Source organism: Burkholderia sp. BKH01 (genome assembly GCF_025685725.1).
Taxonomy (GTDB): Bacteria; Pseudomonadota; Gammaproteobacteria; order Burkholderiales; family Burkholderiaceae; genus Burkholderia; species Burkholderia pyrrocinia_C.
In genome coordinates, this window is record NZ_JAOTQT010000004.1 from 229,006 (window position 1) to 286,676 (window position 57,671).

A 57,671-nucleotide genomic window follows, 5' to 3' on the forward strand; every position below is an offset into this window, starting at 1 on the left:
CGCCTTCACGATGCTGTCGCGGCCGTAGCCGACGTTCACGCACCACAGGCCGGAAAACGCGTCGAGCAGCGTGTGGCCTTGCGCATCGCGCAGGAACACGCCGTCGGCGGAGTCGAGCACGGTGACGCCGCGCGCCTCGTGCGTGCGGTAATTGACGACCGGGTGGATCAGGTGTTGGCGATCGGCTTCGATCAGCGCGGAGTAGGTCATGGCAGGGCGGGACTCTCGTCGGGTGTCAGCGATGGAGTCATGCTAACGAGCGAGAAATTAGCGCGTGCCTTCAATTTGCCGGCTGAAACGTACGGGTGCGGCGTTTGCACGGCGCGCTTCGGCATTTTCTGCTGCGCCCGCGCGCCGGTGCGGATGAGCGGTCAGTAACCGCGCGCGCGATCGACGACGCCGATCATCGGCTGCCCCGCGCGATGGCGCGCGAGGTTCGCCAGCACCGCGTCGACGGCGGTGTCGGGCCGCGTCGCGCTGGCGATGTGCGGCGTGATCCGGATGCGCGGATGCGTCCAGAACGGATGTCCGGCCGGCAACGGTTCGGGGTCCGTCACGTCGAGGATCGCGCTGTCGAGCCGGCCGCTGTCGAGCGCCGCGAGCAGCGCGGCCGCGTCGAGCTGCGGGCCGCGACCGACCTGCACGAGCGACGCGCCGGCCGGCAGCGCGTCGAACACGCGCGCGCCGAGCAGCCCGCGCGTGCCGTCCGTCAGCGGCAGCAGGCAGATCAGGATGTCGGTGCGCGCGAGAAACGCGTCCAGCGCCGCGTCGCCCGCATGGCACTCGACGCCGTCGAGCGTGCGCGGCGTGCGGCTCCAGCCGGCGCACGGGAAGCCGAAGCGCCGCAGCATGTCGAGCACGGCCTGGCCGAGCGTGCCGAGCCCGAGCACGCCGACGCGGCGCGTTGTGGCCGCGCGCACCGGCCGCTCGTGCCATACCTGCGCGCGTTGCTGCGCCGCGTAGTCGAACAGGTCGCGATGGATCGTCAGCACGGCCTGCGTCACATACTCGACCATGCCGTCGACGATGCCGGGTTCGATCATCCGCACGACCGGGATGTGCGCGGGCACGCGCGACAGGTCGAACTGGTCGATGCCGGCGCCGACGGAGAACACGATCTCGAGGTTCGGCAGCAGCGCGACCGGATCGTCGGGCGGCTGCCACGCGGCGAGGTAGCGCACCGCGTGCGGATCGCCGATGTCAGGCCAGATCCGGAACGCGAGGTCGGGCGCCTGTTGCGCGAAACGGTGCGCCCATTGCGCGCCACGCACCGGATCGGCCTTGTAGACGAAGCTCATGGCTCGCGTCGCTCAGCCGAGCGCCTGGTTCACGATCGCGAACGCGCGCAGCGCCGGGTCGCGCGCGGGCGCGTCGCCGCGCACCATCGCGACGACCGTGTCGACCCGCGGCAACCCGAGCCCCTGCAGCCAGTCGGTCAGGCCGCTGTCGCCCGGCACGTCGAGCCGCACGAACATGCCCTCGTGCAGCGCGAGCCAGTGGCTGATGAGCGCCTGCGCGCGCAGCGCGTCCGGCGCGATCACCGGGCCGATCGCGTGGCCGCGGCCGAACCGGCGGAACAGCGCGAAGCCGAGCAGTTCACCGTCGCGATCGAGCGCGATGCCGTTGGCGACGTCGAGCAGCGCGTCGGTCACCGCGTCGCGCGGATAGCCGGCCGCACGCGACGCGAGCGCCGCGAGTCGCGGGCCGTCGTTCGTGCCGAGCGGGCGCAGCCGTTCGCCGGGCGGCAGCGAGATCAGCGGCGGCTGGAATACGGTGCCCTGGTGCTGGTCGATCGTGCCGATCGCGTGGAAGCCGAACTTCGCGTACAGCGGTTCGCCGGCCGGCGTCGCATGCAGGAACACCGTGCGCGTGCCGAAGCCGTCGACGATCCGTGCGAGGAGTTCGCGGCCGATGCCGCGCCCGTGGTGCTCGGGCGACACGATCACCATGCCGAGCGACGCGTGCGACTCGCCGAAGCGCCAGCCGAGCGCGGTGCCGACGACGCCGGTGTCGTCTTCGGCGACGAAGCCGCTGCCGAGCTGCAGCACGAAGCGCCAGTCGTCGACCCGATGCGGCCAGTTGAACGCTTGCGACAGCCGATGCGCGGCGGGCAGGTCGCTTTCGGCGAACGGACGATAGGTAAGCGTGCGGGAAGAATTGAGGTCGGCCACGCCGGACTCCGGATGGGTAGGAATGACGTATCGACTCTGCCAGCGCCACTGCGGCGCGGATAGGACGATTCGCCTGTTTTCCGGCTTTGGCGGGCGGCCGTGCGAGATCGACGCAAACGGGCTCGATCGGCACGGACGAACGCGCGCTTCGTGCCGGCGGGGCTCGTCAATCCGACAGCTTCTGCTGTGTGAATGCCACTACGATGGAAACGCGCCGGCGCCGCCGCGCGCCGGCGAGCCGCGCCGGGCGGCAGCCGCGTTGCGGTTTCGCGAGGTTCGCCCGGACGGCGCGGCAGCACCACGCGATCGCGCCGCAGATCGTGCTGCCCGCGGCCCGCAACACGCGGCGATCGTGCGTTTCGAGCGGCGCCGAACGATGTGCGAACGACTTTTTGCCTTGATTCAATTTCGTTGAACCCAGCCCGTCCCCGGCCCTGCCGGGGCTTCACACCGACAGGACGTCATCATGATCCAATTTGAACCGAAGTTCATCACGTTCGACTGCTACGGCACGCTGACGCGTTTCCAGATGGCGGAGCTTGCGCGCGAGATTTACGCGGACCGGCTGTCGCCGGTCGCGATGGAGGACTTCGTGCGCGCGTTCGCCGCTTATCGGCTCGACGAGGTGCTCGGCGCGTGGAAGCCGTACCGCGACGTCCTTGTCAACGCGATCCGTCGCACCTGCGCGCGGATCGGCGTGACGTTCGACGAAGCCGAGGCCGAGCGCTTCTATCTCGCGGTCCCGACCTGGGGCCCGCATCCGGACGTGCCGGTCGGGCTGTCGCGGCTCGCGAAGAAGTACAAGCTGGTGATCCTGTCGAACGCAATGGACGACCAGATCATGAGCAACGTCGACAAGCTCGGCGCGCCGTTCCACGCGGTGTTCACCGCGCAGCAGGCGCAGTCGTACAAGCCGCGCATGCAGGGCTTCGAATACATGTTCGACAAGCTCGGCTGCCAGCCGCAGGACGTGCTGCACGTATCGTCGAGCCTGCGTTACGACCTGATGACGGCCGAGGATCTCGGGATCAAGCACAAGGCGTTCGTCAATCGCGGCCACGAGCCGGGCACGCCGTACTACAACTACACGGAAGTGTCCGACATCGGCGATCTCGCGACGCAGCTCGGCCTGTAAGCGTCGCGTCGGCTGCGCGCGCACGGGGTCGTGCGTCGCGCCGCCGGCCGGGCACGCCGGGGCGAATCCAGTGAGCGGCCGGCCCGGCCGTTCGCTCGGGTGCGTACGATCAGCGCACGAATCGAGGGTAAATACCGATGCGATGACGTTCAAGGTAGAGCCGCCAACGCCGATATCTGTACCGAATGGTTAATATCGCGAGGCTCCCGCATGAAGTTGTCCACGAAACTGCTGATGCTCGTCGCGGCCGCGCTGCTCGGCGTCGTATTGCTCGCCGCGATGTCGCTGCAGACGCTGCGCGGCGCGCTGATCGACAGCCGTCGCGAAGAGATCGTCATTCTTTTGACGAAGGCCGAACATCTGGTCAATTCGTACCGCGCGTTGCAGGCGAGCGGTACGCTCACCGCGGATCAGGCCCAGCAGCAGGCAAAAGCCGCGCTGTCGGCGCTCAACGCGGATACGAAAAGCTACTACTGGGTCACGACTGCCGACGGCGTCAACCTGGTTCACCCGAACGCGAAGTTCGTCGGCACGCGGGCCAAGGGCAACCGCACGACCGGCGGCCTGACCGATAGCGAGGCTTACCGCGCCGGGATGGCACAGGCGCATTTCGCGCTCGTCGACGTGCTGGTCAAGCGCAGCCCCGACGCGGATGCGGAGCCGAAACTGCAGGGCGTGGTCGCCATTCCGGACTGGAACTGGTGGATCGGCACGGGATTCTTTTACGACGATATCAACGCGGCGTTCACCCGGCTCGCGATGGTGCTGGGCGCGATTGCGCTCGTCATCGCCGCGACGCTGGCGGCAATCGCGTGGGGCGTGCTGCGCAGCGTCAGGCGCACGCTGGGCGGCGAGCCGGCGCACGCGACGCACATCGCGGCGCGCATCGCCGCCGGCGAACTGGACGTCGAATTCGATGTGGCCAAGGCCGCGCCGGGCAGCCTGCTCGCGGCGCTCGGCGAAATGAAGGCGCGCCTGACCGAGACGATCGCCGAAATCCAGACCACGACCCACTCGATTGCGATGGGCACCGGCGAGATCGCGCAAGGCAACCTGGACCTGTCGCAACGCACGGAGGAACAGGCCGCGTCGCTGCAGGAAACGGCCGCCAGCATGGAACAGATCACGTCGACGGTCCGGCAGAATGCCGAGAATGCGCGTCAGGCCAATGCGCTCGTCACCACGGCCAAGGAAGCGACCGAACTCGGCGGTGCCGCCGTGCAGGAGGTCGTCGAAACGATGCGGCAGATTTCCGAAGAGTCGGTGCGGATCGCCGACATTACCGTCGTGATCGAAGGCATCGCGTTCCAGACCAACATTCTTGCGCTCAACGCGGCCGTCGAAGCGGCGCGAGCCGGCGAGGAAGGGCGCGGGTTCGCGGTCGTGGCCTCGGAGGTCCGCTCGCTCGCCCAGCGCAGCGCCGCGGCGGCGAAGGATATCAAGGGGCTGATCGAGGTGTCGGTCGAGAAGGTCGGCAGCGGCAGCCGGCTCGTCGAGGCGGCGGGGACGCGCATGACGGAGATCGTCCGGTCGATCGACCGGGTGGCCGACATCATGGGCGAGATCTCCTCGGCCTCCGCCGAGCAAAGCACCGGCATCGAACAGGTGGGCAAGGCGGTGTCGCAAATGGATGAAGTCACTCAGCAGAACGCCGCGCTCGTTGAGCAGGCTGCCGCTGCCGCTTCCTCGCTGGATGAACAGGCGGCACGGTTGAGGTCCGCGGTAGCGGTGTTCCGGCTGGCCGGCTGAGCGGCCGACCCGGGGGAGAAACCGGGCGAGAAACCGGGCGAGAAACCGGGCGCGGCGCGCATGCGCGGCCCGCCCGCGTCAGAAGATCACATACACCTTGCGCATCGTCTCGCGCACGTCCCACAGCCCTTCGGTGTTCGCGGCGAAGAACCGCGTGTCGCCCGCGCCGAACTCGATCGCTTCCTCGCCATCCGGCGCGAACGTGCCGGCGCCGGCGAGGAAATGCATCACCTCCGCTTCCTTCACTCTGCGCCCGCAAGTGCCCGGCGTGCATTCGAACACGCCGGTGTCGAACGCCTCGCTGCCCGGGATCACGACCTGCCGGCCCGACACGCGGGCGGGTTCGGTGCCGGGCAATCCGGCCGTGCCGCAGTCTTCGCGCAAGTCGGCGTCGACGGAGCGGGAAATCTTCTGAACTTTCATGCGTGGGTGTCCTCGCGGTGATCGGAAATCGTCCCGGCGCAGCGGCTGCGAGGGCGGCTCACTGTCGCACGCGCGCGGCTGGCGACCAGGACATTTCGCTCGTTTCGGGCGCCGCCGATCCGCAGGTGCGCAATCGATGCAAAACATGTGGTTTGGGACCGCCGAACACGTTTGGGATGCCGAACGGGCAATTTTGTCGGTGCAATCTGCGGCGGCCGTCGCTTTACGATTCTCTTCGTCGCGCATGTGTCGCGGGGCGACGGGAAGACAACGCGGCACACGCGGGCGCGCAGCAATTCATGCTGCGCGGACGGCCCAAAACGGTCGAATCGTGTCGTGCAGGTGCCCCGAATCGCGACAACCGCCATTTTGGCGGTGCTTAAATGAACTCAATGCGTACGACGTTGTGCTCGCTACCAGCAGGCGGGCGCGGCGGGAACCACGAACCACGCTGGACCCCAGGACCCACTTTCCACAGTCAGGAGCAGTTCGGATGAGCGACGATATCGACAACGGCGGCGGCAACGGCGGCTTCACGCGCCGCGACATGATGCGGGTCATGGCGGCGAGCGGCATGATGGCCGCAGGCGCCGGCGGACTGCTGGCGAACTCCCGGGCTGCGTTCGCCGCGCCCGCGCCGAAGCGCGGCGGCAAGATCCGCGTGGCGAACGAATCCAGCTCGACGGCCGATACGCTCGACCCGGCCAAGGGCTCGACGGGCGCCGACTACATCCGCTTCTTCATGTTCTACAGCGGCCTCACGCAGCTCGACGCGAGCCTGACGCCGCAGATGAATCTCGCCGAGTCGCTGCAGACGGCCGATGCGAAGACCTGGATCATCAAGCTGCGCAAGGGCGTCACGTTCCACGACGGGAAACCGGTCGGGCCGGCCGACGTCGTGTTCTCGCTGATGCGCCACAAGAACGCGGCGACCGCGTCGAAGGTCAAGCCGCTCGCCGACCAGTTCGCCGACGCGAAGGCGACCGGCCCGGACGAAGTCACGTTGACGCTCGCGAGCGCGAACGCCGACCTGCCGGTGATCCTCGCGACGCCGCAGCTCGTGATCGTCAAGGACGGCACGACCGACTTCGCGACCGGCATCGGCTGCGGCCCGTACAAGCTGAAGTCGTTCAAGCCGGGCGTGTCGACCGTCGGCGTGCGCAACGACAGCTACTTCAAGCCCGGGATGCCGTATCTCGACGAGATCGAGCTGATCGGCATCAGCGACAGCGCCGCGCGCCTGAACGCGCTGCTGTCCGGCGACGTGCACCTGATCAACGCGATCGATCCGCGCTCGACGCAGCGCGTCGCGTCGACGCCCGGCTATGCGCTGAAGGAAACCAAGTCGGGCCTGTACACCGACCTGATCGTGCGCAGCGAAAACCCGATTACCGCGCATCCCGATTTCGTCGAGGGGATGAAGTACCTGTTCGATCGCGAGCAGGTTCGCTCGGCGGTGTTCCGCGGCTACGCGGTGATCGGCAACGACCAGCCGATTCCGCCGGGGCATCGCTACTTCAACGCATCGGTGCCGCAGCGGCCGTACGATCCGGACAAGGCGAAATTCCTGTTCCAGAAGGCCGGCGCGCTCGGCGCCGCGCTGCCGCCGATCTATGCGACGTCGGATGCGAACGGTTCGATCGAAATGGCCGTACTGCTGCAGCAGGCCGGCCAGAAGATCGGGTTGAACCTGCAGGTGAACCGCGTGTCGCCCGACGGCTACTGGTCGAACCACTGGATGAAGCATCCGCTCGGCTTCGGCAACATCAATCCGCGCTCGAGCGCCGACGTGCTGTTCACGCAGTTCTTCAAGTCGGACGCGCCGTGGAACGAATCGGGCTGGAAGAGCGCGAAGTTCGACCAGCTGCTGCTCGCCGCGCGCTCCGAGACCGACGATGCGAAGCGCAGGCAGATGTACGGCGAAATGCAGGCGATCGTCGCGCAGCAGGGCAGGGTCGGCATTCCGGCGTTCATCAGTTTCCTCGACGGGTACGACAAGCGCCTCGCGGGCCTCGGCTCGATTCCGACCGGCCCGATGATGGGCGGCATGTTCGCCGAACACGTATGGTGGAACGCCTGACGCCGTCGCCTGCCGCCGCCGCGCGGCCGGTGCGGGCCACCGCCCCGGCCGCGCGCGGCCTTTCCGGGAGTGCCGCTGCATGAACCGAATCCTTATCGGGCTGATCGGCCGGCGCATCGCGGTCACCGCGCTGACGTTGCTGATCGTGTCCGCGATCATCTTCACGATCACGAACCTGCTGCCGGGCGATGCCGCGCAGGCCGCGCTCGGCCAGTCGGCGACGCCGGAAACGATCGCCGCGCTGCGCCAGCAGTTCGGCCTCGACATGCCGGCGCACGTGCGCTACGTGCACTGGCTCGCCGGGTTGCTGCACGGCGATTTCGGCCGCTCGCTGTCCGGCGACATGCCGGTGTCGGACATGATCGGCGGGCGCCTGCCGAAGTCGCTCGCGCTCGCGGCGATCACGACCGCGGTATCGGTGCCGATCGCGCTGCTGCTCGGGATACTCGCGGCGGTCAAGCGCGAGTCGGCGATCGACCGCGCGATCAGCCTCGGCACGCTGTCGCTCGTCGCGACGCCGGAATTCCTGATCGCGACGGTCGCCGTGCTCGTGCTGGCGGTGAAGCTGCACTGGCTGTCCGCGCTGTCGTACAGCGGACCGATCGAAAGCGTCCACGATTTCCTGCGCGCATATGCGATGCCGGTGCTGACGCTCTGCGCGGTCGTGATTGCGCAGATGGCGCGGATGACGCGCGCCGCGGTGATCGAGCAACTGAGCGCGTCGTATGTCGAGATGGCCGTGCTCAAGGGCGCGAGCCCCGCGCGCGTGGTGCTGCGCCATGCGCTGCCGAACGCGATCGGGCCGATCGCCAATGCGATCGCGCTGAGCCTGTCGTATCTGCTCGGCGGCGTGATCGTCGTCGAGACGATCTTCAACTATCCGGGCCTCGCCAGCCTGATGGTCGATGCGGTCGGCAACCGCGACTTCCCGCTGGTGCAGGCGTGCACGCTGATCTTCTGCGTGGCCTATCTGACGCTCGTGCTGTTCGCCGATCTGTGCTCGATCGTGTCGAACCCGAGACTGCGGACCTGACCGTCCCGTCCTTCTCCCGAGATGCCGAACATGCACCCGACCGAACCCGTACAACGCAGCAGCGCGCTGCCGCCGCCCGGCGATCCGCGCCCGTCCTGGGGCGACACGCCGCCTGCCGCACCGTCTCCCGAGCAGCCGCGCAAGCGCCGCGCGATGCGCCCGGCATTGACCACCGGCGGCTGGATCGGCCTGTCGATGGCCAGCCTGATGCTGTTCATCGCGGTGTTCGCGCCGCTCCTCGCGCCGCACGAAGTCGGCACGATCGTCACGCCGGACGTGTTCGCGCCGTTCAGCGCGAAGCTGCCGTTCGGCTCCGACTTCCTCGGCCGCGACATGCTGAGCCGGATCCTGTACGGCACGCGGCTGACCGTGCTGCTCGCGCTGGCCGCGGTGCTGCTCGCCGCGCTGACCGGCACGACGCTCGGGCTGCTCGCGACGGTGTCGGGCCGCGCGGTGGACGAGACGATGAGCCGGCTGCTCGACGCGCTCACGTCGATTCCGTCGAAGATGTTCGCGCTGATGTTCGTCGCCGCGTTCGGCTCGTCGCTGCCGCTGCTGATCCTGACCGCCGCGGTCAGCTACATGCCGGGCTCGTACCGGATCGCGCGCGCGCTGGCCGTGAACATCAGCACGCTCGAATTCGTGCAGGTGGCGCGAGCGCGCGGCGAGAGCGCGCTGTACATCGCGTGCGTCGAGATGCTGCCGAACATGATCCACCCGATGCTCGCCGATACCGGACTGCGCTTCACGTTCGTCGTGCTGCTGCTGAGCGGCCTGAGCTTTCTCGGGCTCGGCGTGCAGCCGCCGTACGCGGACCTCGGCTCGCTCGTGCGCGAGAACATCGCGAGCCTCGGCGACGGTTCGGCCGTCGCGATCATGCCCGCGGTCGCGATCGCGATCCTGACGGTGGGCGTCAACCTGCTGATCGACGGCCTGCCGCATCGCGGCCGCCGCAAGGGCGCGGCCGCCGCCGCCGGAGAACACTGATGCGACATGAATCGACTCCGCTCGTCGAGGTCAGCGGGCTGCGCGTCGTCGGCGGCCGCCCGGGCGGCCCGGAAACGACGATCGTCCACGGCGTCGACTTCGAGATCCGGCGCGGCGAGGTGCTCGCGCTGATCGGCGAGTCCGGCTCCGGCAAGACGACGATCGCGCTGGCGCTGATGGGCCATGCGCGCGCCGGCTGCCGGATCGCCGGCGGCTCGGTGAAGCTCGCCGGCACCGACGTATGCGCGCTGTCCGCGCCGGCGCTGAGCGCGCTGCGCGGCCGCAAGGTCGCCTACATCGCGCAGAGCGCGGCCGCCGCGTTCAACCCGTCGCGCACGATTCTCGACCAGGTGATCGAGAGCGCGCTGATTCACCGGACGATGTCGAAGCGCGACGCGCAGGCGAAGGCGGTCGAGCTGTTCCGCGCGCTCGCGCTGCCGGAGCCGGAAACGATCGGCAAGCGCTATCCGCATCAGGTGTCGGGCGGCCAGTTGCAGCGGCTGATGGCCGCGATGGCGCTGATCACCGATCCGGAACTGGTGATCCTCGACGAGCCGACCACGGCGCTCGACGTGACCACGCAGATCGACGTGCTGCAGGCGTTCAAGAGCGTGATCCGCCGCTACGGCATGAGCGCGGTGTACGTGTCGCACGATCTCGCGGTCGTCGCGCAGATGGCCGACCGGATCGTCGTGTTGAGCGACGGCGTGATCCGCGAGGCGGGCGATACCGAACAGATCCTGCATGCGCCCGCGCATCCGTACACGCAGAGCCTGATCGCGGCGGTCACGCCGAACGGCGCCGAACGCGACGCGAAACCCGCGGCGGCCGCGCCGGCGCCGCTGCTCGACGTGCGCGGCGCGGTCGCCGGATACGGCGCCCGCACCGCGAAGGGCCTGCCCGCGAAAGTGATCCTGCACGAAGTGGACCTGCGCATCGGGCGCGGCCAGACGGTTGGCGTGATCGGCGAATCGGGCTCGGGCAAGACGACGCTCGCGAAGGTGATCGCGGGCCTGGTGCCGGCCAACGGCGGGCAGATCCTGCTCGACGGCGAGCCGCTCGCGCTCGATATCGGCAAGCGCACGAAGGAGCAGCATCGCCGCGTGCAGATCGTGTTCCAGAACGCCGATACCGCGCTCAATCCGGTGCATACGGTCGAACGCACGCTCGCGCGACCGCTCGCGTTCTATCACGGGGTCAAGGGCGCGCGTGCGCGGCAGCGCGTCGCGGAGCTGCTCGAGCTCGTGCGGCTGCCGCCGGCGGTCGCCGGGCGGCGCACCGGCGAGCTGTCCGGCGGGCAGAAGCAGCGCGTGAACCTCGCGCGCGCACTCGCGGCCGAGCCCGACCTGATCCTGTGCGACGAGGTGACGTCGGCGCTCGACACCGTGGTCGGCGCCGCGATCATCGACCTGCTGCGCGAACTGCAGGCGAAGCTCGGCGTGTCGTACGTGTTCATCACGCACGACATCGCCAAGGTGCGCGCGATCAGCGACGACATCGTCGTGCTGTACGCGGGCCGCCGCGTCGAGACGGGCAGCCGCGACGCGCTGTGCGCGCCGCCTTATCACCCGTACTCGCACCTGCTCGTGTCGTCGGCGCCGGAACTGCGCGCGGGCTGGCTCGACGATGCGGCCGAGCGGTGCCACCGGCCGCTGGTGCCGATCGGCGCGAGCGCGGACGATGCGCAGCTGTGCCCGTTCCTGTCGCGCTGCGCGATGCGGGTGGACGGCGTATGCAATCGGACGGCGCCCGTGCTGCGCACCCTCGGCAACGGCGCGCAGGTGCTGTGCCACCGCAGCGAGGACGACCTGACGCGCTTCCAGGCGGAGCCGGCGGCGGTCGTCCCGCCGGTGCAGCCGGTGCGCCTGTAGTGCGCCGCGCCGTTCGTTTGCCGCGCTCGCTTGCGTCGGCGATCGGCGTTCCGCACAGGCTGCCGCGGCGGTCGCGAAAAACGGTGGATTGTGCGTGCGCCGCACCCGAATACGCGGCAACTGCGCTTCTTGATGGTGATTAAATGGTTTTCAATGAGCGATCGCCGATCGTCGTCGCCGGAAGGCTTGGGAAGGATCCGATGAAACCCGAATCGAACAGGCTGGATACCCGCCGCGCGTTTCGCGCCGGCTGTGAAGGGGGCGCCGAAGGGCGCGCCGACGTGTCGATCATGCGTCCGGATTTCGCGGGCGTGGCTTCCGACCGTGGCCCGGCAGCGGCGACACCATGACGCAATTGATCGATTCCGGCGCGGCCGGCATGCCGATCGAGCCGTTCGCGATCGTGCGCTTCGTCGCGCCGGCCACTGCCGCGCAGGCGGCCGCATGAGGACGGCGAACATGGTCGATCTGATCCACGAGCCGGTCGAAAGTGCGGTGCTCCGCGCTGCCGGCGTCGGGCGGCCCGTATCGACGGCCATCGACGACGTGCTGCGCACGATCGATGCGTCGTTCGCGCAGCCGCTGAATCTCGATACGCTCGCGGCGGTGGCCGGGTTGAGCGTGTCGCGTTTCACCGCGCGTTTTCGCAGCGAAATCGGGCTGTCGCCGCATCGGTATCTGTGTCTGGTACGGGTTCGGCGAGCGCAGGACTTGCTGCGCGGCGGCGTGGCGCCGTCGGTGGTGGCGACCGAGGTCGGTTTCTTCGACCAGAGCCATCTGTGCCGGCATTTCCGGCGGGTGCTCGGGATTACGCCGCGCGATTACGTGAGCGCGCGCTCGGGCGGAGCGCCGGGGCGAACCACGTCGATGCGTACGCGCGCCGAACGCCGGGACGCGTCCTGTCACGCCGCGTAAGCGCAAGCGCGGGCACGCGGTTGCGACCGGCCCTGGCTGCCCGATGAAGACGCCTGCCGGCCGTGGCGTGGTCATTAAGCCATGCTTAACGAGCGCTTTTCCGGAGGTTAATCAATCGGGAAGACCTGCACCGCATAATTGCAGGCATGAACCACCAGCGACGCAATTCAATTATTGCGCAGCGAATACGCGTTATCGAACCAATCAATACTCCTGACGGTTGCCGGCTGGGAAGTCGCGAGAACGACGATTTCCGGTACCGTCCAGGGATATTTCAACAAGATCGTCGCGCCATGCGCAGGAGCAGAAATGACCGTAGCGTTCGTGTTGCACCGTGCCGACGGCACGCCTTTGTCGACCGACTTCCGCAGGAAGCCGTTCGGCGAAAACGACCCGTTCGGGCCGCATCGTGAAATCGCATGGGAAGGCCCCGACTCGATGGCCGCGGGCCGTATCGGCTTCGTTGGCGAACTCGACGTGGCGAGCTTTCCGCACATCGAGACCCTCGTCGTCGTGGCGGGCGAGCTGACGCTCGAAGCGCCCGGAGCGGCGCCGTTGGTGCTCGGTCCGCAAGCAGGGGCGGTCATCGGCAGCGGCACGGCGGTTCGCGTCAGCGCGGCATCGCCCGTGCTTCTGATGTTCTGCGCGGCGGCTTGCACGAACCCGCCCAGACGCGGCCTCTTCGCGCTGCGCGCCGACGCCGATTTCAAGCCGTCCGCATCGCTGCCGGCCGACGTGCTGCTGGGGCCCGCTCCGCAATGCCGCAGCGACAACGTCTTCGCCGACGACGGCGCGGCTTGCTGCGCGGGTACGTGGGATTCGACGCCGTACCACCGGATCGTGCGCCCGCATCGCGCGAACGAGTTCATGCAGCTGCTGGCCGGCAGCGTGCGGTTCGCCGCGCCCGACGGCAGCGTGCTGTCGCTCGGCGCCGGCGACGCGCTTTTCGTGCCGCGGGGCGCGCCGATCGGGTGGGAAAGCAGCGATCGCGTGGCGAAGTTCTACGTCATGCAAAACGTCCAGGTTTCAACCGAGCAACATTGACCATGTCACCTCCGCTGCAACACATACAAACTTCGCCCACGCTGCCGGCCGCGGCCGACGTCGTCGTGATCGGAGGCGGGATCATCGGCGTCTTTACCGCCTACTACCTGGCCCGGCGCGGGGTGTCGGTCGCGCTGGTCGAGAAGGGCAGGATCGGCGCCGAGCAGTCGAGCCGCAACTGGGGCTGGTGCCGGCAGCAAAACCGCGACGCGCGCGAACTGCCGATGGCAAGCAAGAGCCTCGACCTGTGGGAACGATTTGCCGCCGAATCCGGCGAAGACACCGGTTTTCATCGTTGCGGGCTGTTGTATCTGAGCAATGACGAAGCCGAGTTGTCGCGCTGGGCCAGTTGGGGCGAATTCGCGAGGACCGCGGGCGTGACGACCTACATGCTCGACAGCCGGCAGGCGAGCGAGCGCGGGCAGCCCACCGGGCGACCCTGGAAGGGCGGCGTCTTTTCGCCGACCGACGGCACCGCCGATCCGGCGAAGGCCGCGCCGGCCGTGGCCGCGGCACTGATGAAGCTCGGCGGCAGCGTCAACCAGCAGTGCGCGGCCCGCGGCATCGAACTCGAGGGCGGCCGGGTTTCCGGCGTCGTCACGGAAGCCGGGGTGATCAAGACCAGGACGGCTGTGCTCGCCGGCGGCGCATGGGCGTCGTCGTTCTGCCGCCAGCTCGGCATCCGGTTTCCCCAGGCGTCGATCCGCCAGTCGATCCTGAGCGTGTCGCCCGTCGAACAGCACTTGCCGGCTGCGCTGTACACCTCCGGCGTGTCCATTACGCGCCGCAGCGACGGACGCTACGCACTGGCCATCAGCGGCCGCGCGCGCGTGGACCTGACGCCGCAGTTCCTGCGATTCGCGCCGCATTTCGTGCCGATGTTCGCGAAGCGCTGGCGCAGCCTTCTGCCGGGCGGCCTCGAGGGCATGCGCGGCGGCCACGAAACGCTGAAGCGGTGGCGGCTCGATGCGCCGACACCGATGGAGGCGATGCGCATTCTCGATCCGAAGCCCGATATGTCGACCGTCACCGAGACGTACCGCCGTGCCGTCGAATTGCTGCCCGAACTTCGCGAAGCGACGATCACGCACGCTTGGGCCGGGTTCGTCGACAGCACGCCGGACGGCGTCCCGGGTATCGGCGAAGTGCCGGGCCTGCCGGGCCTGATCCTCGCGGCCGGCTTTTCCGGGCACGGCTTCGGCATCGGCCCGGGCGCAGGCCACTTGATCGCGGATCTCGCGACCGGCGCGCAACCGATCGTGGACCCGCTGCCGTATCGGCCCAGCCGATTCGGCGAATCCGCGTGGGGCAAGGTCGCCGATTTCTAGGCGACGGCCGTCACGCCGAACGCGGCGGCGTTTGAACGATGCGCTTCGGATCGGATCGCGCGACCGGCCGGACCGGCGCGGCGAATTCTTGCCGGCTTTCCGGCCCGATGCGCCAGCTTTGGAGTGTGTGATGCGTTTCAGTTCCTACTGGCTCGATACGTCCGAGCCATTCGCGGGCAGCTCGCCGGAGCTGCCCGACGGAAGTTGCGACGTGGTCGTGGTGGGCGGCGGGATCACGGGCTCGGCGGCTGCGCTGGCGCTGTCGAAAAAAGGCGCGCGGGTCGTCGTCTGCGAGGCGGGCACCGTGGGGCAGGCAGCGTCGGGACGCAACGGCGGCATGTGCAACAACGGCTTTGCGCAGGATTACGCGTCGCTGTCGCAGCGCATCGGCACCGAACTCGCCAACCGGTTGTATCGCGCGTTCGATGCGGGCGTCGACACGGTCGAGCGGCTGGTCAGGGAAGAGTCGATCGACTGCGATTTCGTGCGTCGCGGCAAGCTCAAGCTCGCGGCGAAGCCGGAGCACTACGACAAGCTGGTGCGAAGCCAGGCGCTGCTCGCCGCGAGCGTGGACCCCGACACGCGCTTGGTGACGAAGGCGCAACTGCGTGATGAGATCGGCTCGACCCGTTATCACGGCGGCTTGATCTTCGAGAAGAGCGCCGGGATGCACGTCGGCCGCTATGTGCGCGGTCTGGCGAGCGCCGCGCAAGCGCGCGGCGCGCACATCCTGGAGCATGCGCCGGTGCTCGGCGTGAAGCGCGAGGCGGGCGGCGCATACGCGGTGCATACGCCGCTCGGCGAGATCCGTGCGCGCCAGGTGCTGCTCGCGAGCGGCATCTCGCAGGTGGGGCCGTTCGGCTGGATCCGCCGCAGGATCGTGCCGGTCGGCGCGTTCATCATCGTCACCGAGCCGTTGCCGCGCGAACTGCTTGACCGATTGCTGCCGACCCGCCGGATGGTCACCGACACGAAGAACTTCGTCAATTTCTTTCGCGTCACGCCCGACAACCGGATGCTGTTCGGCGGGCGGGCGCGTTTCGCGACGTCGAACCCCCGTTCGGACGAAAAGAGCGGGCTGATCCTGCGACAACAGATGGCCGCCGTGTTTCCGGCGCTGGCCGGCGTGCGCATCGACTATTGCTGGGGCGGCATGGTCGACATGACGGCCAACCGCCTGCCGCGCGCGGGCCAGCGACAAGGCGTGTATTACTCGATGGGCTATAGCGGCCACGGCACGCACATGGCCACGCTGATGGGCACGCTGATGGCGGAGATCATGGACGGGCGGGCCGATCTCAACCCGTGGAGCGGTTTCGACTGGCCCGCCATTCCCGGCCACTTCGGCAAACCGTGGTTTTTGCCGTTCGTGGGTGCGTGGTACCGACTGAAGGACACCCTGCAATGAATTCACCTGTTCGTCACTTGATGCAAGCCGGAAGGCTCGAGCGGTTCTTCATCGACGGAGACTGGGTCATGCCCGACGGTGGCGACCGGTTCGCCGTGGTCTGCCCGTCCACCGAAGACACGCTGTGCGACATCCCGCTCGGCAACGCACGCGACGCCGACCGCGCGGTGCGGGCCGCGCGCGGCGCGTTCGAACGCTGGGCCGCGACGTCGCCGCAGCAACGCGCCGCGCTGCTCGACCGCATTCATGCGCTGATCCTGGAGCGCGCCGAACTGTTCGCCGCCGCGCTCGCGATGGAAATGGGCGCACCGATCGGCTATGCGCGCGGCGCCCATGTACCGCTCGCGGCCGAACATGTCCGGGTCGCGCGCGACAACCTGGCGAGCTACCCGTTCGTCACGCGGCGGGGGACGACCGCGGTCGTGCGCGAGCCGATCGGCGTGTGCGCGCTGATCACGCCGTGGAACTGGCCGATCTATCAAATCACCGCGAAGGTCGGCCCGGCGCTCGCGGCAGGCTGCACGGTGGTCCTGAAACCGAGCGAGCTGTCGCCGCTCAGCGCGTTGCTGTTCGCGGAAGTGGTCGCCGATGCGGGCGTGCCCGCGGGCGTGTTCAACCTGGTGAGCGGCAGCGGCACGGAAGTGGGCGCGGCGCTCGCGTCGCACCCGGAAGTCGACATGGTTTCGATCACGGGGTCCACGCGTGCGGGCGTACTCGTTGCGCAAGCGGCGGCGCCGACCGTCAAGCGCGTCGCGCAGGAGCTCGGCGGCAAGTCGCCGAACATCGTGTTGCCCGATGCGGACCTGTCGCGCGCCGTCGCGCCGGGCGTGGCCGCCGCGTTCCGGAACATGGGCCAGTCGTGCAGCGCGCCGACCCGCATGATCGTCCCGCGCGACGTGCTGGGCCGCGTCGAGGAACTGGCGGTCGCGGCAACGGAACGGATGGTCGTCGGCGATCCGTTCGCCGAAGCGACGACGCATGGTCCGCTGGCCAATCGCGCGCAGTTCGAGCGCGTCGGGCAGATGATCGACGCGGGCATCGACGAACGGGCGAAGCTCATCGCCGGCGGGCCCGGACGGCCCGCGGGTTTCGGCCGGGGCTTTTATGCGCGGCCGACCGTCTTTTCCGAGGTCCGCACCGACATGAACATCGCGCAGCAGGAGATCTTCGGTCCGGTTCTCGCGATCCTTCCTTACGACACCGTCGAAGAAGCCATCGCGATCGCGAACGACACGGTTTACGGGCTCGGCGCACATGTGCAGGGTACCGACCAGGAACGCGTGCGCGCGGTGGCCGCGCGCATTCGGTCGGGCCAGGTGCATCTGAACTACCCGGCATGGGACCCGCAGGCTCCGTTCGGCGGCTACAAGCAGTCGGGGAACGGTCGCGAGTACGGGATCGAAGGGATGGAAGAGTACATGGAAATCAAGTCGATCCTGGGTTTCCATGATTGAAGCAACGGCTGCGCGCCATGCGGCGGCAGTCCGGATTTGAATCCGTTTGCCCGATAAAGGTGCCGAGATTGGACAACCCCGTTATTCCCGAAGCGTCGCTGGACGCGCATCACGCGCACTGGGCGAACCTGCGCCGCGACCTGCATGCGCATCCCGAGTTGCGATTCGAGGAGCACCGGACGGCCGACGTCGTCGCCCGCGAGCTCGACGCGCTCGGCTATGTGGTGTCGCGCGGGCTCGGAGGCACGGGCGTCGTCGCGAGCCTGCCCGGTGCGGACCCGGGCCGCGGCATCGTGCTGCGTGCCGATCTGGATGCGTTGCCGATCCAGGAAGCCAACGATTTTGCGCATGCGTCGTGCGCCCAGGGCGTGATGCACGCATGCGGGCATGACGGGCATACCGTGATGTTGCTGGGGGCCGCGCGCATCCTGAAGGCGCTGCCGCAGTTGCCGGGCACGGTTCATTTCGTGTTTCAGCCCGGCGAAGAGGGGGGCGCGGGCGCGCGCAGGATGATCGACGACGGGCTGTTCGAACGCTATCCGACCGAGGCGGTATTCGGCATGCACAACTGGCCGGGTTTGCCGGCCGGGCATTTCGGGTTGCGTACCGGCCCGATCATGGCCGCGGGCTGCCGATTCAGGATCACGGTAACGGGCAAGGGCGCGCATGCGGCGCAGCCGCATCTGGGCGTCGACCCCGTTCCCCTCGCGTGTTCGATGGTGCTGCAGTGTCAGACCATCGCCGCGCGGCACAAGGATCCCGTGGATCCCGCCGTCATTTCCGTCTGCATGTTCCATGCGGGCACGACGGACAATGTCATTCCGGACAGCGCCGAATTGCGCGGGACGATTCGCACGCTATCGTCGGCATTGCAGCAGAAGCTGCAGCGCGACGTCCAGCTCATGTGCGAGGGGCTGGCCCGTGCCTATGGCGCGCATGTCGAGGTCGCGTTTTTTCAGTACTACCCCGCGACGGTCAACACGCCGGCCGAGACGGCACTCTGCGAAACGGTCATTCGCGAGACGTTCGGCGACGAGCGCCTTTACCGCGACGTGCCGCCGAACATGACGTCCGAGGACTTCGGCTTCATGCTGGAGGAGCGGCCCGGCGCGTACGTGCTGATCGGCAATGCGCCGGCCGGAACGGCCACGCCGGCCCTGCATCACCCGAAATACGATTTCAACGACGACATCATTCCGGCCGGCGTCCGTTATTGGGTCGCCCTGGCGCGGCGCTACTTCGGGACCGTCTGACGCGGCGGTGCGATCCATCGTGCGCGGCCGGTTCGTCGCGCGATCGGGCGCGTGCCCGCACCGCGCATGCGGAGCAGTTGCGACCGGCGCTCGCCGTGGACGCATGCCCGCTGCCGAACAAGCCGGTAGTCCAGCCGGCCCAGCCGCATCGAATGGTCATGCGCGGGCCGAACGTTAAAGCGGCGTTAACAGCCGGTTTACGGGTTGTTAAACACGACGAAGGCGTTGTTTCCTATAGTCGATTCCATGAACTTGCCGGCACGACGCGCGTGCCGCGAACGCCAGGGCGCCGATGCCGGCTCGTCGAATATCCGGCGAAACCGGCTCGCGCCGTCGTGCGCGCCCGCTTGCGCGAGGGTGCCTTCCGGAAGGATTGCTTGATGAAACAGGAACATGTGATGAACGATTCCCGCTCGACGACGGCGCTTCGCTATCGAAGGTTCACCGTGGCCGATTTGCCTGCGGCCCACGCGCTGTCCACCGCGCTTCGCTGGCCATTCAGGCTCGAGGACTGGCAGTTTTCCGCCGACACGTCGGTCGCGTTCGCGGCCGAGGAAAACTGTGCGGTCATCGGCACGGCGATGTGCTGGAAGTTCGGCGCGGATCGCGCGTCCATCGGGCACGTCATCGTGTCGTCCGCGCACCAGGGCCGCGGCATCGGCCGCGCGCTGATGGAGACGCTCCTCGAGGAACTGGGGCCGCGCATCACGTTCCTGCATGCGACGCCGGCCGGCCAGCCGCTCTACGAAAAACTCGGTTTCGACGTGTGCGGCTCGCTGGACCAGTTTCAGGGGAACGTGAGCCGGCCCGCCGCGGTTGTACTGCCCGATGGCGCGCGGCTGCGGGCCGGGACGCCTGCCGATTTGCGCCGCCTCGTCGAACTGGACGCGTGCGCTTCCGGCCTCGAGCGCGATGCGCTTTTGTCGGCGTTGCTGACGCGCGGGGAAAGCGTCGTGCTCGAGCGCGACGGCGAAATCGCCGGATTTTCGGTGCTGCGCCGCTTCGGGCGCGGCTATCTGATCGGCCCGGTGGTCGCGCCGCGTTCGACCGGCGACACGTGCGCGAGGGCCCTGATCGCCCATTGGTTGGGTGGATTGGAGAATGAATTTGTCCGCATCGACGTACCGTCGGGAACGAGCTTGCCGGACTGGCTCGATATGCAGGGATTGAAGCGGGTGGACACCTGCTCGAAGATGGTTCGCAACGCGCCCGCCGCGGCATGCGGCGGCGCGCTCGATCCGGCATACGGGCTGTACGGGCTGGTCAGTCAGGCGATGTTGTAGGCCACGGCCGCGCGCCCGGCGGCATTCGTCGACGTTCATCCGGACCGCCGATCGCGCTTTCGGCCGCTGCGCTGGCCACGCGGGCCGGCGCTTCAGGCGCGTCCCGATCGACATCCCGGCGGATCGCGCCTTCCATCACGGATCGAATGGCATTCGGCCGCCGCGCGGCTTGCGCAGGATGTGCTGCGGCGGCCGCGCAAAACAGCGGATGATGCGCGCGCCGTGCGCCAATACGCGGCAACCGCGCTTTTTGGCGGTGCTTAAATGGTATCCACCGGGCGGCCGTCGCCCGATCGCGAGCCTGCGGCGACACGCGGGCCGCGCTGCGCATGCGCGTCGTTCGCGGCGTCCGAATGCTCACGAAGGATCCGATGAAATTCGAATCGTACTGGCTGGAAACCCGCCCCGACTTTCGCGCCGGCAGCGAAGGGCCCGTAGAAGGGCGCGCCGACGTGGTCGTGATCGGCGGCGGTTTTACCGGGTTGTCGGCGGCGCTGGCGCTCGCGCAGCGCGGCGTGTCGGTCGTGGTGCTCGAAGCCGCGCAGGTCGCCGCGGAGGCATCCGGCCGCAACGGCGGGCAATGCAACACCGGCGTCGCGCAGGACTACGCGTCGCTCGCCGAACGACTCGGCGCCGAGCAGGCGAAGCAGTTCTATCGTGCGTACGAGAGCGCGGTGCGAACCGTCGAAACGATCGTCGCCGAACACGCGATCGACTGCGATTTCCGGCGCGCCGGCAAGCTGAAGCTTGCCGCGAAGCCGCAGCATTTCGCTGGGCTCGCGAAGACCTTCGACGCATTGCGGCGCGACGTCGATCCGGACATCGAACTGATCGAGCCGTCGCGGATTCGCGACGAGATCGGTTCCGACGGCTTTTACGGCGGCCTGCTGCAGCGCAACGGCGCGCAGATGCACATGGGCAAGTTCGGCGTCGGGCTCGCGCAAGCCGCGGCGCGGGCCGGCGCGCGCATCTACGAGCATGCGGCCGTCACGCAGCTCGAGCGGCTCGATGGCGAGCGCCACGCGATCACCTGCACGCGCGGCAGGATCGTGGCCGATCGCGTGCTGGTCGCGACCGGCGCGTCGCAGCACGGGCCGTTCGCGTGGTTCCGGCGGCGCATCGCGCCGGTCGGCAGTTTCATCGTGGTGACCGAGCCGCTGCCCGACGCGCAACTGAACCGGCTGTTTCCGCACCGCCGCGCCTACGTGACGTCGCGCCATATCGGCAACTACTTCCGCGTAACGCCCGACAACCGGCTGCTGTTCGGCGGCCGCGCGCGCTTCGCGATGTCGAGCCCGCGCTCCGATGCGAAAAGCGGCGACATCCTGCGCGCCGGGATGGCCGAGTATTTCCCGGCGCTCGCGAACGTGCGGCTCGACTATTGCTGGGGCGGGCTCGTCGACATCACCGCCGACCGCCTGCCGCGTGCCGGCCAGCACGAAGGCGTCTATTACTCGATGGGCTACAGCGGCCACGGCGTGCAGATGTCGGTGCACATGGGCCGTGTAATGGCCGACGTGATGTATGGCGCGGCCGCGTCGAATCCGTGGCGCGAGCTCGACTGGCCGGCGATGCCGGGCCATTTCGGGCATGCGTGGTTCCTGCCGTTCGTCGGCGCGTATTACCGGCTGCAGGACATCCTGCACTGAACCTGTATCGCGGCGCGGCGATGCGCGCGAAGTTTCCGTTTCTCGGCCCCGAGGTGCTGAGCGCGTCCCATTCGGCGCTGGACGGCCATGCGAACCCGCGCCTCGCCGCGCCGGCGTTCGGCCGCGCGGCGGCGCGCGCGGGTGCGCGGATCGAGGAGAACACCGCGATCGCGACCGTCGAGAAGGACGGCGACACGTTCCGCGCGACGAGCGCCGACGGCCGCGTGTTCTGCGCGCCGAACCTGCTCGTGACGGCCGGCGCGTGGGGCAACCAGCTCAGCACGCAGTTCGGCGAGCCGGTGCCGATCGCGGTCAACGGGCCGCAGATGTGCGTGACGGAGCCCGTGCCGTATTCGATCCTGCCGGCCGTCGGCGTATCGTCGCCGCATATCGAGGAAGTCGTGTATTTCCGGCAGGTCGAGCGCGGCAACGTCGTGATCGGCGGCTGTGCGCGCGCACCGGCCTATCTCGACGAACGGCGCGCGAAGGTGCTGCCCGAGAGCACGCTGCTGCAGTTCACGCAGCTTGCGCGCGTCGCACCGGCTCTGACGCGGCTGAACATCATTCGCGTGTGGAGCGGTGTCGAGGGCTACATGCCGGACGACCGGCCGATCATGGGGCGCAGCGCGAAGGTCGACGGGCTGTATTACGCGTTCGGCTTCTGCGGGCACGGCTTCCAGCTCGGCCCGGGCGTCGGCGACACGATGGCGGAGCTGATCGATACGGGCGCGACGAGCACGCCGATCGAGCCGTTCGCGATCGGGCGCTTCGCGATGCCGGCCGACGCGACGCACGCAACGACCTGAGGAACCCGCGCATGGCCGACGTTTTTCATCACGTGATCGATCATGAGGCGATCCGCCCGTTCGGCGTTGCGCAGCCCGTATCGCGCGCCGTCGGCGGCGCGCTGCGCATCATCGAGACTTCGTACGCGCAGCCGTTGAGCATCGAGGCGCTCGCGGCGGTGGCCGGGCTGAGCGTGTCGCGTTTTGCCGCGCGCTTTCGCAGCGAGCTGGGCGTGTCGCCGCATCGTTATCTGTGCCTCGTGCGGGTGCGGCGCGCGCAGGACCTGCTGCGCGCGGGGCTGCCGCCGTCGGTCGTCGCGACCGAGGTCGGGTTCTTCGACCAGAGCCATCTGTGCCGCCATTTCAGAAGGGTGCTCGGGCGCACGCCGCGCGATTACGTCGACCGGCCGAATGCGGCCCGGCCGAACGGCGCATCGGCGTCGGCGTCAGGGCGACGCGCGGCAGGGGCGCGCGAGCAGAGTTCGGGCAGCACGGTGGCTTCCGCTTGACGTTTGGACGAGGCGCGGGCGCGTCTGCCCGCTATCGGGCCGGCCCGGCCGTATCCGTCTCGGCATCGAATGACGTATCGGCGATGCGCGCGCGTTTCAGCGAACCGGCCAGCTTCTCGATCGCTTGCAGATCGAGCGCGTCGAGGTGCTCTCGCACGTCCTGCACGAAGGCCGCATGCTCGGGCTCGTCAGCATGCTGGCCGAGCCACTCTTCGATATCGGTGAGCCGGCCCTCGCCGGCGAGCAGGATCAGTTCGTCGAGCGCATCGTCGGACGGGCCGTGCAGCAACGGCGCGGCGATCTCCGGTTCGGTATCGTCGGCCGGCTGAAACCGCCGGACGAGTTCCGACACCGGCACCAGCGCGTGCCCGACTACCGGTGCGACGATCGGGAACGAGAACGACGTGCCGGCGCCCGGCCGGCTGGAGACGGCCAGTTCGCCGCCCATCGCGTCGACGATGCGCTGCGCGATGAACAGGCCGAGCCCCGTTCCACCATTCACGGCCTGCACCTGCTGGTACGCGCGGAAGATGTCGCGCGTTCCGCTGATGTCGATCCCGATCCCCGTATCGGCGACCTCGAACAGGAGACGCCACGCATCGCCTTCCCGCGCCGCATGGACCGACAGCGTGACCGTGCCGTCGCGCGTGAATTTCGACGCGTTGGACAGCAGGTTGAGCAGCACCTGCTGCAGCCGCATGCCGTCGATCGACACCGTGTGCGGCAGCGGCGTGGCCGGCCGGTAGACGAACCGGTTGTCCTGCTGCGCGCATAGCGCGACCGCATAGTGGCCGATATCGTCGAGCAGGGCGGGCAGGTCGGTCGTGTCCGGCGACACGCCGAGCGGCTGCAACTCGGCTTTCGTGAACGCCAGCAGTTCGTCGATCAGCGCGAGCTGGTAGCGGATGCTGCGGTCGATCGACCGGATCAGCCGCGCCTGGCCGCGCGTCGCGCTTTGCAGCAGCAGCTTCGCGTAGCCGTTGATCGTGGACAGCGGCGCGCGCAGGTCGTGGCTGACATAGCCGAGCGTCTCGATCTTCTGCTGCATGTGCGTCTTCACCTGCTGCAGCGCGTCGTTGAGCGCGACCGTGCGCCGCGCGACTTCGTCGCGCAGACGATCCTGTTCGGTGAGCTGGAAATGCTCGAGCCGTTTTCTCGCCTCGGTGCGTTGACGGCCCACGTGGTGGATCCACGCGGCCAGCACCAGCAGGTGCGTGGCGAGCCCGATGATCGCGGTGACGGGGTTCGGATAGATATCGGACTTGAGCCAGAACAGGAACGGAGGCAGCGCGTCCATGCCGTCTAGCGCGCGCAGCAGGATGTTGAAGCAGGCGAGCGTAACCGCGATCAGCATTACGCGGCCGGTCGGCGTCCGGCGGATCGCGAGCGTCAGCGCGATGCCGACGTTCACGATCCCCAGCACGGTGTTCAGCCGCAGGCAGAACCATGTGAAGGTCAGCAGGTCGCCGAAGGCGGCGCCGGCCATTCCCGCGCATTCGAGGCCGAGGATCGTCATGTAGACGGCGCGCACCGGGAGCCGAGCCTTCTCGCGATGCGCGACCAACAGAATGAACACGATGAGGAGCGAGACCGCCAGGTACGCGAAGATCACCTCGCCGCGCGCCGACCACTCGCGCGCGACGGGCCACAGCGCCAACGCCATGTATCCGCGGTACGCCGCTTCGAACAGCGTCGTGCCCAGCGCCGTCGCGGCCAGCACGTAGAACATGCCGCTGCGCGAGAAGAACCCGATCAGCAGCGCGCACCACACGAGCGCGAGCAACCCGCCGAAGAAACCGAAGTCCCACATCGTGGCGCGCGACTCCTGAGCGTTCCATGCTTCGCGGGTGAACGCGGCCGGCGCGAGCCGCATTTCCTTGCGCGACGTGACGCGGATCAGCACGGGGATGCTTTCGCCGGCGCGCAGCGTGACGTCGAGTACCGGGTACCGCGATGGCAGCCGGTTCGCATCGGCATCGGCATCGGCATTGGCGGCGGCGAAGCGGCTGGCGAGTGTCCACTGGCCGTCCCGGTGCAGATAGAAGTCGGCATGGTCGACGCGCGCGTCGCGCAACACCAGTACCAGCGGGCGCACCGTGTTGCCGCGGTTGGCCAGCGTCGCGCGGACCCACCATGCCGACCGGGAAAACTCGACGTTGAACGATGGTGTGGTTGCCGCGGATTTACCGCGTGACGGATCGGCGAGTCGGGCGTCGACCTGATCGGCGGTCATCGTCGTGCCGGCGTCCTCGAACACCGACACGGCTTCCAGTTGCGCGGGGTTGGGCGCCGGTGCGGCCCGGGCCGTCGCGCAGGTGACGGCCATCGCCATCAGAAGCAGCAGCAACGCGCGACATCCGGCTGCCCATGCCGCGTATCGGCTACGCATCGTGATGGTGCTCCCCCGGTGTGGGCGGCGCATTGACCGCGTGGCGCTGGCGGCGCCAGTCGGACGGCGTGATGCCGAAGCGTTCGCGGAACGCCGTCGCGAAATTGCCGGGCGTGGAAAAGCCGATTTCCTCGGCGATGTCGCCGATCCCCATCGACGTTTCCGCGAGAAAGTGCATCGCGGCGCGCAGGCGCGTGTCGCGCAGATACTCGAACACGGTCTGGCCGAGATGGTCGCGGAACACGCGGGACAGGCGCTTTTCGTGCGTGCCGACCTGTTTGGCGAGATCCTCGAGCGCCGGCGGATGGCGCAAGTTGCGCAGCAGCACCTCGCTCGCCGCGCGCACGACGGCCGCGTCGGGGTTGTCGGGCAGTTCGGGCAGGTACGCAAACGGCTGGCTGCGCCGCGCGCGCTTCAGGTGATTGCGGATCCGGGCGATCACTTCCGCCGGTTCGAATGGCTTGACGATGTAGTCGATCGCGCCGGTTTCGAGCCCCGCGATGCGATCCTCGAGATCGCCCGCGGCGGTCAGGATGATCACCGGGATGGACTGCGTCGACGGCGTCGACGCCAGTAGCCGGCACGCGGCGAACCCGTCCATGCGCGGCATGCGCACGTCCATCAGGATCAGGTCGGGAGAGATGGCTTGCGCACGATGATAGGCCTGGAGCCCGTCGAACGCGACGCTGATCCGGCACCGTGCGGCTCGCAGGATTTCGGTCAGGAGCCGCAGGTCGTTCGGGCGATCGTCGACGACAAGAATATGTGCGTCAGCGAGATCCGGCGTGGAGCGAAGCGGCGCCGGGCTGGACGAGCGGGATGACATGGTTGCGGACGGGTAGGGAAGTAGGTCTGACGGGCTGAAAGCATCGCTATGCGCGCGATTGTTGCGAAAAATTATATGCCGGCAAAAGCACGATTGTGAGGATTCCGTGCGTCCTGTGTGGGCATATCCGACGGGGTCCGGCGGGTTTTCTGTAGCGGCGATCGGCGGGTATAAAAAGAAGTGGAAAAAGATTCCGAATACCTTTTAATATCGGTCTTTATTTCCGGGAAGATGATTATCAGATTGAAATGGCCCGAGTGATGAATTCGAGCGTCTTGTGTCGAGGGTTGGTATCGTTCGAGTAAATTGAAAGTGCCAGCTCGAGGCTTTACTGATTAATGTTTTATTGATCGCTGTTCAAAATTTTTTCCCGGAGAAATCGGATTTCGCGCCGAAATGTATGAATGTAAATGTCGTCCGCTCGGGAAAAGGGTTCGTCCGCTCGGGAAAAGGTTTGTTTGAACGAATGCCTGCACACTAGCTCCGGAGCGGATGGAATCGGTTCTTCGGGGTGAGCGATCCCGAGCGGATTGCTTGCCGCTGTCATATCCGGAAGCATGCGATATTCAATGTGACATTGAATGATGAAATTCTCAAAATATGAGAATGCGGCAGTGGGCGAATAACTGGCACGAGGGTAATGAAAACTTCATAATTCTCCGCATGTGTTGGTATACAAGATAAACCGGAGAATTGTGGCGTTGGTCAGGGTGTGAAGCATCTGGCAAGAAAAATCGTCAAGGAAATTAGACCGATTAATTCGGTGAAGGGGTCGTTCGGCAAGCCCTCGGTTCTTTTCCGGAAATCCGGAAAGTGCGTTTGGCGGCCGAACGGAAAGGGTGAGCGGCTTCGCGGTGGCAGCCTGGCGGTTTGATTCGCTCGGGCGCGATCGCGCGCGGTGCGCTATCGAATCAGGCGGGCATGAAAAATATGAATACGACAGGCATGGCAGTTCGACGCACCGGTTCGATCGAACCGGCGGCGCATGCTTCAGACCCGGGGACTACGCAGCGTCATCCTCCTCCTGAATGAATCACGACGGGCCGCCCCGGGGTTTGGGCCGGCATCCGTCCATCCGGCGTCTGAACGACGCTTTCCCATGAAATTCGAGGTCGCCGCAGGTTCGGTGCGACGGCGCACGCGCGCGGATTCGCGGTGCGCGGTGCATCGCGCCGCCGCTTTTCCTGCGACGTCGGCTTCCATGATTCGATAACCGGCGATCGTCGTCGCGCATCGTGCCGAAGCGCACGTGCGGCGTGCGGTCGCGTGATCGCGATGGCGATCGCGAGTGTCGTGCAGCGTTGTTCGAGCATTTAGTTAGCTATCCAAAGTGAAGCGTGGAGCGTCGCAAGACGAGCGGGAACGCAGAGGGATGCGTGATCGCTTGTCGATGCGTTCGCTGTTGCGTCATCCAGCACATGAGAACCGAGGGAAGACAAGATGAACAAGTCGTTCAAGTCGATCTGGAACGAAGCATTGGGGGCCTGGGTTGCGGCGTCGGAGCTTGACCGTGCGCGCGGCAAGCGCGTTGCGTCGTCGAGCAGCGCGGCGGAACGTACGGCGATCAGGGGCGCGGCGACACACGCGGGAATGCCTGCCGCTCCGTCGCTACGGCGGCTGGCCGTGCTGATGGCATCGGCGTATCTCGGCTTGTTCCATGTTGCTGTGCATGCGCAGTACGCGCAGGATGGCGGGTCGGCAACCGGCGGCATCAGTTCGATCGCGATCGGCGTCGGTTCGAGCGCCGCGCAGCAGAATTCGACCGCATTGGGCAACCTGTCGACGGCGCAAGGTGTTTCGGCCACTGCGATCGGCCCGGGTGCTCACGCGATGGCCGACGGTTCGACGGCCGTCGGCATCAACTCGCAGGCGACCGGTGTCAATAGCGCGGCGCTCGGCGTGCAGGCGATCGGCAGCGGCGCTTACTCGGTTGCCGTCGGCAATCTCTCGAGCGCGACCCAAAGCGGCGCGGTGGCGATCGGCAGCGGCGCAGCCGCGACCGGCGTTTCCGCCATCGGGCTCGGCAACAATGCGCTGGCGTCCGGCCAGTATGCGGCCGCGCTCGGTCTCGGGGCGAGCGCGGTGGGGGTTCAGAGCATCGCGCTCGGCTACGCGTCGCATGCCACCGATACGGGCACGGTCGCGATCGGCAACCAGTCGACGAGTTCAGGCGCGGCCGCCGTTGCGGTGGGTAGCGGCGCGCTGGCGACCGGCAATTCCGGCGTCGCGATGGGCGTCAACAGCGGCGCGAAGGGCGGCACGTCGATCGCGATCGGCTGGGGCGGCACGGCCGGCGTGCCCGGATCGGGCACGCAGTCGCTCGGCACCAGCTCGATCGCGCTGGGTTCGAGCACGACGGCCGGCGCCGACCAGTCGATGGCGTTCGGTCTGAGCGCGAATACGTCGGGCATCAGTTCGATCGCGATGGGTGTGCAGGCGACCGCGACGCAGCAGTTTGCTGTCGCGTTCGGCAATCTCGCGCGAGCGAGCGGCATATCGGCGACTGCATTGGGCCCCGGTGCGACGGCGTCGGCCATCAATTCGACCGCAATCGGCATCAACAGCGTCGCGGCGGCGGGTTCCACGGTGGCGATCGGCGACACCAACTCGGTCGCCGCTGCCGCGGGCGCGGGCTCGATCGCCGGCGGCAACAACTCGAAGGTGCTGGCGGGTACCGGCGCCGTCGCGCTCGGCGCAGGCCAGACGGTCAGCGGCAACGGCGCGGTGGCGATCGGCGACCCGAGCACCGCGATCGGCACGGGTGCTGTCACGGCCGGTTCGAACAACACGGCGAACGGCGACGGCGCGGTGGCGATCGGCAATTCGAACAACGCGCAGGGCGTCGGCTCGCTCGCGCTCGGCAATACGTCGACCGCCGCGGCGGCGGGCGCGGTGGCGTTCGGCGCGTCGGCCGTGGCGAACAACGCGGGCGATGTTGCGCTCGGCTCAGGCTCGACGACGGCTGCACCGCATCCGACGTCGAGCGCGACGATCGGCAGCGTCACGTACACCTTCCAGGGCACGACGCCGACCAGTGTCGTCAGCGTCGGCCGACCGGGCACCGAACGCCAGATCACCAACGTCGCGGCCGGGCGCGTCAATTCGGCGAGCACGGACGCGATCAACGGGTCGCAGCTCGATGCGACGAATCAGGCGGTCACGTCGCTGTCGACGTCGACGTCGTCGAGCATTACGTCGTTGTCGACCTCCACGTCGACGGTGGTCGGCTCGCTGTCGACGGGCCTGAGCTCGACCAACAGCACGGTCACGTCGCTGTCGACGTCGACGTCGTCGAGCATCGGCTCGTTGTCCACCGGCCTGTCGAGCGCGAACAGCTCGATCACGTCGCTGTCCACGTCGACCTCGACGATCGTCGGTTCGCTGTCCACCGGCGTCGCTTCGCTGTCGACCGGCCTGAGCACGACGAACAGCAGCGTGACGTCGCTGTCGACCGCCACGTCGACGAGCATCGGTTCGCTGTCCACCGGCCTCAGTTCGACCAACAGCTCGATCACGTCGCTGTCCACGTCGACCTCGACGATCGTCGGCTCGCTGTCCACCGGCCTGTCGAGCACGAACAGCAACCTGACGTCGCTGTCGACCGCGACGTCGACGGGCATCGGCTCGTTGTCGACCAGCCTCAGCTCGATTGCGTCGAACAACACCAATCTCGGCAACAGCACGGCTGGCGCGATCGGCGGCGGCGCGACCTACAACCCGACGACCGGGACGATCTCGGCGCCGTCGTACGTGACGTACAACAGCGACGGCTCGACGACGATCAACAACAACGTCGGCTCGGCGATCGACAACATCAACGCGCACGGCACCAAGTATTTCCACGCGAACTCGACCGCGCCGGACAGCCAGGCGCTCGGCGTCGACAGCGTCGCGATCGGCCCGAACGCGGTCGCGAGGGTGGACGGCAGCATCGCGTTCGGCGCCGGCTCGGTGGCCGATCGCGCGACGGTGCCGGCTTCCGGCGTGATCCGCAACGGCAGCGCGTCGATCCCGTTCAACACGACCGACCAGACGCTGCTGGGCGCGGTATCGGTCGGCGACGCGACGAGCAGGACGTATCGCCAGATCACCAACGTCGCTGACGGCACCGGCCAGCAGGATGCCGTGACCGTGCGGCAGCTGGCCGGCGCGCTGCAGTCGTTCGCGGTCACGAGCCAGAAGTATTTCCATGCGAACTCGACGGCCGTGGATTCGCTCGCGGTCGGTGCGGAGTCGATCGCGGTCGGCCCGACGACGGTTGTCAACGGCGATAACGGCGTGGGCATCGGCAACGGCGCGATCGTCGACGCCACCGCGCCGGGCGGCGTCGCGATCGGGCAGGCGGCGAGTTCCGCGCAGGCCGATGCGATCGCGCTCGGCAGCGGCGCGACGGCCACCGGCGCGCAGTCGGTCGCGCAGGGCGCCCACGCGGTCGCGGCCAGCGTCGGCAGCGTCGCGCTCGGATCGGGTGCGCGCAGCAACGCGACCGACGCGCTCGCACTTGGCGCCGGCGCATCGGCGACGCTGGCGAACAGCGTCGCGCTCGGCGCGGGTTCGCTGACCACGGTCGGCGCGCAGACAAACTACATCGCGTACGGCCTGAGCAGCCCGCAGTCGTCGTCAGGCGAAGTGAACGTCGGCAACCGGCAGATCACCGGCCTCGCGGCCGGCAAGAGCGGCACCGACGCGGTGAATGTGTCGCAGCTCGATTCGGTCGCCAACCAGTTGACGACGCTGATCAGCCAGCGCACGTCCAACCTCGGCGGTTCGTACACATCGAATCCGGCCGGCTCCAACGTGCCGCCGGGATCGATCGGGTCGAACTCGTCGGCGGGCGGCTCGGGCGCGGTCGCATCGGGCTCGAACAGCACGGCGGTCGGCAACGGGTCGCTGGCGTCCGGCAACGGCTCGACCGCGATCGGGGTCGGGTCGACCGCGTCGGGCAGTAACTCGGCCGCGATCGGCACGGGCAGCAACGACGGCGGGCGCTCGAACGTCGTCGCGGTCGGCTCGGCGGATTCGGCACGGCAGGTTGTCAACGTCGCGGCCGGCACGCAGGGCACCGATGCGGTCAACGTGAACCAGCTGAACGCCAGCGTCGGCAACACGCTGTCGCAGGCGAACAGCTACACGGACGGCCAGGTCGCCAGCTTGCGCAACAGCCTCGACAGCTACCGCCGCGATGCGGACGGCGGCACGGCGACGGCGATGGCCGTGGCCGGCCTGCCGCAACCGTCCGGGCCCGGCAAGAGCATGGTCGCGGTGGCCGGTAGCGTGTATCGCGGCCAGTCGGGGCAGGCGCTCGGCATTTCGACGATTTCGGAGAACAACCACTGGATCTACAAGGCGGCCGTCTCGACCAACACGCGCGGCACGTATGGCGCGGTGGTCGGCGCCGGGTATCAGTGGTGAGCCGCGAACCGCGCCGTTTCCCTTTCATTCAAACGATGCCAAACATGAACGCACACATTGCTAAGTTCGCGGCCGCGGCACTGCTCGCCGTCGCCGGCCTGACCGGATGCGCCACGCAGCAGGGCGATCCGCCGTTCCCGTCGGCCGATACGGCCACGTTGCCCGAGGGCACGTATCCGAATCTCGCGAATCTCGCGCAGGTTCAGCCGGGCGTGACGAAGAACCAGCTTTACGAGCTGCTTGGGCCGCCGCATTTCCACGAGTGGATCTTTCATGTGCGGACGTGGAATTACCTGTTCCAGTTCCGCGATTCCGGAAAGGTCGCGACCTGCCAGTATCAGGTTCAGTTCGATTCGGATAACCGCGTCGTGAAGACGCGGTGGGATAAGGCGGAGTGCGAGGCTTTTGGTGGGAAGGGGGTGAGGGGCAAGGAGGGCTGACGCTGTCTGACCGGCCTTCGGGGCGGTTGCGGGTGCCGATGGGTTGAGGCTATCGGCGCCCGCAACTGCATTGCCGTCGGGCGTTGCAGCACGGAAGTGGAAAGAGTGAAACCGCGATCGGGGTTGTGGGACTGCAATTGCCGAATTGCCGAGACTCGCCCGGCTGAACGATTCCATCAGGCTGTTGCATCGACCGGTTGAATCCGGCGCCGGGAAGCGTCACCGTCATATAGAATGGTGCGCTTTGCCCGTACTCCTATGTGGTTCAAAAATCTTCAGCTTCATCGTCTTCCGGCACCTTGGGCCGTTACCCCCGATCAGATGGAAAAATGGCTGGCGCCCCACGCGTTCCAGCCGGGCAGCAGCGTCGAGATGCAGCGCTTCGGATGGGCGTCGCCGCGTGACGACGGCGCGCTTGTGTATTCGATTAACCGGCAGATGCTGCTGGTGTTTCGTGCCGAAAAGAAGCTGCTCCCGGCGTCGGTCGTCAATCAGGTGACCAAGGCCAGGGCGCTTGAAGTCGAGGAGCAGCAGGGCTTCAAGGTGGGGCGAAAACAGCTGCGCGAACTCAAGGAGCAGGTTACCGACGAACTGCTGCCGCGCGCGTTCACCATTCGTCGCGATACCCGCGTGTGGATCGATACGGCGAACGGCTGGCTCGTCATCGATGCGGCTGCACAGGCTCTTGCCGACGACGTTCGCGGCCTGCTCGTAAAATCGATCGATCAGCTGCCGCTCGCCGGCGTTCATGTGGCGCTTTCGCCGGTCGCCGCGATGACGGATTGGCTGCTGTCCGGCGAGGCGCCGGGCGGATTCACCGTGGACCAGGACGCCGAGTTGCGCTCGAGCGGCGAAGGCGGCGCCACGGTGCGATATGTCGGCCACGCGCTGGAAGCGAACGACATGCGCCGGCACATCGAGGCCGGCAAACAATGCATGCGCCTCGCGATGACCTGGGATGACCGGATCTCCTTCGTGCTGACACCGTCGCTGACGATGAAGCGTGTCACGCCGCTCGACGTGATCAAGGAGGCGACGGATCCCACCGCGCAGAACGACGATGAACGCTTCGACTCGGATTTCACGCTGATGACGGGTGAATTGGGGCGGATGCTGACCAATCTTGTCGATATCCTGGGTGGCGATCGGCACGACTCGATTCATACGGCGGCAGCGGCCTGAACTCCGTCGGCTGTCGAGGTCATCGCCTCGCGACGGCGAGGTTTCGCGCTGACGCGACATTTCGAGGAGGACCGTCGCCGCCCTGGCGGCGGGTCGCGGCTGGGCGCTCGCGACCCGGAGCGGTCCTTCGACCATCTCGATACCGTTCACGCGAACTCGTCAGACTTCCAGATTCATCGACCGCACGACCTTAGCGCCGCCTCCGGCCTTCAATCGAGAAACCTTGCCGTCGTCAATGTCGAGTATGACTTTGATGGCGCTTGGGGACGGTGGTTGCATCAGTCGCCCCTGTTCGATGAAGATCTCTCGGTCTTTGATATGCCTATGTTCATGGAGAAAGCACGCCAGAGGGCCAGCAGCCGTTCCTGTCGCTGATTCCTCGCTGATGCCGAATCGTGGCGCGAACATACGCGCCGCGCTCGCAACCGAGATCGAAGGTGCATGCGGGAACCTAGGTGTTTCTTTACCTTTTCCGTGACCGATAGAGTGTGGGCCAGTCACCGGGCCCAACACCACCACAGGTACTCTGCTGCGACGCAGCCGACATCTGAAATGCCTGACCATCCCAGATCCATTCGGCCTGAAAACCGCAATCAGCTAGCCCGCGCCCCTTGGCAAAAGTCGATAGGACGCCAGTAGCAGGGTCAAAGTTCGGTTCGACCAGTGAGGAGTCTAAAACTCCCCCCGCAGGGTTTCTCAGCTTGAGGGGCTCCGGTGCTCCGCCACCAATGCGCGGGGCGATGAACACGTCCGATGATCCTTGGTAGGCTCCCTGAATGCATGGGAGAAAAACCAACGCCTTCTGTGTGTTGAGTGCATACGCCGCTTCTTCGAGATACTTTGACGCATGGTCCTCACAACTACTGGCGTCCCGGATACGTTTCGTGCGCGTGATCAGGCTCTTTTCCTCTCGATCCGGCAACTGCGAAACGATCTTCCGTGTCGGTACGACCGGTAGTGACGGTGCGAGTGTGGCTCGGGAGGCCGGTGCAGGGCCCTTGCGGATCAACGCGGTAACACCCCCGATTCGTCCCTGCCGATCATCGATGCGCAAGAGCGCAGCGACCATGCCATCGAGAGGAATATAAGCGCTTGCCTCCGAACCGACCTGAAGCTTTGTGCCATTGCGAAGCCGGGATACGAAGGCTGCCACGGCCGCCGGGCGCGTTGCTGACAAAGTCGCCACATTGTTGGCATAGTCGACACGCCAGGCCGACTCGTCCAGTCGCAGTGGCTCTCCATCAACACGCAGATCACCGAGATCGATACTGTCGTTGGTTGCGACATTTAGCCGTGCTTCGAGCGAGCTGTTTGGTCCGGCGGTGCGAATGAAGCGCAAGTCTGCGCTGAATTCGCCACCGTCCGCGAAACCCTTCGCCTCGCAGGTCAAGCCATTGTCGCAGGCGACCAACCATGACTTATAGGTGTCATAGCTGGGCGCGCTGACTTCCTGAGGAGGAGTTGCTCTGGCGACGAGGGAGACGGCCGCGCCAGCGAAAACAGCAATGAGCACTGTGCTTGTCTTAATGACGCAATTTTTCATGTACTTTTACTGGGTCGAAGATGAGGTGCATCGTAGCGGAAGTGATGTCCCAGTGGTGAACGTATCTCGGTGGGACACTCCTTGAATCGAGGCAAACAACGAATCAAAAAGCAGATGCTTCATACATGGCTGTTGCCGACCCGAAGCCGTCTTCCGACGCGTCTTGGCGACAATGGCCAGCACCGGATCCTCTCTGGACGTTGAGTTGGGCGTCACCTCTGCGGCTGCATCGTCGGCATGGCGTGTATCACGTGCAACTCAAACGCGAACTTATTCGCAGCTTCGACGAGTCGGAAAACGTACGCTTTGTCATTCTTCTATTAATAATAGGTGAGGGTCGAACTGCAGTGCCGCAAAATTTTAAATATAGTTCAGCTGCGCATAAGTTGCGCGCCAAGATGCAGCGCAAAACCTCCATCAAACAAAAAAGAAATTTCTAGTTCATTGCCTTTCCTTCTCTATACTTTCTATAAATTGATTAGTATGCCAAAGATAATGAAATTCTGAAGTGAATATTATTAATACGAAGAGGGAAGATTGCCGTCATGGCTTGAGGTATCTGCTGACTATTGAGGAGCGAAGCAAAGCCGAGATCCAGGCGCGGGTTGAGCATCCTTTTCGCGTGGTCAAGGATCGGTTAGGTCGCGACAAGGCGCGCCACAAAGGTCTGACGATGAACGCTGCGCGGTTGTTGACCTGTCATTGGGGAGGTCCGTCCTGAGTGCGTAAGGCGATTCAGGAAAGCTACCAAACTCGGCTAATTTTCGGCAAGAGCACTCTCGGCGCGCACTCTTATATATCGATGCATTTAATTTCGGGGTTGCGTCGATAATCTCGTCGACAAAAATGTGATTTATTAGTGCTTCCTTAATCTGGTGAAAGGAGAAAAGTAATAGCAGGTCAGTTATTTATCAATGGCTTCTTGGAGAAAAGCATGAAGAATCTAGCTTTGATTACATTGGCAGCGGTGCTGGTCGCTCCCGCAGCGTGGGCCGAAACCAATGCCGCCGATGGGCCCAGCGGAGCACATTTTGCAACTGCCGAGCCGGTATGCACAGTAGATCAAGCCACCCTGGATGTCAGTTGTACCGGGACCACCATCGGGGGGATCGGCCACACGAATGCGACAGCGAACCTGTCAGCGACTTACTCGGGCACCGTGCAGTGCACAAACCATGGCGGTCAGGTCGTTGACGTGAAGACGCAGGCCACGGATGCTGCTTCGTCGGGAAAACTGACAGCGTCCAAGAACGGGCAAATCGTAGTGCCGCCGCTCGGCGTGGTGGCGCCGACCGCCCAACAGTTGCTAGCCGATGCCAGCTGCCCCAACGGGAACTGGACCAAGCAGCTGATAGCGGGCCCAACCCTTGCGAATTTCGTGTATACGATCACCTTCGCGGGCTTCAGTGGGCCTTATTTCAGCCTCGTGGGTCCTTGATTGACTTGGCACAGGCTTCGGCACATTCCACTGAACGGGAAAAACCCGACATTAGCGAGAGCGCCCTAAGCGATAGGGATGGGCGTGCCGGCATCCGCCGGCACGTCTGCAATCGGTGGCGGCTGGTACCGTCATTTCATACGGTGCCACGCCCACTTTTTCCTGAATCATCGGATGCTTGGTCATGCAACAAGATGTTCACCTTGGTTGCCGCGTGTGGCATGGCTCACATGCACCGCGCCATTCTTTGCACGCTTGGTGGATGCTGCTGTTCAGTCTGCTGCTCACCGGATGCAGCGGAGGGGATTCCGCCCCGCCACCAATGGCAGCCCCGCAGCAAGCGTCGTCGGGACCGGGCCCGTTGGCCGCGCAAAGCACGTCGCCAGGAGGGGAAAAATCGGTACCGTCGGCCGTGACGGACGAACCTGCCGTACCTTCGGCAGACTCTGCCAGGATGATGCAACTCAGCGCGCTACCGCATCTGTCATCGCTGTCCGACCGTGAGAAGGCGGGGTTGCTCATGCTGCTGCCCTCCAAGTCGTCTTCGCAACGGCTGGCTTTGATCAACATGTATCCCAGTCTGGTCAAGCTGCCGGAGCAGCAAAAGGAGCTGTTGCTGGACAAGCTGGAAAAAATCGTCCCGGTCACGGTAAGTGAGCGTCAATGACCGCTTCTTTTCGAGGAAGCTTTGGTGCTTTCGCAAACGACCGAAATCGGACGTGAAGCGGCCGTCTGAGTGTCTGAGCCAATCGATGGCGGGATGGCTGTTCATGGCCGGCAGCAGTCAAAAGCGACTGACCGCAGCCCAAAACGGCTCTTCGACCTAGCCGACGGTCAGTGGCGGCTCGGAGCCGCTTTGCGGTCGTTTACAGCCACCCCTCCCGAATTGAAGGCGCGCGAGATCTGTCATTGTGCGGGGCGATCGCTGCGTGCGATCAGGTTTCCCTTCAGAGCTGCGCTCATCGGCATTTTGAGATTTGCGCCGCGCGGTGGAATCGGCGATTCGAACCACTTTGCGTACAGGCGCGCGAACTCGCCGCTCTTCATCAGCCGAGTCAGCGTACCGTCGACGAGCCGCTTGAATGCCGGATCATTCTTTTGCACCATACACGCGTACGGCTCGATCTGCAGCGTCTCGCCGACGACCTCCCACGTATTCGGGTCGCTAGCATTCGCACGTAGCCCGTAAAGCAGAACGTCATCGAGTGCAAGCGCCGCCGCTCTGTTGTCTGCAACCTCCTTCAGAGCTTCGGCATAATCCTTTGTCAGCACTACCTCTGCATCGACATGCTGCGCGTCGAGTTGGCGGCGTAAGGCCTTTTCATTCGTGCTGCCGCCGACGGTCGCGACGACCTTGTGTGCGAGATCGGCGTAATCACCGATGTGTGATTCACGTTTGGCCATTAGCCGCGTGCCGGCATAGAAGTAGTTGGTCGAAAACGTGACCTCCTTGCCGCGCGCTGATGTATTTGTCGTCGATCCGCACTCGAGGTCAACGGTGCCGTTGACGAGCAACGGAATTCGGTTTTGCCCAGTAACAGGCATATAGACGGCACGTAGGTCCGGTCTTCGAAGCGCCTTTCGGACGTCATCGACAATCGCTTCGGTCACGTCTACCGAAAAGCCAACCGCCTTATGCGGCGTCAACAGATAACTGAAGGGCACCGCAGATTCTCGATACGAAACAACGATCTGATTGGTTCGGGCAATTTTGTCCAACGTCTGCGCGTGAGCGGCCGTCAACGTGGCATGGCCGACGAACAATGCAGCGAGCGCCGCAAGGGGTCGATGGATCATGATGCCTCCGAGGTCGCGATATACGCGTTCAGCGATACGTTATTTGATTTGCGAGTCGTGGCGGCGCGGTAGGCGAGCCGAACGTTGTCCGCGTCTCATCCAGCACCTATTAATTCAACCCGTAGTCCACCGTAGGGCCGAATCGGTTGAATCTGATTGATTCAGATCAACGGCTTCGCTCCCGTTGGAACATCGTCTCGCAATCAAGGCTTGGCCCATCCATCGTGCTTTCGGAAAGCAGAATTGCGCCAACCAGGGCATGGAATCGTGCGAACGACTGCAAAGGACCGCTGACGCAGCGTTTGACTTCCGCCACCCAACGATCGGTGGCCGAGCACAACTGACGTCTGAATGGCCCTGCCTCGCGCTGGGCGAAGGACGCTTCATGGCCGAACGCGGCCGGCCGCCGCCCTGTGACGCGCGACCGGCGCAGATCGACTGCGGATTCAACCCGTCGATGCAACACACTTGAGGCTGCATAGCAGCGCTTTTACGGCAATGGATTGTGTCGCGGAGCGCGCCTGCAGTGCCGTCACCTCAAGCTGATCCATGTGACATTCAGGAAGGATCCGGACAAGACTTCCGGCCGCGATCGGGGCGTCCACCAGAAACCCTGGCACAAGGGCAATCCCCAGACCGGCACATACCGCGTCGTAAGTGACAGACATGTTGCCGGTGCTGATGTGCCATCGGACACGGATCGACTGATTATCGACCGTCCAATGGTCGAGATCGGTACGGGTCAGTATGCCGCGATGATTCACAAGTTCTGCGACCGTCTGAGGTGTTCCGGCACGCTCAAGATAATCCGGCGAGGCCACCAGCCACATGTCAATGCGTTCGAGCTGACGGCACAGCAGATCGCTGTCGTTAAGTCGGCCGAGCCGGATCGCCAGGTCGAATCCGTCGGCGATTACGTTCACAAGCTCGTCGCCCAGGCGCAGGTCGAGGCGCACCGCCGGATATCGCTGTTGAAATGCGAAGAGCTTCGGTGCCAGGACATGCTGGCCGTAAGCAACGGGAGCAGCGATCTTCAACGTCCCACTCGGGGTTGCATGCTCTGCGAGCGCCTCGACCTGAGCCAGCTCTGCATCGCGCACGATGGGGCGAACTCGCTCGAAGTAGCGCCGGCCCGCGTCGGTGAGGGTGAGTGCACGCGTCGAGCGCAGCAGCAGGGGTGCCCCCAGACGCTGCTCCAGCAGCGCTAGCTGGCGGCTGATCGTCGCCTTTGGAAGGCCGAGCAGGCGGCCAGCGGCGCTCAGGGAGCCGGACTCGACGATTTTGACGAAGAGGGCCATGCCGGAGAGGTCAACTGCGTCGATCATTGTTCCAAATTTGAGACACCGGAGTTCCAAACGTGAGTCTACCGTTCCAAACGGTCGATGGGCAAAATCGATCCACCACTAACCGGCATCAACAGGAGCCCGCGACACCATGAACACAAAAAACTATACGGAGACCAGATTCTCCCCGGATGACTCAGCGCTAATCCTAGTCGACCACCAGGCAGGGATCATGCAGCTGGTGCACGACTATCCGCCGGCAGAATTCCGCAATAACGTCATCGCGCTCGCGAAGCTCGGACGAATCTTCAATATGCCGACAGTCCTGACCACGAGCTACAGTCAAGGCCCCAATGGTCCGTTCCTCCCTGAAATCGTCAGGATGCACCCGGATGCGCCACTGATCGATCGACCTGGGATCATCAGCGCGTGGGACGATCCGAATTTCGTCGCTGCGGTCAAGAAGACGGACCGCAAGAACCTCATCATGGCGGGCGTGACGGTTGACGTCTGCCTGGCTTTCGCCGCTCTCCAAGCAGTGGATGCGGGTTACAACGTGTACGGGGTGATCGACGCCTCCGGTGGCTATGAGGTGACCATTCGGGAAAACGCCGTCGCACGGATGCGGGACCATGGGATCGTCCTCCTCAACTGGACGACGATTGCGGCCGAGCTGCAGCGGAACTGGACCCTGCCGACCGGGCAGGAGATGGTAAAACTCTTCCACGACCACTACCCTCCCTACGGGCTCCTGGTGGACAGCTTCGAGGCGGCAACTGCGATCAGAAAGGCATCCTGACTTCTCACGCACTTCTCCAGACGAGCCCTGACGGCGGCGTATTTTCCCTGCACAAGATTTCGCCGCCGAATGCCGTGAGCGATCCATCAGTTGAATCCACACCGATCAACCGACACTTATATATTCGCTTTGAATGTCCGTTATCGAGAGCGTCGCTGCCGCTCAAGCTGCTCTGTGCGCTCCGATCGACGGATGTCCGCTCCTGGCCGATTCTCGCCCGATAGGTTGTGCCACTTCTCATCTGGCCGCGATGCCGCGGACGGGGCCGTCGATGACTTGCTCCATCAGCCAACGTCGCGAAATCTCGGTACATACCGATGGCCGCTCCAGCGTAGGGAAATGTCCGCATCCTTGCAATGACACAAATCGAGCATGTGGCATCGACCCGGCGATGCGAAAACCGATATCGACGGGAACGAAGCGATCTGCGTTGCCCCATATGAGGAGCGTTGGAATCGTGCTCATCGCGAGCGTCGACCATCGATCCGAGCGCGTCAATGTCGCGTCGGATTGTCGTGCAAACAAGTCAGCTCCGGCATCGCGTGCCATTTGAACGAATGCTGCTCTCGACTCGACATCTTCCGAGGGAATGGCATTCTCGGCGAATTCCGCGATGACTCGTTCATGTTCACCCGCCCGAATTCTCCGGCTGGTGGTGCGAACGACGTCGGGATGCGGGGGCACTCCCGGCTGACAGTTCATCAACCAGAGTCCACGTATACGTTCGGGCGCGCGTGCCAGCACTTCGATCGCGAGACAGCCGCCGTAGGCTGTGCCCGCAAGGATGAATGCGCCGTCTATCGAGTCAAGCAGGCTCTCCGCACTGTCGGCGAAAGTCGCATGTGCCAGCACTCGAACCGTGGGTATGACGAGATCGGCCAACCCTTCAAGCTGGTCGGCGTACATGCGTCCGTCGCACGGCATTGCGGGCAAGAAGACAAGCGGTAGCAACATGGCAACGTGCGACGAAAGGTTGGGCGACTGCGGCAACGGGTCTGCGATCTCGCGCAGCAAGTCGACCGCCGACAGATTGTCGACGATTTGAACCGGAGCGTCGAACGACCGTTGCTGTCCGAACAAAGACGGCTCCCACCTTCGTCAGCCTCAAGATTTCCTGGCGCCGAGCCGGCCGGACTCCCGATTCCCGCACCAAGGCCCGAGCACGGCGCGCCAAAACGAAAGCCAACCCTTTGATTCTTGGGCATATCGCAATCCCCGCTCAATCAGAACTCCTTCAACTACCCACCCATGCCCGCCAAAGGGCTTTCATGGAAAACTGTATGAATATACAGTATAGTACCCGTCGAAATCGAGCCGCCCAGGTGCGAACCTAGGCGGCACGTGCGCCGCGCCTGCGGGCATCCGCCGCAGCGTTCCGGCACCGTGAACTCTGGCTAACTCATTCAGACGGGCAGGCAAATTGTCATCCAGCAATCTGATCCGCATTCGCGGAGCACGTCAGCACAACCTCAAGAATATCGATCTCGACCTGCGCACCGGCGAAATGACGGTCGTCACCGGCCCGTCGGGCTCCGGCAAGTCGAGTCTCGTGTTCGACACGCTGTACGCGGAAGGCCAGCGGCGCTATGTCGAAACCTTCAGCGCGTACGCGCGGCAGTTCCTCGACCGGATGGACCGCCCGCAGGTCGAGCGCGTCGATGGCGTGCCGCCCGCGATCGCGATCGACCAGACCAACCCCGTGCGCAGCTCGCGCTCGACCGTCGGCACGATGACCGAGCTGAACGATCACCTGAAGCTGCTGTACGCGCGCGCGGCCGAGCTGTTCGACCGCAAGACCGCGCGGCGGGTGCGGCACGACACGCCGGAGACGATCTACGCGGAGCTCGTCGCGCGCACGCAGGCGGACGATCCGCGCGTCGTCGTCACGTTCCCGGTCGAGCTGCCGGATTCGGCGTCCGACGAAGAAGTCGCGCAGTGGCTGTCGGCGAGCGGCTATACGCGCGTGCAAGCGCAGCGCGAAGTCGCGTCGCCCACCGGGCCGCGCAAGGTGCTCGACGTGGTGGCCGACCGGTTCCGCGTGCAGCAGGCCGACAAGGTGCGCGTCGTCGAGGCGATCGAGGCGTCGCTGAAGCGCGGCGGCGGGCGCGTGAACGTCTACGTGCTCGCGGCGGAGCCGGAAAACGCTGGCGGCGCGGCTGCGGAGCCGCAGGTGTGGCGCTTCTCCACCGGGCTTCATGACCCCGACAGCGACCTGCGCTACGCGGAGCCGCAGGCGGCGCTGTTCTCGTTCAACTCGGCCTACGGCGCGTGCGAAACCTGCCGCGGCTTCGGCCGCGTGATCGGCGTCGATCTCGGCCTCGTGATTCCCGACGCGCGCAAGACGCTGCGCGGCGGCGCGATCAAGCCGATGCAGACGCCCGCATGGAAGGAGTGCCAGGACGACCTGATGCGCTACGCGGCGAAGGCCGACATCCGGCGCGATGTGCCGTGGGCCGAGCTGACGGACGCCGAGCGCGACTGGGTCGTCAACGGTTCGCCGGACTGGAACGGCAAGTGGCAGAGCCAGTGGTACGGCGTGAAGCGCTTCTTCGGCTACCTGGAATCGAAAGCGTACAAGATGCATATCCGCGTGCTGCTGTCGAAATACCGCAGCTACACGCCGTGCGACGTGTGCGGCGGCGCGCGCCTGAAGACGGAATCGCTGCAATGGCGGCTCGGCTCGAAAGAGAATGCCGACGGCGTGCTCGCGCCGGCCGGCCGCTTCATGCCGCGCGGCGTCGACTGGAGCCGCGCGCAGCTCGAAGCGCTGCCGGGCCTGACCGTGCACGACCTGATGCTGCTGCCGATCGAGCGCATCCGCCGCTTCTTCGACGAAGTCAGCCTGCCGAGCGCGCTGCTCGACGATGCGCTGAAGCTGCTGCTCGCCGAAGTGCGCACGCGCCTGAAATACCTGTGCGACGTGGGGCTCGGCTACCTGACGCTCGACCGGCAGAGCCGCACGCTGTCGGGCGGCGAGGTGCAGCGGATCAACCTGACGACGGCGCTCGGCACGTCGCTCACGAAAACCCTGTTCGTGCTCGACGAACCGAGCATCGGGCTGCATCCGCGCGATCTCACGCGGATCGTCGAGGCGATGCAGCGGCTGCGCGACGCGGGCAATACGCTGGTCGTCGTCGAGCACGATCCGTCGGTGATGCTCGCGGCCGACCGGCTGATCGACATGGGCCCCGGCCCGGGCGAGCGCGGCGGCACGATCGTCTACGACGGCACGCCGGGCGACATCCGTTCGGCGCACACGCTGACGGGCGAATACCTCGGCGGCCGCAAGCATGTCGCGCATGCGTCGAACTGGGCGCGCCGGCCGGTCGACGCTGATACGCCGCGCATCGTGCTCGACGGCGCGAGCGAGCACAACCTGCGCGACGTGACGGTCGAGATTCCGCTGCAGCGCCTCGTGTGCGTGACGGGCGTGTCGGGTTCCGGCAAATCCACGCTGCTGCAGGACGTGCTCTATCCGGCGATGGCGCGGCATCACGGCAAGGCGACCGAGTCGCCGGGCGCATACCGCAATCTCACAGGCGCCGACCAGGTGGGCGACGTCGTGTTCGTCGACCAGTCCCCGATCGGCAAGACCACCCGCTCGAACCCGGCGAGTTATGTCGGCGCGTTCGACGAAATCCGCAAGCTGTTCGCGAAGGCGCCGCTCGCGCTGCAACGCGGCTACGGCGCCGGCACGTTCAGCTTCAACTCGGGCGACGGCCGTTGCCCGACCTGCGGCGGCTCGGGCTTCGAGCACATCGAGATGCAGTTCCTGAGCGACGTCTACCTGCGTTGCCCGGATTGCGACGGCAGCCGCTACCGCGCCGAGATTCTCGAAGTGCGCATCGAGCGCGACGGCCGCGCGCTGAGCATCGCCGACGTGCTCGACCTGACCGTCAGCGAAGCGGCCGCGTTTTTTGCGACCGACGCCGAGGTGCTGCGCGTGCTGCAGCCGATCGTCGACGTCGGGCTCGAATACGTGAAGCTCGGCCAGCCGGTGCCGACGCTGTCGGGCGGCGAAGCGCAGCGCCTGAAGCTGGCCGGCTTCCTCGCCGAATCCGCGGCGGCGGTCAACGGCCGCCGGGTCGTCACGGAAGAGGCGCGCGTCGCGCGTGCGAAGTTGTTCATGTTCGACGAGCCGACCACCGGGCTGCACTTCGACGACATCGCGAAGCTGATGCAGGCGTTCGGCAAGCTGCTCGCGGCCGGCCATTCGCTGATCGTGATCGAGCACAACCTCGACGTGATCCGCGCGGCCGACTGGCTGATCGATCTCGGCCCGGAAGGCGGCGACGGCGGCGGCCTCGTGCTGTGCGCGGGCACGCCGGACGACGTGAAGGCGTGCGCCGAATCGCATACGGGCGTGGCGTTGCTGCAATACGACCGCGCGATGGATGCCGAAGCGCCGCTCGGCGACGAAGGCGTGCCGCTGCAGGCCGTGCTGAACGCCGCGCGCGAGCGCCGTGCGATCGAAGGCGAGGATGTCGTGCGGATCGTCAACGCGCGCGAACACAACCTGAAGTCGCTCGACGTCGATATCCCGCACGGCAAGTTCAACGTGATTACCGGCGTGTCGGGTTCCGGCAAGTCGACGCTCGCGTTCGACATCCTGTTCCACGAAGGCCAGCGTCGTTACCTCGAATCGCTGAACGCGTATGCGCGCTCGATCGTGCAGCCGGCCGGGCGCCCCGAAGTCGACGCGGTGTACGGCATTCCGCCGACCGTCGCGATCGAGCAGCGGCTGTCGCGCGGCGGCCGCAAGAGCACCGTCGCGACGACGTCCGAAGTCTGGCACTTCCTGCGGCTGCTGTATGTGAAGCTCGGCCTGCAGCATTGCATCCACGACGGCACGCCGGTCACGTCGCAGTCCGTCGAATCGATCGCCGCGCAGTTGCTGCGCGATCATCGCGGCGAGCACGTCGGGCTGCTCGCGCCGCTCGTCGTCAATCGCAAGGGCGTGTATACCGATCTCGCGAAGTGGGCGAAGGCGCGCGGCAGCACGCATCTGCGCGTCGACGGCGAGTTCGTGTCGGTCGATCCGTGGCCGAAGCTCGACCGTTTCCGCGAGCATACGATCGAGCTGCCGGTCGCCGATATCGTCGTATCGCCGGATAACGAGGCCGAGTTGCGGCGCGTGCTCGACGAAACGCTCGAACTCGGCAAGGGCGTGATGCATCTGCTCGCGCCGCTCGACGGGCTGCACGATGCGATGCAGAACGATCATTCGACCGCGCGCGTCGGCACAGTCAAGGTGCTGTCGGTCAAGCGTGCGTGCCCGGTGTGCGGCACGAGCTACCCGGAGCTGGACCCGCGGATGTTCTCGTACAACAGCAAGCACGGCTGGTGCACGACCTGCGTCGGCACCGGCGTCACGCTCACGCGCGAACAGCGCGCGGCGTACGACGACACGGTGCTCGCCGAGGACGGCCGCGGCCGCGAGCAGACGCTGCCGTCGGACGAGCAGGAGCCGGAAGGCGTCGGCAACGAGCCGTGCCCGGATTGCGGCGGCACGCGGCTGAACCCGTCCGCGCGCGCGGTCACGTTCGACGCGCATCCGATCGTCGAGGTCGCGCAGTGGACGGTGTCGGACACGCGGCGCTGGATCGACGGGCTGGAGCTCACCGGGCGCGACGCGCAGATCGCGCGCGACATCGTCAGCGAGATCGGCAGCCGCCTCGCGTTTCTCGAGGAAGTCGGGCTCGGCTACCTGAGCCTCGACCGTGCGGCGCCGAGCCTGTCGGGCGGCGAAGCGCAGCGCATCCGGCTCGCCGCGCAGCTCGGCAGCAACCTGCAAGGCGTCTGCTACGTGCTCGACGAGCCGACGATCGGCCTGCATCCGCGCGACAACCAGATCCTGCTGGACGCGCTGCGCAAGCTCGGCGACAAGGGCAATACGCTGGTCGTCGTCGAACATGACGAGGACACGATCCGCCGCGCCGATCACATCATCGACGTCGGCCCGGGCGCCGGCAAGCGCGGCGGCACGCTGGTCGCGCAGGGCGCGGTCGCGGATCTCGCCGCGCAGTCCGATTCGGTGACGGGGCGCCTGCTCGCGCATCCGATGACGCATCCGCTGCAGCCGCGCCGCGGCGTGAGCCTGCCGCGCGGGAAGGGCGGGCAGGCGGCGCCGGAGGCGTGGCTGACCGTGCATCGCGCACGGCTGCACAACCTGCGCGACGTCACGGTCGGCATTCCGCTCGCGCGGCTCGTCGCGGTGACGGGCGTCAGCGGGTCGGGCAAGTCGACGCTCGCGCGCGACGTGCTGATGACGAACCTGCTCGACGCGGTCGGCCGCTCGGTGCTGTCGTCGCCGGCCACGCGGCGCGCGCGCAAGGCCGCGCAGCAGGACGTGCCGGCGGCCAACCGCCGCTCGAGCGTGCTCGCGCGCAGTGCGCCGCGGCCGTCGCTGAACGTCACGCATGCGTGGCAGGGCTGCGAGTCGCTGAGCGGCTGGGAGCAGATCGATCGCGTGCTCGAAGTCGATCAAACGCCGATCGGCAAGACGCCGCGTTCGTGTCCGGCCACCTATATCGGCGTATGGGACACGATCCGCAAGCTGTTCGCGGATACGCTGGAAGCGCGTGCGCGCGGTTATACGGCGTCGCGTTTCTCGTTCAATACCGGCGACGGGCGTTGCCCCGCGTGCGAAGGGCAAGGCGTGCGCACGATCGGCATGAGCTTCCTGCCCGACGTGAAGGTGCCGTGCGACGTGTGCCACGGGCAGCGCTTCAACCCGGAGACGCTCGCGGTTACGTGGCGCGGCCGGAACATCGGTGACGTGCTGACGATGGAGATCGACGAGGCGGTGGAATTTTTCGCGCCGATCTCGAACATCGCGCATCCGCTGCAGCTGATGAAGGATGTCGGGCTCGGCTACCTGACGCTCGGCCAGCCGTCGCCGACGCTGTCCGGCGGCGAAGCGCAGCGCATCAAGCTCGTCACCGAGCTGACGAAGGTGCGCGACGACATCACGCGGCGCGGCCAGAAGGCGCCGCACACGCTGTACGTGCTCGACGAACCGACGGTCGGCCTGCACATGGCGGACGTCGCGAAGCTGATTCGCGTGCTGCACCGGCTGGTCGACGCGGGGCATAGCGTCGTCGTGATCGAGCATGACCTCGACGTGATCGCGGAGGCCGACTGGATCATCGATCTCGGGCCGGAAGGCGGCGTAGGCGGCGGCACGATCGTCGCGGCCGCGCCGCCGGAAGCGCTCGCGAAGGTGAGCGCGAGCCATACGGGGCAGGCGCTGAAGCCGGTGCTCGCGCGCACGGCGGCGAATGAGGGTGAAGCCGAGCGGCAGGGAGAAGCGCGGGTCGGTTGAATGCGGCGCGTCGAATGAACGGCTCCGGTGTCCGGCGAGATACCGGAGCCGTTTTTACGTCACGACGACATCTACGGATGCGCGCCCGGATACTGCTGCCGGCCCGGCATTTCGAGCGATCGAGGGCGCCCGACGCGAGGGCCGCGTTCGGCTGCACGTAATCGGGGAATTCGACGATACGGATCTCGAGGCCGCTCTTCACCGCTTTACCACAGCCTGCTTGCTGACTGTCACGAAGATGCCGATCGCCGGAAAGCGGGCCTGCCAATAGGTTTGAACTATGGCCGGCAGAGTCAATCGATAGTTGTCGACGTACGGGATTCCGCGTGTAATGCGCTGCGACACCGGGCGATGCCAGCGAATCGATCAAGGAGCGACGCGTGAAGATCGTGGTCGCCGTGAAAAGAGGGGTTCAGCGTAGCCGACTACGGCCTCGCCAGCGATCTGTTCGCGCTCGTGCCGGCGCTGCATGAAGCCTTGCAGTGATCTGTGAATCAGCCCCCTGTTCGTTTCTCTTACAGAAGATTGCCATGTCATCCGAAGCTGCCTTCTCCGCACAGTCTTATCTGTTTGTCCCGGGCAATCGGCCGGAGCGTTTTGCGAGTGCGCTGGCGAGTGGCGCCGACGCGGTCATCATCGATCTCGAGGATGCCGTGGAGCCCGCGACCAAGGTCGATGCCCGGGAAACCGTGAAGGCATGGGTGTCCCGCGATCGACCGGTGCTCGTGCGGATCAACGGACGCGGTACGCCGTGGTTCGACGAGGATGCGAAACTCGTTGCGCTCGACGGCATTGCGGGTGTCGTCATTCCCAAAACGGAAAGCCTCGACGAGATTGTCGAAGTCGTATCGGCGGCAAGACGCAAGGTTCCGGTTTTTCCGCTCATCGAAACGGCGCGAGGGATGTGGTCGGCGATGGAGATCGCGAAAGCGCCTTATGTGAAGCGCCTGATGTTCGGTACGCTGGATTTCATCGCGGAGATGGGCACCGACGACGATCACGAAGCGTTGAATCCGTACCGGGCGCAGCTTGCGCTGATTTCGCGTGTCGCCGGGATCGAACCACCGGTCGACGGCGTCACGCCCGATATCCACGACACCGATCGGCTCGTGGCCGATACACGGAACGGCAAGCGTCATGGCTTCGGCGCGAAGCTGTGCATCCATCCCGCGCAGATCGCGGCGGTACATGCGTGCTACAGCCCGAGCGCCCGCGATGTGGAATGGGCGATGCGCGTGGTCGACGCGGTGTCGCGTGCGGACGGCGCCGCAACGACGGTCGATGGAAAGATGGTCGACCGTCCGGTTTTGTTGCGTGCGCAACAGGTCCTTGCCTCCGCGGCGCGCCGCAACGTGATGCCGGCCGCGTGACCCGGCTTCCTACGGCCGGTTTTCAGGCAGCCGCGGCTGTACGTCGAAGGATCTGAAGAGACGACAGGCAACCTTGACGAAGACGCCGGCCGCGAACATGAGTCGCGGCCGGCGTTTTTTTGTGCGGTTCGTCACGCGGTCGCGCGCCGGCTCGCTGCCGGCGCCCGAGTGCGAATGTCGAAGCTTCGTCGCGGTCGGTAGGTCGGCATCAGGCCTGCGTGACGCCCGGATTGACCGCCGTACCTTCTGCGTCGTTCGTGCCCGGCGCGACCTCTTCCAGTGCCTGTCGTCCGGTTTCCACGCGCAGCAGCCCGATCGCGACGCACAGTACGCCGAGCGTCACGCTGACCATCGCGATCACGCCCGATACGCCGAACGCCTGGTACAGCGCCAACGCCAGCGCCGGCGTGCCGATCGACGACATCCGTCCGCACATGCCGGCGACACCCGTGCCGCGCAGACGGACTTCGGTCGGAAACAGTTCGGGAATGTAGCCGAACAGTCCGAGCGTGGTGATCGTGTAGATGGCGCTGACCAGGCAGAATCCGACCAGGATGATCGCCGTCGTATCGCGCAGCGATACATAGAGCCAGCCGAGCGCGATGCTGAGAATCGATGCAATGACGATTCCCTTCGCGCGGCCGAGACGGTCTGCGGTCAGGTAGCCGATCAGGCCGCCTACCGGCGAGCCGATCGACATCAGGAACACGAACCCGAGCGATTTGACGACGGACAGCCCCTCCGCGACGAAAAACGTCGGCAACCATGCAATGAAGCCATAGAGGCCGACGTTGACGCCGATCGCGGTCAGCGCGGCGACGGCGGTGCGTCCGCGCATCCCCCGGGAAAAGAGCACGCCGAGCGGCACCTTGCCCACGTGGAGATCGATCGTGCGCCGCACCGGCGGCAGCGTGCCGACCTGTTTGCCGACCTCGAGCTCGATGGCCGACAGCGTTGCTTCGGCTTCGTCGAGCCGGCCGACGGATTCGAGCCAGCGCGGCGATTCCGGCATCCGTTTCCGCATGAACCAGACGGCCAGCGCACCCGCGCCGGCCAGCGCGAACATGTAGCGCCAGCCGAGATGCGGGATGATCCAGTACCCTGCGGCCAACGCGGCGAAGAGGCCGCTGTTGGTGATGATCGCGAGCAGCGAGACCCATTTGCCGCGCGTCTCGGGCGGCACGAATTCGGCCAGCGTGCCGGCCGCGACCACCAGTTCCGCGCCGAGACCGATACCCATGATGAAGCGCAGCACGATCAGCCACTCGATGTCGGGTGCGAAGCATGCGGCGATCGACGCGAGCCCGAACACCGCAAGATTGAGCTGGTACGAGTATCGGCGGCCGAGCCGGTCGCCGACGTAACCGGCAACGAACGCGCCGATCATCATGCCGACGAACGTCGACGACACGAACATCGCGCCATGCCGCAGATCGGTGAATCCTTCCTTGACCATGGCCGCGACCGAGCCATTGGCGAGGTAGATGTCGAACGCGTCGAGGAAGGCGCCGCCCCCGATCAGTCCCAGTATCTTCCAGTGGAACCCTGAAATCGGCAGCCGATCGAGCCGGCCGGCGGCATTGACGGTATGGGCCATGATGTCTCCAGTTGTAGGCGCTCTCGCGTCGATGGGCCGATGCGGAGACGCTTCGATTTGTGCGTGGCGGGCGCGCTTCGATCAGCGCGGAAGGGGCCGGTCAGACGGCACCGGATGCGTGCAGCGTGTGAATCTGTTCGTCGGTATGGCCGAGTTCGAGGAGGACGGCATCGGTATGCTGGCCGAGCGCCGGTACCGGATCCATGCGTGGGTGGTCCGCTGCTCCGACACCCGGCGGCAAAAGGGCGGGAATCTCGCCGGCAGGCGTTTCGACCCGGGTCCATCGATGGCGGGCGGCGAGCTGCTCATGCTTCCAGACGGCATGCATGTCGTTCATCCGCGCGTTCGCGATACCGGCTTCCTCCAGCCGGTCGATCACGTCGGCGGCCGTCAGGGTCGAGAACGCGCGGGTGATGACGGCAGCGAGTTCGTCGCGATTCGCGACGCGGCGGCTGTTCGAGCCGAAGCGTTCGTCCGTTGCCAGTCCGGGCATGCCGATCACGGTATCGCAGAAGCTTTTCCATTCGCGCTCGTTCTGCAGGCCCAGCATCACGGTGTTGCCGTCGCCCGCGTTGAACGGACCGTACGGAAAGATCGTCGCGTGCGACGCGCCGGCTTGCCGGGGCGGCGACTGGCCGTCGATCGCGTAATAGAGCGGATAGCTCATCCACTCGACCATGCTTTCGAGCATCGACACGTCGATGTGCCGGCCTCGCCCGGTGCGCCCGCGTTCGATCAGCGCGGCGAGGATGTTCGTATAGCCGTACATGCCTGCCGCGATGTCGGCAATCGAACAGCCCGCCTTGGCCGGCTCGCCGTCCGAGCCGGTGATGCTCAGGAATCCTGATTCGCTCTGGATCAGCAGGTCGTACGCCTTCTTGTCGCGGAACGGGCCATCGAGCCCGTAACCCGAGATATCGCAGACGATCAATCGCGGATAGCGTTCGCGCAGCGTGTCGTAGTCGAGCCCCAGGCGTCGGGTCGCGCCGGGTGCGAGGTTCTGCACGAACACGTCGGCGTCCGCCAGCAGTTCGTGCACGATCTCGAGCGCCGCGGGCTGCTTGACGTCGAGTGTGATGCTTTCCTTCGAACGGTTGGTCCACACGAAGTGGGAGGCCAGCCCCGCCACTCGTTCGTCGTAGTTCCGCGCGAAATCGCCAACCCCCGGACGTTCGATCTTGATCACGCGCGCGCCGAGATCCGCGAGCTGGCGCGTGCAGAACGGCGCGGCGATCGCATGCTCGAACGTGACGACCTTGATGCCTTCAAGTGGGCGCATGTCGGGCACTCCCGGTCAGAACGAACGCGGCAGGCCGAGGATATGCTCGGCGACATACGACAGGATCAGGTTCGTCGAGATCGGTGCGACCTGGTACAGGCGCGTCTCGCGGAACTTGCGCTCGACGTCGTATTCGCATGCGAAGCCGAAGCCGCCGTGGAACTGCAGGCATGCATTGGCCGCTTCCCACGACGCATCGGCCGCGAGCAGCTTCGCCATGTTCGCCTGCGCGCCGCACGGCGCGTGCGCGTCGAACCGGCGCGCGGCCTCGAAACGCATCAGGCTCGCGGCTTCGACGTTGACGAACGCGCGGGCGATCGGAAACTGCACGCCCTGGTTCTGGCCGATCGGGCGGCCGAACACGACGCGATCCTTTACGTACTGCGACACCTTGTCGATGAACCAGTAGCCATCGCCGATGCATTCGGCCGCGATCAGCGTGCGTTCGGCGTTCAGTCCGTCGAGGATGTACCGGAAGCCCTGGCCTTCCTCGCCGATCAGGTTCTCCGCGGGGATCTCGAGGTTGTCGAAGAACAGCTCGTTGGTCTCGTGGTTGACCATGTTCGGGATCGGCCGGACCGTCATCCCGTTGCCGATCGCGTGATGAAGATCGACGAGGAAGATCGACATGCCTTCCGACTTCTTCGTCACGTCCGACAACGGTGTCGTGCGGGCGAGCAGGATCATCAGGTCGGAGTGCTGAACGCGCGAAATCCAGACCTTCTGGCCATTGATCACGTAGCGGTCGCCCCGTCGTACCGCCGTCGTCTTGATCTTCGTCGTGTCGGTGCCGGTGGTCGGTTCGGTCACGCCCATCGACTGCAGGCGCAGCGCGCCGCTCGCGATCTTCGGCAGATAGCGCTGCTTCTGCTCGGCCGAACCGTGACGCAGCAGCGTGCCCATGTTGTACATCTGACCGTGACACGCGCCCGAGTTGCCGCCCGCGCGGTTGATTTCCTCCATGATGACCGATGCTTCGGTCAGGCCGAGGCCGGAGCCGCCATATTCCTGGGGAATCAGCGCGGCGAGCCAGCCGGCTTTCGTCAGTGCGTCGACGAACGCTTCGGGATAGCCGCGCTCTTCGTCGATCTTGCGGAAGTATTCCGCGGAAAACTCGCCGCACAGGTCGCGAACGGCTTCACGGATGTCTTGGTAAGCGTCGGTATGGTTCATCACGGGAATCGGGATAATCGTCGGGAAGGGTCACGCGAGGGTCGCGCGGGCGGACATGGTCAGCCAGCCTTCGTGATCCTTCGCCCAGAGTTCGATGGTCGTGCCGTCGTCGGCGACGCGACCGCACACGCTGAACGTGTTGCCGACGAACGTCGGCCGCACCGCGCGGTACGCGTATTCGCGAACGGTCGCGCCGGGCAGCGAGCGCGCGGCGAGGTCGAGCAGCAGCGTCGAGATCAGCGGGCCATGAACGACGAGGTCCGGATAGCCTTCGACGTCGCGCGCGTAGGTCCGGTCGTAGTGGATGCGATGGCCGTTGAACGTCAGCGCGGAGTAGCGAAACAGCAGCACCTCGTCCGGCGTGATGTCGCGTTGCCATTGCGCATGATCGGGTGCGGCCTGCGGCGCGGGCGCGGTGGCGCCGGGTGCGGCCGCGCCGCGATAGGCGATGTCGTGTTCTTCGCGGATCGCGACAGCGCCGGCGGACTCGATCACGTGTTCGACCGTGACGAAGCCGAGCGGGCCGCTGCGTCCTTCCTTGCGTTCGATCGACAGCACGCGCGACGTGCGCGTCGCGGTGTCGCCGATCGTCAGCGGGCGTTCGAACACCAGGCGGCCGCCGGCCCACATCCGCCGCGGCAGCCCGAGATCGGGCAGGAAGCCGCCCTTGCGCGGATGGCCGTCCGGGCCGAGTTCGGATTGCCGCGCGACCGACCAGAAATACAGCCAGTGCCACGGCGGCGGCAACGCATCGCCGGCCGCGGGACGGACCGGATGGTCGAGTGTCGCCGCGAATGCCGCGGCACGTTCGGCGCCGATCAGATCGGTCACGACTTGTTCGACATCGTCGCTGGCATGCGACCGGGGATCGTTCACTGTCACCTCCAGCGCCGGGTGGGCCGGCTGTTTGGACCAGGGTTGAGGCGACTGTATGTGAAGCGGCAGCGCGGCGGAAATACCGTTTGAATGTGCCGGTCATAGGGGTATCCTATGGCTTTCGTGCTGCCCGAACCGCCATGGACGTCCGCCAGCTCCGCTACTTTGTCAGCATCGTCGAATACGGGAGCCTCGGGAAAGCGGCCGAGAAACTGTTCGTCGCGCAGCCGTCGCTGAGCCAGCAGATTGCGAAGCTCGAGGACGATCTCGGCGTCGTGCTGCTGGTGCGCAGCCCCCAGGGCGTCAAGCCGACCGCGGCGGGGCAGGCGCTCTATCGGCATGCGCGGCTCGTGCTTCATCAGATGGAGCAACTGCGCCAGGAGGTGCGGGAAGGCGCGGGCAGCGAGTCGGGCACCGTCGCGGTGGGCTTTCCGACGACGATGACGTCGATTCTCGCGGTGCCGTTGTTCGAACGGGTGAGGGTGCGTTATCCGGGCATCCGGTTGCAGTACGTCGAAAGCATGAGCGGCTTCATCAACGAGTTGCTGGCGAACGGGCGGCTCGATCTCGCGATCCTGTTCCGCGAGTCGAACACGACGGGGATTACCGCGATGCCGCTGTTCGATGAAGTGCTGTATCTGCTCGGCGAGCCGGGCGGCGCGGTGGCGCCGCGTGCGCGCACCTGCAGCCTGGCATCCCTCGCCGGCGTGCCGCTGGTCGCGCCCGGCGTGCAGAACGGGCTGCGCTTGCTGCTCGAGCGCACGTTTGCGCGCGAAGAGGTGCCGCTCAACATCATTGCCGATGTCGATTCGCTGCCGACGCTGATATCGCTCGCGCAGTCGGGCATGGCGTGCACGATCCTGCCCGCGTCGGCGATGGCGCTGCGCGACCCGTCGAACCGGCCGAAAATGCGCCGGATCGTCGATCCGGAGATCCGGCGGCCCGCGAGCCTGTGCTGGTCGAACACGTCACCCGTGAATTCCGCCGCGCTGGCCGTGCGGCAAACGATCGTCGAGTTGATCGGTGAATTGGCCGCGAGCGGAACGTGGGCCGGCATCACGCTGCGCGCAAACGATTCGTTGCCGTCGTGACGCGCGCACGCGCCGGCTCATTCCGTGAGCCAGTGCGCGGACGGCCGGTCGCCGGGTTCGACCGGCGCGCGCATCACGTCGACGAGTCGCGCGGTGGCGGCCCGAGCGGCCACCGCGATCCTGCGCGTGGAAGGTGACGCGATGGCCGCCGTTACGGCGCAACCGATGCGCCCGTGATGCCATGCCGCCGCAGCGAATCCGCGACGAAGCCCGACGCCTTCATGTCCTCGACGAATTCGTGCAGCACCGCGGCAGCCGCTTCGCCGCGGCTCTTCGGCACGCCCATCGCCTGCCGGATCACCATGAACCGCTCGTCGAGCAGGCGCAGGCCCGCCGTTTTCGCGGCATCGGCTTCGAGCTGCTGCTTCACGCCGGCCGCCACTTCCAGTCGCTGTTCGAGAAACGTCTGCACGACGGCCTGCGACGTGGGTGCGCGCACGATCTGCGCGGCCTTCAGTTCGCGCGTGAGGAACAGGTCGTATGCGCTGCCTTTGCCGACGGTCACGCGGTTGTGCGGCTGATCGACGTCCTCGTTCGTGCGGATCGGCGAAGCGTCGCGCACGAGATAGAAACCCTCGATCAGCACGTACGGCGCCGTGAACGCGACCGTTTCGCCGCGCAGCGGATCGACCGCGAAGAAGCCGAAATCGGCGCGCTCGTCGGTCAGCGCCTGCACCGATTTCCCGGCGGCGTCGAACACCACGAGTTCCAGTTCGGCCGACAGGCGCTCGGCGAACGCGCGCGCCAGGTCGATCGACACGCCGAACGGTTCGCCTGTTGCCGGATCGCGGTTCGCGAGGATCGGGTTGCCGAGATTGATCGACGCGCGCAGCTTGCCGGTCGGCATGAAGGCGGAGAGGATGGCGGGGGCGAGGGGCATGAGGGGGCTCGTTGGGGTCGGACAGGCGGTTGAGGACGGCGCGATAGCGCATCGACGTCGAGCTTATCACCGGGTCGTCGGACGCGGTATGTTGCGGTGCGTGCCTGCGGTGAAGCGCTGCAGCGGAGCGCCTCGTCCGTAGTGGGTCGCCGCATGTCCGTCGAGCGCGTTCATCGAGCCGCCTGGCCAGGGCGTTGAGCTTGGCCTGCGAATAGGTCGACCGATCCCCGGCAAATCGATTCGATTAACTAAACGATTGTCGGACGTTGCGACCGATCGTCTCCTGGCCGACCGCGACACGCTCGCTTGCCGCGGGAAACGTACCTAGCAAGTAACGAGATCGGTATGTCCGAAGCCCTTGGAGTAGTCGAGGACGGAGATCACCGTCGGCGTCACGCGGAATATGCGGACATCCGCCGGGGTCGGCATCGGCAGCGGCATGGAGGCCTGCTCGGGATACTTCAGCATGAGCAAGTGCAACGCCTTTTCCGCTTCCTTCGGATCGACCACGACTTGTGCGTGCGCGGCCATCGACAGTCCGGCGATCTCCATCACTTGCGGCGTGTCGTGGTCGATTGTCAGCGACACCCGATCGTCTTTCGCCAGATTTGCCGCCTTCTGGCTATCCAGCCCACAGAGGAAATAAAGCGTGAGACCTTCGTTCGCGTAGCCCACCGTCGTTGCCTGTGGCCACCCATCCGGCCTGAGCGTGGCAATCGTCATGATCCGGTGCTGATCCAGCAGCGCCAGGATCTTTAGTCTGATGTCTTCGTCCATCTGTCGTCTCCACAAAGTCGTGCGTGAAATCAGGTCGACATCGCCGTCCAACCGCCGCATCCGACGTTCCGCGGCGTTGTCGCCAGGCCCGTTTATCATGATCCGGTCAGTCTGGCTGTCAACACGGCGGCGACAGGCAATGATGCGGTGTATCAAATGGAGATGAGCGTGCACGGACGGTTCTTGAGAGAGGTGGCGTCGGCTGGATTGCCGGCGGGGCCGGGGCCGGTCGATCTCGTCACCGACGCCCGGATCATGGGTTTGCCGGAGCCGGCGCAACGCTATCTACGGTTCATGGGGATCGTGGGACGCCCACAGGACTGGTCGTTCCGTCTCGGTTTCACCGGCAAATTCCGCACCAAGCCTCGGCAACCCTGGATGAAGTGCGAAGCATGGCAGTACAACAGTCGTCAGGCGCTCGCGCGCATCTTTCAGATACGCATCCTGCTCGGCGGCATGCTGCCGGTCGTCGCCCGGGATACGTACGTGGAAGGCCGCGGCCGCATGCTAGTCAAGCTGTTCGACCTGTTCACGCTCGCAGATGGAACGGGTACGGAGTATGACATCGGTGAATTGGTGACTTACCTGAATGACGCCGTGCTGGTTGCGCCATCGATGCTGCTCGTGCCCGAGATTTCGTGGTCCCCCGTCGACAGTGAATCCTTTGACCTGACATTGACGGACCATGGACGAACGGTCAGTGCGCGAGTCTTTGTCGATGCGAATGGAGCCCCGACCGATTTCAGCACCGCGGACCGGTTTTGTTACAACCCCGAGCAACCCAGGCAATTGATGCGTGCGCGTTGGAGTACGCCTGTCGCGGGATGGACGATGGTCGATGGTCGCCGATTGCCGACCGCTGCCCAGGCGGTATGGCACCTTCCCGACGGCCCGTTCGCGTATGCCGATTTCCGCCTGGTTCCCGGAACACTCGCCTTCAATGTGCCGCCGGGTACCTGAGGCCGAGTTCGCGCGGCCGGACCGACAGGCGCAATGATGCGGTGGGCGTGTCATTGCGGCTGCCGACGGTGAATGTCGGCACACCTTGTCGCTGCGCGGCGCCCCGCGAGGGCAAAGAGCGCGGCGCTTTCCATCGGTGGACGGGAGATCGCGCGCGG

General features: G+C 66.1%; 45 protein-coding genes and 3 pseudogenes (1 of these 48 running past the window's edge). 28 read left to right on the plus strand and 20 right to left on the minus strand.

The annotated features are described in order from the left end of the window. The 3 genes and pseudogenes from OEJ37_RS08875 to OEJ37_RS08885 form a co-directional block, all read right to left on the minus strand. Positions 1–210: pseudogene (locus tag OEJ37_RS08875) on the minus strand (aspartate aminotransferase family protein); its annotated part reaches 1,188 nt to the left of the window's first position; the annotation flags it as partial. Positions 211–371: 161 nt separating this feature from the next. Continuing rightward, on the minus strand, positions 372–1,298 hold the full coding sequence (locus tag OEJ37_RS08880) for a 2-hydroxyacid dehydrogenase (RefSeq protein ID WP_175919999.1): 927 nt from the start codon (positions 1,296–1,298) through the stop codon (positions 372–374). Between the two features lie 12 nt (positions 1,299–1,310). Then, positions 1,311–2,171, minus strand: coding sequence for a GNAT family N-acetyltransferase (locus OEJ37_RS08885; RefSeq protein WP_175920000.1), 861 nt, complete (start codon positions 2,169–2,171; stop codon positions 1,311–1,313). 22 nt (positions 2,172–2,193) lie between these two features. Here OEJ37_RS08885 and OEJ37_RS08890 point away from each other — a divergent pair, with 22 nt between their 5' ends. The 3 genes from OEJ37_RS08890 (at position 2,194) to OEJ37_RS08900 (ending at position 5,055) form a co-directional block, all read left to right on the plus strand. Then, positions 2,194–2,586: a hypothetical protein gene (locus OEJ37_RS08890; protein WP_174417134.1), complete on the plus strand. Its 393-nt coding sequence runs from the start codon at positions 2,194–2,196 to the stop codon at positions 2,584–2,586. A gap of 51 nt (positions 2,587–2,637) precedes the next feature. Continuing rightward, the gene (locus tag OEJ37_RS08895) at positions 2,638–3,306 is read left to right on the plus strand and encodes a haloacid dehalogenase type II (RefSeq protein WP_175920001.1); all 669 of its coding nucleotides are present in this window, start codon (positions 2,638–2,640) and stop codon (positions 3,304–3,306) included. A 210-nt stretch (positions 3,307–3,516) separates the two neighbouring features. Then, complete coding sequence (locus OEJ37_RS08900) at positions 3,517–5,055, plus strand: methyl-accepting chemotaxis protein (protein WP_175920130.1); 1,539 nt, start codon at positions 3,517–3,519, stop codon at positions 5,053–5,055. Positions 5,056–5,133: 78 nt separating this feature from the next. On the opposite strand, the gene OEJ37_RS08905 is transcribed toward OEJ37_RS08900, so the two are convergent. Continuing rightward, positions 5,134–5,478, minus strand: coding sequence for a cupin domain-containing protein (locus tag OEJ37_RS08905; RefSeq protein ID WP_175920002.1), 345 nt, complete (start codon positions 5,476–5,478; stop codon positions 5,134–5,136). 493 nt (positions 5,479–5,971) lie between these two features. Here OEJ37_RS08905 and OEJ37_RS08910 point away from each other — a divergent pair, with 493 nt between their 5' ends. From OEJ37_RS08910 to OEJ37_RS08960, 11 genes are all read left to right on the plus strand, one after another. Continuing rightward, positions 5,972–7,558, plus strand: a complete 1,587-nt coding sequence (locus OEJ37_RS08910) for an ABC transporter substrate-binding protein (protein WP_175920003.1) — start codon at positions 5,972–5,974, stop codon at positions 7,556–7,558. A gap of 79 nt (positions 7,559–7,637) precedes the next feature. Further along, positions 7,638–8,591, plus strand: coding sequence for an ABC transporter permease (locus OEJ37_RS08915; protein ID WP_174417130.1), 954 nt, complete (start codon positions 7,638–7,640; stop codon positions 8,589–8,591). 30 nt (positions 8,592–8,621) lie between these two features. Then, on the plus strand, positions 8,622–9,578 hold the full coding sequence (locus tag OEJ37_RS08920; RefSeq protein ID WP_174417129.1) for an ABC transporter permease: 957 nt from the start codon (positions 8,622–8,624) through the stop codon (positions 9,576–9,578). Beyond that, entirely contained in the window at positions 9,578–11,449 is a 1,872-nt protein-coding gene (locus OEJ37_RS08925) for an ABC transporter ATP-binding protein (protein ID WP_263344041.1), read from the plus strand. Before OEJ37_RS08920 ends, OEJ37_RS08925 begins: the two co-directional genes overlap by 1 nt. Before the next feature lie 143 nt (positions 11,450–11,592). Beyond that, entirely contained in the window at positions 11,593–11,799 is a 207-nt protein-coding gene (locus OEJ37_RS08930; protein WP_263344042.1) for a hypothetical protein, read from the plus strand. Between the two features lie 109 nt (positions 11,800–11,908). Continuing rightward, the gene (locus OEJ37_RS08935; RefSeq protein ID WP_263344043.1) at positions 11,909–12,364 is read left to right on the plus strand and encodes a helix-turn-helix domain-containing protein; all 456 of its coding nucleotides are present in this window, start codon (positions 11,909–11,911) and stop codon (positions 12,362–12,364) included. A 309-nt stretch (positions 12,365–12,673) separates the two neighbouring features. Beyond that, positions 12,674–13,408: a cupin domain-containing protein gene (locus tag OEJ37_RS08940; RefSeq protein WP_175920131.1), complete on the plus strand. Its 735-nt coding sequence runs from the start codon at positions 12,674–12,676 to the stop codon at positions 13,406–13,408. A gap of 2 nt (positions 13,409–13,410) precedes the next feature. Further along, positions 13,411–14,736, plus strand: coding sequence for an NAD(P)/FAD-dependent oxidoreductase (locus OEJ37_RS08945; RefSeq protein WP_175920006.1), 1,326 nt, complete (start codon positions 13,411–13,413; stop codon positions 14,734–14,736). Between the two features lie 130 nt (positions 14,737–14,866). Next, positions 14,867–16,144, plus strand: coding sequence for an NAD(P)/FAD-dependent oxidoreductase (locus tag OEJ37_RS08950; RefSeq protein WP_175920007.1), 1,278 nt, complete (start codon positions 14,867–14,869; stop codon positions 16,142–16,144). Beyond that, positions 16,141–17,598 (plus strand): aldehyde dehydrogenase family protein, encoded by a 1,458-nt coding sequence (locus tag OEJ37_RS08955; protein ID WP_175920008.1) that lies wholly within the window; start codon positions 16,141–16,143, stop codon positions 17,596–17,598. The genes OEJ37_RS08950 and OEJ37_RS08955 overlap by 4 nt, the downstream gene beginning before the upstream one ends. Before the next feature lie 68 nt (positions 17,599–17,666). After that, positions 17,667–18,851 carry a M20 aminoacylase family protein gene (locus OEJ37_RS08960; protein WP_175920009.1) on the plus strand — a complete coding sequence of 395 codons (1,185 nt, stop codon included), beginning with the start codon at positions 17,667–17,669 and terminating at the stop codon, positions 18,849–18,851. 197 nt (positions 18,852–19,048) lie between these two features. Here OEJ37_RS08960 and OEJ37_RS08965 read toward each other — a convergent pair whose 3' ends face one another. Next, positions 19,049–19,246 (minus strand): hypothetical protein, encoded by a 198-nt coding sequence (locus OEJ37_RS08965; RefSeq protein WP_174417121.1) that lies wholly within the window; start codon positions 19,244–19,246, stop codon positions 19,049–19,051. Between OEJ37_RS08965 and OEJ37_RS08970 the strand changes: the two genes are divergently transcribed. From OEJ37_RS08970 to OEJ37_RS08985, 4 genes and pseudogenes are all read left to right on the plus strand, one after another. After that, positions 19,232–20,134 carry a GNAT family N-acetyltransferase gene (locus OEJ37_RS08970; protein ID WP_175920010.1) on the plus strand — a complete coding sequence of 301 codons (903 nt, stop codon included), beginning with the start codon at positions 19,232–19,234 and terminating at the stop codon, positions 20,132–20,134. The genes OEJ37_RS08965 and OEJ37_RS08970 overlap by 15 nt on opposite strands. A gap of 371 nt (positions 20,135–20,505) precedes the next feature. Beyond that, on the plus strand, positions 20,506–21,783 hold the full coding sequence (locus tag OEJ37_RS08975; RefSeq protein WP_175920011.1) for an NAD(P)/FAD-dependent oxidoreductase: 1,278 nt from the start codon (positions 20,506–20,508) through the stop codon (positions 21,781–21,783). Beyond that, positions 21,780–22,589, plus strand: a pseudogene (locus OEJ37_RS08980) (NAD(P)/FAD-dependent oxidoreductase); the annotation flags it as partial. The gene OEJ37_RS08975 and the pseudogene OEJ37_RS08980, both read left to right, overlap by 4 nt. An 11-nt stretch (positions 22,590–22,600) precedes the next feature. Further along, positions 22,601–23,077, plus strand: a complete 477-nt coding sequence (locus OEJ37_RS08985; RefSeq protein WP_175920012.1) for a helix-turn-helix domain-containing protein — start codon at positions 22,601–22,603, stop codon at positions 23,075–23,077. Between the two features lie 31 nt (positions 23,078–23,108). Here the strand turns inward: OEJ37_RS08985 and OEJ37_RS08990 are convergent, their stop codons facing one another. From OEJ37_RS08990 to OEJ37_RS09000, 3 genes are all read right to left on the minus strand, one after another. Next, entirely contained in the window at positions 23,109–25,466 is a 2,358-nt protein-coding gene (locus tag OEJ37_RS08990) for a sensor histidine kinase (RefSeq protein ID WP_263344044.1), read from the minus strand. After that, entirely contained in the window at positions 25,459–26,292 is an 834-nt protein-coding gene (locus OEJ37_RS08995; RefSeq protein ID WP_174417116.1) for a response regulator, read from the minus strand. The genes OEJ37_RS08990 and OEJ37_RS08995 overlap by 8 nt, the downstream gene beginning before the upstream one ends. A 1,013-nt stretch (positions 26,293–27,305) precedes the next feature. Next, positions 27,306–27,605 (minus strand): hypothetical protein, encoded by a 300-nt coding sequence (locus OEJ37_RS09000; protein WP_175920014.1) that lies wholly within the window; start codon positions 27,603–27,605, stop codon positions 27,306–27,308. Positions 27,606–27,732: 127 nt separating this feature from the next. Between OEJ37_RS09000 and OEJ37_RS09005 the strand changes: the two genes are divergently transcribed. The 3 genes from OEJ37_RS09005 to OEJ37_RS09015 all read left to right on the plus strand — a co-directional run bounded on the left by OEJ37_RS09005 (position 27,733) and on the right by OEJ37_RS09015 (position 33,326). Continuing rightward, the gene (locus tag OEJ37_RS09005; protein ID WP_263344045.1) at positions 27,733–31,704 is read left to right on the plus strand and encodes a YadA-like family protein; all 3,972 of its coding nucleotides are present in this window, start codon (positions 27,733–27,735) and stop codon (positions 31,702–31,704) included. Beyond that, positions 31,701–32,144 carry an outer membrane protein assembly factor BamE gene (locus tag OEJ37_RS09010; protein ID WP_263344046.1) on the plus strand — a complete coding sequence of 148 codons (444 nt, stop codon included), beginning with the start codon at positions 31,701–31,703 and terminating at the stop codon, positions 32,142–32,144. The genes OEJ37_RS09005 and OEJ37_RS09010 overlap by 4 nt, the downstream gene beginning before the upstream one ends. A 258-nt stretch (positions 32,145–32,402) precedes the next feature. Next, positions 32,403–33,326 carry a recombination-associated protein RdgC gene (locus OEJ37_RS09015; RefSeq protein ID WP_174417244.1) on the plus strand — a complete coding sequence of 308 codons (924 nt, stop codon included), beginning with the start codon at positions 32,403–32,405 and terminating at the stop codon, positions 33,324–33,326. A 159-nt stretch (positions 33,327–33,485) separates the two neighbouring features. On the opposite strand, the gene OEJ37_RS34905 is transcribed toward OEJ37_RS09015, so the two are convergent. Continuing rightward, positions 33,486–33,890: a PhzF family phenazine biosynthesis protein gene (locus tag OEJ37_RS34905; RefSeq protein WP_317891526.1), complete on the minus strand. Its 405-nt coding sequence runs from the start codon at positions 33,888–33,890 to the stop codon at positions 33,486–33,488. Further along, entirely contained in the window at positions 33,790–34,869 is a 1,080-nt protein-coding gene (locus tag OEJ37_RS09025; protein WP_263344047.1) for a DUF1176 domain-containing protein, read from the minus strand. Before OEJ37_RS09025 ends, OEJ37_RS34905 begins: the two co-directional genes overlap by 101 nt. Before the next feature lie 934 nt (positions 34,870–35,803). Here OEJ37_RS09025 and OEJ37_RS09030 point away from each other — a divergent pair. Next, positions 35,804–36,307, plus strand: a complete 504-nt coding sequence (locus OEJ37_RS09030) for a hypothetical protein (RefSeq protein ID WP_263344048.1) — start codon at positions 35,804–35,806, stop codon at positions 36,305–36,307. Positions 36,308–36,491: 184 nt separating this feature from the next. Beyond that, on the plus strand, positions 36,492–36,974 hold the full coding sequence (locus OEJ37_RS09035; protein WP_263344049.1) for a hypothetical protein: 483 nt from the start codon (positions 36,492–36,494) through the stop codon (positions 36,972–36,974). A 239-nt stretch (positions 36,975–37,213) separates the two neighbouring features. Here OEJ37_RS09035 and OEJ37_RS09040 read toward each other — a convergent pair whose 3' ends face one another. Both OEJ37_RS09040 and OEJ37_RS09045 read right to left on the minus strand, forming a co-directional pair. Beyond that, positions 37,214–38,104 carry an amino acid ABC transporter substrate-binding protein gene (locus OEJ37_RS09040; protein WP_263344050.1) on the minus strand — a complete coding sequence of 297 codons (891 nt, stop codon included), beginning with the start codon at positions 38,102–38,104 and terminating at the stop codon, positions 37,214–37,216. A 446-nt stretch (positions 38,105–38,550) separates the two neighbouring features. Beyond that, positions 38,551–39,429 carry a LysR family transcriptional regulator gene (locus OEJ37_RS09045; RefSeq protein WP_175947226.1) on the minus strand — a complete coding sequence of 293 codons (879 nt, stop codon included), beginning with the start codon at positions 39,427–39,429 and terminating at the stop codon, positions 38,551–38,553. Between the two features lie 109 nt (positions 39,430–39,538). On the opposite strand from OEJ37_RS09045, the gene OEJ37_RS09050 reads away from it, so the two are divergent. Continuing rightward, positions 39,539–40,186 (plus strand): isochorismatase family protein, encoded by a 648-nt coding sequence (locus OEJ37_RS09050; RefSeq protein WP_175947225.1) that lies wholly within the window; start codon positions 39,539–39,541, stop codon positions 40,184–40,186. Positions 40,187–40,423: 237 nt separating this feature from the next. On the opposite strand, the gene OEJ37_RS09055 is transcribed toward OEJ37_RS09050, so the two are convergent. Then, entirely contained in the window at positions 40,424–41,266 is an 843-nt protein-coding gene (locus OEJ37_RS09055) for an alpha/beta fold hydrolase (RefSeq protein WP_263344051.1), read from the minus strand. Between the two features lie 340 nt (positions 41,267–41,606). On the opposite strand from OEJ37_RS09055, the gene uvrA reads away from it, so the two are divergent. Then, a complete protein-coding gene (uvrA, locus tag OEJ37_RS09060) occupies positions 41,607–47,510 on the plus strand; it encodes an excinuclease ABC subunit UvrA (RefSeq protein WP_263344052.1) in 5,904 nt (1,967 codons plus the stop codon). A gap of 117 nt (positions 47,511–47,627) precedes the next feature. On the opposite strand, the pseudogene OEJ37_RS35075 reads toward uvrA, so the two are convergent. Beyond that, a pseudogene (locus OEJ37_RS35075) lies at positions 47,628–47,715 on the minus strand (MetQ/NlpA family ABC transporter substrate-binding protein); the annotation flags it as partial. Between the two features lie 325 nt (positions 47,716–48,040). On the opposite strand from OEJ37_RS35075, the gene OEJ37_RS09070 reads away from it, so the two are divergent. After that, positions 48,041–48,880, plus strand: a complete 840-nt coding sequence (locus OEJ37_RS09070; RefSeq protein ID WP_263344053.1) for an HpcH/HpaI aldolase/citrate lyase family protein — start codon at positions 48,041–48,043, stop codon at positions 48,878–48,880. A gap of 208 nt (positions 48,881–49,088) precedes the next feature. Here the strand turns inward: OEJ37_RS09070 and OEJ37_RS09075 are convergent, their stop codons facing one another. The 4 genes from OEJ37_RS09075 to OEJ37_RS09090 all read right to left on the minus strand — a co-directional run bounded on the left by OEJ37_RS09075 (position 49,089) and on the right by OEJ37_RS09090 (position 53,805). Next, positions 49,089–50,477: an MFS transporter gene (locus OEJ37_RS09075; RefSeq protein ID WP_263344054.1), complete on the minus strand. Its 1,389-nt coding sequence runs from the start codon at positions 50,475–50,477 to the stop codon at positions 49,089–49,091. A 100-nt stretch (positions 50,478–50,577) separates the two neighbouring features. Then, positions 50,578–51,756: a CaiB/BaiF CoA transferase family protein gene (locus OEJ37_RS09080; protein WP_263344055.1), complete on the minus strand. Its 1,179-nt coding sequence runs from the start codon at positions 51,754–51,756 to the stop codon at positions 50,578–50,580. A 15-nt stretch (positions 51,757–51,771) separates the two neighbouring features. After that, positions 51,772–52,929: an acyl-CoA dehydrogenase family protein gene (locus tag OEJ37_RS09085; protein ID WP_263344056.1), complete on the minus strand. Its 1,158-nt coding sequence runs from the start codon at positions 52,927–52,929 to the stop codon at positions 51,772–51,774. A 30-nt stretch (positions 52,930–52,959) separates the two neighbouring features. Continuing rightward, positions 52,960–53,805 (minus strand): MaoC family dehydratase N-terminal domain-containing protein, encoded by an 846-nt coding sequence (locus tag OEJ37_RS09090; RefSeq protein WP_263344057.1) that lies wholly within the window; start codon positions 53,803–53,805, stop codon positions 52,960–52,962. A gap of 140 nt (positions 53,806–53,945) precedes the next feature. Between OEJ37_RS09090 and OEJ37_RS09095 the strand changes: the two genes are divergently transcribed. Further along, entirely contained in the window at positions 53,946–54,896 is a 951-nt protein-coding gene (locus OEJ37_RS09095) for a LysR substrate-binding domain-containing protein (RefSeq protein ID WP_263344058.1), read from the plus strand. A gap of 151 nt (positions 54,897–55,047) precedes the next feature. Here the strand turns inward: OEJ37_RS09095 and OEJ37_RS09100 are convergent, their stop codons facing one another. Beyond that, positions 55,048–55,776 (minus strand): ABC transporter substrate-binding protein, encoded by a 729-nt coding sequence (locus tag OEJ37_RS09100; RefSeq protein WP_263344059.1) that lies wholly within the window; start codon positions 55,774–55,776, stop codon positions 55,048–55,050. 324 nt (positions 55,777–56,100) lie between these two features. Further along, positions 56,101–56,553, minus strand: a complete 453-nt coding sequence (locus OEJ37_RS09105; RefSeq protein ID WP_174417101.1) for a pyridoxamine 5'-phosphate oxidase family protein — start codon at positions 56,551–56,553, stop codon at positions 56,101–56,103. A gap of 156 nt (positions 56,554–56,709) precedes the next feature. On the opposite strand from OEJ37_RS09105, the gene OEJ37_RS09110 reads away from it, so the two are divergent. After that, positions 56,710–57,513 carry a DUF6544 family protein gene (locus OEJ37_RS09110; RefSeq protein ID WP_263344060.1) on the plus strand — a complete coding sequence of 268 codons (804 nt, stop codon included), beginning with the start codon at positions 56,710–56,712 and terminating at the stop codon, positions 57,511–57,513. The last annotated feature ends 158 nt before the right edge of the window (positions 57,514–57,671 follow it).

Coding starts and splice junctions, on each gene's coding strand:
- OEJ37_RS08880 (WP_175919999.1), bottom strand. CDS start 1,298: ATGAGCTTCGTCTACAAGGCCGATCCGGTGCGTGGCGCGCAATGGGCG.
- OEJ37_RS08975 (WP_175920011.1), top strand. CDS start 20,506: ATGAAATTCGAATCGTACTGGCTGGAAACCCGCCCCGACTTTCGCGCC.
- OEJ37_RS08895 (WP_175920001.1), top strand. CDS start 2,638: ATGATCCAATTTGAACCGAAGTTCATCACGTTCGACTGCTACGGCACG.
- OEJ37_RS08905 (WP_175920002.1), bottom strand. CDS start 5,478: ATGAAAGTTCAGAAGATTTCCCGCTCCGTCGACGCCGACTTGCGCGAA.
- OEJ37_RS09110 (WP_263344060.1), top strand. CDS start 56,710: ATGGAGATGAGCGTGCACGGACGGTTCTTGAGAGAGGTGGCGTCGGCT.
- OEJ37_RS09095 (WP_263344058.1), top strand. CDS start 53,946: ATGGACGTCCGCCAGCTCCGCTACTTTGTCAGCATCGTCGAATACGGG.
- OEJ37_RS08930 (WP_263344042.1), top strand. CDS start 11,593: ATGGTTTTCAATGAGCGATCGCCGATCGTCGTCGCCGGAAGGCTTGGG.
- OEJ37_RS09030 (WP_263344048.1), top strand. CDS start 35,804: ATGAAGAATCTAGCTTTGATTACATTGGCAGCGGTGCTGGTCGCTCCC.
- OEJ37_RS09070 (WP_263344053.1), top strand. CDS start 48,041: ATGTCATCCGAAGCTGCCTTCTCCGCACAGTCTTATCTGTTTGTCCCG.
- OEJ37_RS09085 (WP_263344056.1), bottom strand. CDS start 52,929: ATGAACCATACCGACGCTTACCAAGACATCCGTGAAGCCGTTCGCGAC.
- OEJ37_RS34905 (WP_317891526.1), bottom strand. CDS start 33,890: ATGGTCAGGCATTTCAGATGTCGGCTGCGTCGCAGCAGAGTACCTGTG.
- OEJ37_RS08945 (WP_175920006.1), top strand. CDS start 13,411: ATGTCACCTCCGCTGCAACACATACAAACTTCGCCCACGCTGCCGGCC.
- OEJ37_RS08965 (WP_174417121.1), bottom strand. CDS start 19,246: ATGTTCCTGTTTCATCAAGCAATCCTTCCGGAAGGCACCCTCGCGCAA.
- OEJ37_RS09025 (WP_263344047.1), bottom strand. CDS start 34,869: ATGAAAAATTGCGTCATTAAGACAAGCACAGTGCTCATTGCTGTTTTC.
- OEJ37_RS09000 (WP_175920014.1), bottom strand. CDS start 27,605: ATGCTCGAACAACGCTGCACGACACTCGCGATCGCCATCGCGATCACG.
- OEJ37_RS09075 (WP_263344054.1), bottom strand. CDS start 50,477: ATGGCCCATACCGTCAATGCCGCCGGCCGGCTCGATCGGCTGCCGATT.
- OEJ37_RS08935 (WP_263344043.1), top strand. CDS start 11,909: ATGGTCGATCTGATCCACGAGCCGGTCGAAAGTGCGGTGCTCCGCGCT.
- OEJ37_RS08950 (WP_175920007.1), top strand. CDS start 14,867: ATGCGTTTCAGTTCCTACTGGCTCGATACGTCCGAGCCATTCGCGGGC.
- OEJ37_RS09050 (WP_175947225.1), top strand. CDS start 39,539: ATGAACACAAAAAACTATACGGAGACCAGATTCTCCCCGGATGACTCA.
- OEJ37_RS08995 (WP_174417116.1), bottom strand. CDS start 26,292: ATGTCATCCCGCTCGTCCAGCCCGGCGCCGCTTCGCTCCACGCCGGAT.
- OEJ37_RS09080 (WP_263344055.1), bottom strand. CDS start 51,756: ATGCGCCCACTTGAAGGCATCAAGGTCGTCACGTTCGAGCATGCGATC.
- OEJ37_RS08890 (WP_174417134.1), top strand. CDS start 2,194: ATGACGTATCGACTCTGCCAGCGCCACTGCGGCGCGGATAGGACGATT.
- OEJ37_RS08955 (WP_175920008.1), top strand. CDS start 16,141: ATGAATTCACCTGTTCGTCACTTGATGCAAGCCGGAAGGCTCGAGCGG.
- OEJ37_RS08910 (WP_175920003.1), top strand. CDS start 5,972: ATGAGCGACGATATCGACAACGGCGGCGGCAACGGCGGCTTCACGCGC.
- OEJ37_RS08985 (WP_175920012.1), top strand. CDS start 22,601: ATGGCCGACGTTTTTCATCACGTGATCGATCATGAGGCGATCCGCCCG.
- OEJ37_RS08990 (WP_263344044.1), bottom strand. CDS start 25,466: ATGCGTAGCCGATACGCGGCATGGGCAGCCGGATGTCGCGCGTTGCTG.
- OEJ37_RS09005 (WP_263344045.1), top strand. CDS start 27,733: ATGAACAAGTCGTTCAAGTCGATCTGGAACGAAGCATTGGGGGCCTGG.
- OEJ37_RS09045 (WP_175947226.1), bottom strand. CDS start 39,429: ATGATCGACGCAGTTGACCTCTCCGGCATGGCCCTCTTCGTCAAAATC.
- OEJ37_RS09015 (WP_174417244.1), top strand. CDS start 32,403: ATGTGGTTCAAAAATCTTCAGCTTCATCGTCTTCCGGCACCTTGGGCC.
- OEJ37_RS09105 (WP_174417101.1), bottom strand. CDS start 56,553: ATGGACGAAGACATCAGACTAAAGATCCTGGCGCTGCTGGATCAGCAC.
- OEJ37_RS08925 (WP_263344041.1), top strand. CDS start 9,578: ATGCGACATGAATCGACTCCGCTCGTCGAGGTCAGCGGGCTGCGCGTC.
- OEJ37_RS08920 (WP_174417129.1), top strand. CDS start 8,622: ATGCACCCGACCGAACCCGTACAACGCAGCAGCGCGCTGCCGCCGCCC.
- OEJ37_RS08915 (WP_174417130.1), top strand. CDS start 7,638: ATGAACCGAATCCTTATCGGGCTGATCGGCCGGCGCATCGCGGTCACC.
- OEJ37_RS08940 (WP_175920131.1), top strand. CDS start 12,674: ATGACCGTAGCGTTCGTGTTGCACCGTGCCGACGGCACGCCTTTGTCG.
- OEJ37_RS08900 (WP_175920130.1), top strand. CDS start 3,517: ATGAAGTTGTCCACGAAACTGCTGATGCTCGTCGCGGCCGCGCTGCTC.
- OEJ37_RS09100 (WP_263344059.1), bottom strand. CDS start 55,776: ATGCCCCTCGCCCCCGCCATCCTCTCCGCCTTCATGCCGACCGGCAAG.
- OEJ37_RS09040 (WP_263344050.1), bottom strand. CDS start 38,104: ATGATCCATCGACCCCTTGCGGCGCTCGCTGCATTGTTCGTCGGCCAT.
- OEJ37_RS09035 (WP_263344049.1), top strand. CDS start 36,492: ATGCAACAAGATGTTCACCTTGGTTGCCGCGTGTGGCATGGCTCACAT.
- OEJ37_RS08970 (WP_175920010.1), top strand. CDS start 19,232: ATGAAACAGGAACATGTGATGAACGATTCCCGCTCGACGACGGCGCTT.